The sequence below is a fragment of the Sulfitobacter dubius genome (genome assembly GCF_900113435.1).
Taxonomy (GTDB): Bacteria; Pseudomonadota; Alphaproteobacteria; order Rhodobacterales; family Rhodobacteraceae; genus Sulfitobacter; species Sulfitobacter dubius.
In genome coordinates this window covers 1327290-1382995 of the sequence record NZ_FOPG01000001.1, presented here as the reverse complement: position 1 = coordinate 1382995, position 55706 = coordinate 1327290, and the positions used below count along the sequence as shown (strand labels likewise).

The following is a 55706-nucleotide window of genomic DNA, read 5'->3' as shown; positions in this document are numbered from 1 at the left end:
CAGCAGCGACCGCGCCGGGTCAAAGCGCATGTCAGAGCCGCAGGTGTCACAGGGAAAACGGTGCTCTTCAAGCGGGGCGGCGGGGGGTAGATCGGTGGCGGACATGGGATATGCTTTGCAAGGTCAGTCGCGGCGGAGCCTAGCGGCCTTGGAGGGCATGGGCCAGACCTTGAACCTCACAAAAAGCGGTGCAAGCATTTCGGCGCCATGATCCGCAGTGCGTTGTCGCGCAGGCGCAGGTGACGCCAAAGATGAAACAGCGCATGGGCACCCGCGATGGCGGCGAGCAGGTAGAATTCATAGATGTGGATTTTGCCAATCAGATCATGCGCACGCGGCAGGTTCAGCGGTGGGGCCACCGGCACCAGATCGCCCGCCATGAACAGCCGTGGTGCGGTAAGGCCAAGGCCGAACCCCGTCAGTGCCACGCCAAACAGCCCCCAAATCAGCGCCTTATGCATCCATTGGTGCGCCCGCCGCGCCCAAGGCGGAAGTTTTGGCCCCGGTCGGCTGGCAAGACCCCGGCGCAGGTAATCGGCGGTCCAGAGCAGACAGGCGGTGACAAAGACCAGCCCCAGCAACGAATGAATGCGAAAGGCCGTGCGGCCAAAGGGCAGCACATCGGCGGGGGTCACGAGGATGAACCAAATCAGCAGCGGCACCATCGACCAATGCAGCACCTTGAGGGCGCTGCGGCGGTGCGGAAATTTGAGGCGCGTGATCATGGGAAAACCACGGGCAGGCGCGCGCAAAAGTTTCACTTGGCGCGCCACCAGATCATGCCGTGGGTGGCGGCGGGGGAGGTGGCATCACGGTGAAAAGTTGCGCCAGTTCGGCCACATCCTCGGCCCGCTGCCAGCCGTCTTGGCCCGGTGTCCAGACCAGAGAATCGCGTCCAAGGCTGCCGTCAGTCACCTTGCGCCCCATAGCGGCCTTGGAGAAGGGGCCAGAGGTCGCGCCATCCTTGGCGATATGCCAGACTTTTTCGACCGGCGGTGGGGGCGGCGGCACGGGGGCGGCGGCAGTCGGGGCAGGGCGCGCGCCCCACGGGCCGGCCTGCGCAGTGGCGGCTTGGGCCATGCTCATCCCCAACCCGGCGCCAAGGCCGGTTTGCATCGCCGCACCGCCCGCACCATCGCGGCCAAGGGCTTCGGCGGCTTGGAACTGCATGTATTCGTTGAGATTTCCGACCACACCCATCGAAGTGCGCTTGTCCATCACCGCTTCTACCGCAGGCGGGAGCGAGATGTTTTCGATGTATAGCTCGGGCATCGCCAGCCCGTATTCCGCGATTTGCGCGGCGATATCCTTGCCCACCAACTGCCCCAACTCGCGCGTGTTGGCGGCCATGTCGAGCACCGGAATGCCAGAGGATGCCAGCGTGCGTGAGAAGGCTTGAACGATGATGTTACGGATTTGGTAAGAGATTTCATCCATGGTGAATTCACCATCGGTGCCGACGATCTCGGTCAAGAATTTCGCGGGGTCGCTTACCCGCACCGAATAGGTGCCATAGGCCCGCAGGCGCACGGGGCCAAACTCAGGATCGCGGGCGATGATCGGGTTCTTGGTGCCCCATTTCAGATCGTTAAACCGGGTCGTGTTGACGAAGTAGATTTCGGATTTGAACGGGCTTTTGAAGCCGTGATCCCAATGCTGAAGAGAGGTCATAATCGGCATGTTGTTGGTCTCAAGCATATAGAGACCGGGGGTGAAGACATCCGCTAGCTGCCCCTCATGCACAAAGACCGCGGCTTGCCCCTCGCGCACCGTCAGCTTGGCGCCGTATTTGATCTCATGGTCTTCACGCTCAAACCGCCAGACCATCGTGTCGCGGGTGTCGTCGGTCCAGTGAATGACGTCGATGAACTGGCCAGAGAGGAAATCGAAAATGCCCATGGGAATGGTCCTTATTTTTTCGTCGTAAAGGTGCGCTACACCGGCCCGTCCGTCAACTCGCGCGCGATGATCCGGCTGATCGGGTTGACCTGCTCTGCCGTCATACCGGGGCGCAGCCGCGCGTCATAGAGAATCTTAAGCAGAAGCTCGTCATGTTTGGTGAGCAGGGCGAATTCGTCGTCATCGTTAAAGATTGATGGCCGCGCACTGGGGCTGTCGTTGGCCAGACCCAGCCCCTGAGCCAGTTCTTCGTGAATGCACGATAGCCGCAACAGTTCAGGATTTTCCGACCGGATCACCGCGACGGCGGCGGTGTAGACGTTGGGATTGTCGCCCGCTGCATAGGCCGCTACGGCGCAATAGGTGTCGCGGCGCATGTTGCGCATCGCGCGGAGCGATGAAGGGCTGACACCCGCGACCTTTTCGGCGGCTTGGGTCAATGCTTCGACGCGGTCATCCTCTGAGGCGACGATCACCATGAAATTAGACGTGCCACTGGTCGAAACCGGATGCCCGGTGACCCGTGAAAGACGTCGGGCAAACGCTTTGATGTGGGCCGTGTCAGAGCGGCGCTGCGAAGGGGGGATGCTATCGCCAAAGATGATCCCCATATGCACTGGCGCTTCCCAGCGGCGCAGCGGGCTTGCACCGCCTTGGCCCGAAAAATTGCCGTCGTACTCATTATAAAGCGCGATCTGTTCAAAGTTCCGCGCCAGCATGTCGCTGGTGAAAGGCGTGTCGGGCCCGCCGCCGTCTTGGCGCAGCAGGTCTTGGCCCAGTTGCGCCTTTTCAACCTGATGCAAATAGCTGCGCAGCATTGCGCTTTTTTGAGATGTGGGTTTGGCAACCTCGGGTGGGCGCGGAGCTGGCTCAGCCGGGCGTGCTTGGGGTTTAGCAACCGTTTGCGGCGCCGGCGCGGGTTCCGCACAGGCAAGCAACAAGGCGCAGAGAGACAACACCCCAGCGACGCGCAAATGTCGGCGCAAACGTCCTTGCATTGCCAGTTCCCTCACGTCGGTCTTAGCTCGGGACCGCGTTGCTGGTGGTGTCCCCCAAACCCGTTTCGCGGGCTTTGGCTGCGGCCAATGTGTCGCGCAAGCGGCCTTCCATCTCTTGCAGGTCCTTTTCTGCAGCCGCGCGTTTTGCTTTGCCTTGGTCCGCGATCTGAAGCGATTCTTCGATGGTGCCGATCAGGTCTTCGTTGGCCTGTTTTACCGCTTCGATGTCAAACACACCGCGCTCCATCTCTTGGCGGATGATCTTATTGCTGTCGCGCAGGTTCTTGGCGTTGGAGGTCAACAACTCGTTGGTCAGATCATTCGCTTCGCGCACGGCATTTGCCGCCTCACTGCTGCGTTGGATCGTCACAGCCTGCGCAAGTTGCGTTTCCCACAGCGGCACGGTGTTGACCAAGGTCGAGTTAATCTTGGTCACAAGACTTTTATCGTTTTCTTGCACCAAGCGAATGGAGGGCAGGGATTGCATCGTCACCTGCCGCGTCAGTTTAAGGTCATGCACCCGGCGTTCCAGATCATCACGCGCGGCGCGCAGATCGCGCAATTCTTGGGCGCGCATTACCTGATTTTCTTCGCTCGCCTTATCCAGCGCAGTCTGTTTTGCGGGGATGGTTTTGTGATCCAACTCTACGATCTTGGCCTCACCGGCAGAAATATACAGCGCCAATTCATCGTAGAATTGCAGCGTCTTTTCATAAAGCAAGTCGAGCGATTTGATGTCTTTCAACAGCGTGTGCTCATGGGCCAGTAAATTGTCAGTGATCTGGTCAATCTGGCCTTGCACCTCTTCAAAACGCGCGGTGAATTTGGCGAAAGGCGTGGCACGGCCCAACAGTTTTTCCCACCAGCTTTGCTTGCGGCGGACGTCCAGTTCCGAGACCGAGAAACCGCGAATCGCGCTGACCATGGTGCGCAGGCTGTCGCCTGCCGGCCCGACATCCTTGTTGCGCACATCGGCGAGCATGGATTGGCTGATCTCTTGTAACTCGGCCTGCGCGGCAGAGCCGAAGCTGACGATGGATTGCGTGTCGGTCACGTCAATCTCGGCCATGCGTTTTTGAATTTCTGCACTCTGGGTCGCGTCGGCTTTGGCCAATGGCACGATGGCGTTGGCGTCCGAAGGTTCGGGCAGGACGGTTGCGTTCACTTCTTCGACCAGCCCTTGGGACTGGGCAGCTTTTTCACGGACGGCATCGGTCATCACTGATCTTCCTTAGTATTTACGGGCGTAGACTGATCCAGCCTGACCCCCTCGCGGGAGAGACGCGCACGCAGCACGTCGATTTCGACGTTCAGATCGCTGCGATCGTCAAGCAGGGATTTCGCCGTTCGAGCGGCGAAATTCTCATCCAGATCGTCGAGCAGCGCAAGGTAATCATCGCGGGCTTGTTCATCGTGGTTACGGGCATAAAGATCGGCGAATTTCACCGTCGCATCATGCGCGCCGCGTAGGTAGACGACAAGGTATTTGCGGGCGGCTGTCAAATCTCGCGGGTCTTCTTCGACGGTGCGGATCAGGTGACGTGCGGTGTCTTGGAAATCTGCCAACCGTGCTTCGGCACGGCGGTCTCCGGCGCGGAGGATTGCCTGGCTCATGCCTGACAGCAGTTTTTCGGCCTCATCCACCACGCGGGCCACGCGGTCTTGTTGGAAGGTGTCGATGCCTTCCATCCCTTTGTTTTTTAACGGATCAATGCCAAAGGCAGCCACATGCAGCGCACCAACCGCCACGCCGTACAGCAGCGGGGCGACTGTGCCGGGCTCTGATGTGTAGGCGGCGAGTGCAGTGCCCAATCCGGCCAGAAGGGCAGCGAAGATCTTGCGGGGCCACGCGGGGCGGCGGGCGACCTTGCGCTCGTTATACTCAGCTTCGGCAAGCAAACCTTCGCGCAAAAGCCATACGCCAGAGGCCAGCACAAAAGCCCCGGCAAGCCCAATGACCAGAGTACCAGCGCCCCCCATCAAAGAGGTCGCGGCCAAAACAATGGGTGGCAGGAACATCAGGTTCACACGCCCACCCGCTGGGTCAACGCGCAGCCGTTGCGTTTTGCGCGGGGTTTTGCCGGGCTGTGTATCGGGATCGGGGCTATAGCGGCCCCCAAAGCGTCGCGCCATGGCTTAAAGCCCCCCGAGAAAGCCGCTGGTCACGCCCAGTAGCACTACCAGAAGCGCCCCATAAGCGATTTTCTGAAAGGGTGTGGGCGCCATCAAGTTTCCCCTTTTGCTGCCCCAGATGGGGCGCAGAGCTGTGCCTGCGGTGTCTGCCGCGCGCCCCAAGAGCGAGGCCGCGCCGAGGATGATAACCACCAGCGCAGCCAAGGCCACCAAAAACATCAGTATTCGCGCCATATTGCCCTTTTCTGACAGCGGTTTCGCGCCGGTCTTGCCTGTCGTTCTCTATTCAACGCGCGCATTACAGCAGCGTTCCAGCAATCGGCGGCTCAGACGGGGGCCGAGAATGTCAGCGGCGGGGCTTTGGGCCCCTGCTGCCGGGTTTACCACCCGTACGGCCACCGGGGCGCGCGCCCGGTTTGGCAGTGTTTCTGCCCGATGTCGCCTTGCCACGCGGCGCGTTCTTGGCCTTGCCGCCACCGCGACGGGGCGGTGGTTCGTCGTCTTCGCCCCGTTGCACCGGCATGCCCGGCTGGCCCGCGCCGCCGAAGCCACCGGGTTTGCGCCGCGGCGGGCGACGTACTGTGGTGGGTTTCTTGACGGCGGTGCCGGTGGGGTCTTCCAGCTCTAGCCCCAATTGGTCACGCACGACCTTGCGGCGCAGCTCTTCGACTTCGCCAGTTTTAAGTTCGCCCAATTGGAACGGGCCGTAGGAGACGCGGATCAGCCGGTTCACAGTCAGGCCAACAGCCTCCATCGCGCGGCGAATCTCACGGTTGCGGCCTTCGCGCAGGCCGATGGTCAGCCAAGCGTTCGCGCCTTGCTGACGGTCCAGCGATACATCCATCGGTTGGAACTGTTCGCCCTCCACGGTGATGCCTTTGCGCAGCGGTTCCAGCATCTCATCGGTGGGGCGGCCATTCACCCGGGCACGATAGCGGCGTAGCCAGCCGGTGCTGGGCAATTCCAGCTTGCGTTTCACGCCGCCGTCATTGGTCAGTAGCAGCAGACCTTCGGAATTGAGATCAAGCCGCCCCACGGTCATCACGCGAGGCATGTCCTCGGGCAGGGCGTCAAAGATCGTTTCGCGGCCTTTTTCGTCAGAGTTCGTCGTCACCAACCCGGTGGGCTTGTGGTAGAGCCAGATGCGCGGCGGCTCGGGCGCGCCGACGGGGGTGTTGTCGACTGTAATCTTATCGTCGGGCGTCACGTTCAGCGCGGGCGAGGTGATCTGCTCCCCATTCACGCGCACGCGGCCCGCCTCAATCATCCGCTCAGCCTCACGACGCGAGGCGATGCCTGCGCGAGACAGCACTTTGGCGATGCGGTCGCCCTTTGCTGTATCGGCGGCGGCATCGGAAGAATCAGCAGTCGGGCCGGAGCCGGAGGAGGGAGGTTTTGCGTTCATACACTGCGCTTACCCTGTTTCACGCCCTTGCGAAAGGGTGGCGTTTGCGGCCATGTGAACGGATGAAGTTTCGCTCATATATGGCTCAGGCGCTGGAAGAAGCCCGTGCCGCCGCCGCGCGCGGCGAGGTGCCGGTGGGCGCGGTTGTGGTCTCTCCCACGGGAGAGATCATTGCAGCGGCGGGCAATGAGACCCGCGCACGCCATGATCCGACCGCCCATGCCGAGATGTTGGCCCTGCGCGCCGCCTGTGCCGCGGTTGGGTCGGAGCGGCTGATTAACCATACGCTCTACGTCACATTAGAGCCTTGTGCGATGTGCGCCGGGGCCATCGCCGCCGCCCGGGTCGGGCGGTTGTTTTATGGCGCGGCAGACCCCAAGTCAGGCGGCGTGGCGCAAGGCGCGCGGGTGTTTTCGCATCCGCAATGCCACCATGCGCCAGAGGTCTTTGATGGTATCGCCGCGAGCGATGCCGAAGACTTGCTGACCGATTTTTTCAAAGCAAAAAGAGGGGGGTAGCCCATGGCGAGCAGTAAGGATTTAGCTGTATTCGTGCGGGATGCGCTGAGCGCGGGCAAAAACCGCGCAGAGATTGCATCGGTTCTGACGCAGGCAGGCTGGTCAACGCATGAGATCACGGACGCGCTTGATGGCTGGGCCGATGTGCCCTTCGCTCCGCCGGTGCCGCGCCCGCAGACCGTCGTCACAGCGCGGGACTTTTTTATCTATGCGTTGATGTTCGGCGCGCTGTTGTTTGGCGCGGGCTATCTGGTGGGGCTGCTGCATGCGCTGATTGACCACCTGCTCGACGCGTCGGCGCGCACGGCGGATCATCGTATCCGTTGGGCGGTGGCCGTGCTGATTGTGACCTTGCCGCTTTATCTTTGGCTCGCCACCCGCGAACGGGCGCGGCTGGCGGCGGACCCGGCGTTACAGCGTTCGGCCATCCGCAATTGGATGACCTATGTAACGCTGCTTTTTGCCGCTGCCGTGCTTTTGGGCGATCTGGTTGCGGTGATCTATGCCTTTCTGAATGGCGATTTCACGTTGCAGTTCGCCCTAAAGGCCTTGGTCGTGGCGGGCATTGCCGGGGGCATTTTCGGCTATTACCGCGCGGGCGATGGGCGCGGAGCAGCGGTGTGAACAAGCTGCTTTTTGTTGCGGTGATTGCAGTCGTGTCGGGCGCGGTTGTTTCGGGGCTCGCGGTGGTGGGCGGGCCGGGGCAGGCGCGGGCCGAAAAGCGCGATGACCAGCGCTTCGCCGATCTGCATCGAATCGCCGATGCGATCATTTGCGATGCGGGCGATGGGAGGGCATTCTCGCGGGCTTGCCGTTCTGCGGCGGACGCAACGGATCCACAGACCGGAGCAGCCTATGAGGTGACGCAAGGCGAAGATGCTTTCCAAGTCTGCGCGCGGTTTGAGTTGGCGCAGGCGGAGTCCCCTATGAGAGACGCGTTGCACTTTGACAGGGCGCGCGGGTGCCTGCGGTACCAACTGGCGCAACCGTCAAAGCAGTGGGTGATCGAAGGGCACTGAATGGGGCCGCTATGGCTGTCTCTGGTCGCGGCCTGTCTGACGCATGCGCGGGCAGGGGGGCTTTGAACCTGACCTCCACCCCAAACGCAAAAGACCACGCGCATAGCACGTGGTCTAATAAACCATTCAAGTCAGGCGATCTTACTTGATCTTGCCTTCTTTGTATTCCACGTGTTTGCGCGCAACAGGGTCGTATTTCTTGATGACCATTTTCTCGGTCATGGTGCGTGCGTTTTTCTTTGTAACGTAGAAATGGCCTGTGCCCGCGGACGAGTTCAGACGGATCTTGATCGTGGTTGGCTTCGCCATGTGTCTTCTCCTGCTGCACGGCCGCGCAGGCGTGCGTGAATTCTGAATTTCGGGTTCTAGTCAGACCCGCGCCCGAGTCAACCGCTATTTGCCCGTCCGATGCCGAAAGACGCCGGTTTCGTCGAAAAACCTGCCTTTCGGACCTGAAAGGGCAGGAATATGCGCGGAAGGCCTATAAGCCGGATTTTGTACCTGTCCGAAAACAGGCGATGACCATTCCTCTGACTGCACCGTTGCCGATGCAGCTATAGCTGCCAACCCGGACCTGCTGGGGCAGAAGAGCCCCGCCTTTGACCCGAAGATCATCGGCGCGCGGTCCCTATTTGGCATTGCTCCCGGTGGGGCTTGCCGTGCCAGAACTGTTGCCAGCCCCGCGGTGGGCTCTTACCCCACCGTTTCACCCTTACCCCTGCGACTGTTCCGGCAAGCCGGACCGTAGGGGCGGTTTCATTTCTGTGGCGCTTTCCGTCGGGTTGCCCCGCCCGGGCGTTACCCGGCACCGTTCCTTCTTGGAGTCCGGACTTTCCTCTACGTCGCTTTTGTCTCGCAAAAGCGACGCCGCGGATGTCACACATGCATGTGACGGGAGCGGACGTCGGTCATGCGACACGAGTCGACGCAGCGGCCATCCAGCCTTCCGCGCCTGACCGCCCTAGACCCCGCCGCGCGGCGCGTCAATGGGCGTGGGGTAGGGCCGCGTGGTCTGCGGGGGTGAGAGGGCCGCTCCCCCATGGCCTGAACCGCATCCGCACGGTACTCAGCAGCGTGTCATCGTCGCAGGGCGCGGTGAAGCCTGCGGCCCGTGCGGCATCGCGGAAGGTTTCGGTGGTTACGCTGTCAGGAAGGGGGCCATCGCCCGTAGGCAGCGCCAGCCCGCGCCGTGCGAGCCGCGCCCAATCGAATCGCGGGCCAGGGTCGATCTTGCGGCCCGGTGCCATGCAGGAATGGCCGATCACCCCTTCGAGCGGAATGCCGTGGCGCGCCATGATGCCGGGCAGGAGGGTTTCGAGCGCCTGCATCTGCGGCTCGGAAAATGGGTGATCGCCGCGGTTGTCCAACTCGATACCGATCGAGCGGGAATTAATGTCGTCGAGCCCCGCCCACTCGCCTTGGCCTGCATGCCACGCGCGCTGGTCTTCCTCGACCAGCTGAATGACATCTCCGCGCTCGGAAATCAGATAATGGGCAGAGACTTCGGAAGACGGATCGCAAAGCCGTTCCAGCGCCGCTTGGGCGCTGGCCATGGCCGTGTAATGCAGAACGACAAACCGGGGGCGCAGCCCGCCGCGTCGCGGGCCGCAATTGGGCGAAGGCTGCGCTGTCACGTCAGGCGCGACAGGCATCTATCAGCCCTGTGCAGCCCGGCGGAAGGGGGTTGGATCCCAATCGCAGGCAAAGCCATCGCCATCAGGGTCCATGCCTTCACGGTCCTTCTCAGGACCGCCCGCAGCAAGGAAGGCGATCTGCGCTTGGTCAGCGTGGCTGTATTGCGAACAGGCCCGTTCGAACTTGCGGGCCTTGTTAAAGCCAATGCGGCTGTAGATTTGCTGACCGACCTGTTGGTTGCTTTGCAGCGCATAGGCGACGATGTTCGGGCCGCTGGCAGTACGCTCGGGCAGCGCTTCGGGCTGGATCACCTCATATTGCGCACGATTGGCGGCGACGCGGGCGGCGTCGTCCTGAATGCTGCGCTGGCCGGATACGGCATCAAAGTTGTTCTCGTTCGAGATGCCCACAGCATTGACCGCCGCGGGGGGCGGGTTCGACGGGCTGGCGTTCACCGGGGTCACGCCGGAGTTCAGGGCACTTGCCCCGCCCGGACGGGTGGCGGCCAGAACGCGGGCGGTTTCGGCGGCTGTGGCCTCGGGCGAGCCATCCGCCGGGGCGGGTGTCGTGGCCGCGATGGCACTGTCGATGCTATCGTTGGCAAGTGCCGCGTCACGTGCCCGCTGTTCGGCCTCAAAGCTGCCGTCGCCAAAGCCGACGCCGCGCCCGCTGTTGACGCTCCCGGAATCGGGGATCGCAGGTTGGCAGGCCGCCAGAAGACCGCCCGCTGTCATCGCTAGAAGTGTCCGTTTGATCATCTGACCCGCTCTTGCCTGTTAAATAACGCCCGTGGGCTTACCACCATTTTTCCGGCTTGGCCACAAAACCAGCGGCCCGCTCCAGCGCATAGGCGGAGGATAGCAGTTCGGCCTCTTCCCAAGGACGCCCGATCAGTTGCAGGCCCAGCGGCAAGCCGGTGGCGCTTTGGCCCGTCGGAAGCGCGACACCGGGAAGACCGGCGAGATTCACCGTCACGGTGAAGACGTCGTTGAGATACATCGCCACCGGATCGGCGTCCTTCATTTCACCCAGACCGAAGGCCGCCGAGGGCGTCGCCGGGGTCAAGATGCTGTCGATGCCTTGGGCAAAGACATCTTCGAAGTCTTTCTTGATCAGCGTGCGCACCTTGCGGGCGCGGTTGTAATAGGCGTCATAGAAACCGGCCGAGAGCACATAGGTGCCGACCATCACGCGGCGCTGAACCTCATGGCCAAAGCCCTCGGCGCGGGTTTTCTCGTACATCTCGGTAATGCCGTCGCCATGGTCGAGCTTGGCGCGGTGGCCAAAGCGCACGCCGTCATAACGCGCGAGGTTCGAGGACGCTTCGGCAGGCGCGATGACATAATAGGCGGGCAGGGCGTATTTCGTGTGCGGCAGCGAGATGTCGACGATCTCGGCCCCGGCGTCCTTCATCATCGCGATGCCGTCTTGCCAGAGCTTGTCGATTTCCTCGGGCATGCCATCCATGCGGTATTCGCGGGGGATGCCGATCTTCTTGCCGCGGATGTCGCCGGTCAGCGCGGCTTCAAAGTCGGGCACCGCCAGATCGGCGCTGGTGCTGTCCTTGGCGTCATGGCCGCACATGGCTTCCAACATGATCGCGGCGTCGCGCACGGTTTTGGTCATCGGCCCGGCTTGGTCGAGCGAGGAGGCGAAGGCGACGATGCCCCAACGCGAGCAGCGGCCATAGGTCGGCTTGATGCCCACAGTGCCGGTGAAGGCCGCAGGCTGGCGGATCGAGCCGCCGGTGTCAGTGCCGGTGGCGGCGAGGCAGAGGTCAGCCGCCACGGCAGCGGCGGAGCCGCCCGAGGAACCGCCCGGTGTCAGTTCCGCCGTGTCGCCTGCGCGGCGCCACGGGTTCACCGCATTGCCGTAGACGGATGTCTCGTTCGACGAGCCCATGGCGAATTCGTCCATGTTGAGCTTGCCCAACATCACCGCGCCGCTGTCTTTCAGCTTTTGGCTGACGGTGCTTTCATATTCGGGCAGGAACCCTTCGAGGATGCGGCTGCCCGCTTGGCTCGGCACGCCTTTGGTGCAGAAAAGATCCTTGATGCCGATGGGCAGGCCGCACATGGCAGGCGCGTCGCCCTGTTTGATGCGCGCGTCAGCCTCGGCGGCTTGCTCCATCGCGATCTCGGGGGTGCGGTGCACGAAGGCGTTCAGCGCGCCTGCGCCGTCGATGGCTTTGAGGCAGGCTTCGGTCAGGTCTTTCGAGGTGGTCTCACCCTTGCGCAGCGCGTCGCGGGCTTCGGCGAGGCTCAGTTTGTTCAGATCGGTCATTATTCCACCACCTTCGGCACGGCAAAGAACCCTTCACGGGCATCGGGGGCATTGGCCAGCACGCGGTCCTGCTGGTCGCCATCGGTGACCACATCCTCGCGCCGTTTCAGGCGCTGCGGGGTCACGGAGGTCATCGGCTCGACGCCATCGACATCCACCTCGGACAGTTGTTCGATAAAGCCGAGGATGTTGTTGAATTCCTCCGCCAGCGCCGGAAGCGCATCGGGTTCAACCTTGATCCGGGCCAGTTTCGCCACGCGTGCGGCGGTGTTTTCGTCGATCGACATGAACATCTCCATCTCTTTGTGGCTCCTCTACCGTTTGGGGGCGGGCCTCGCAAGGGTTTGGGCTGAGTAAGAGAGAGGAGGGCCAGTGCCTGCCCGCGGGTCGGCGATCCTAAGGGTGGTTCATGCCACTTTATGGATTAGCCGTGATGTGCGTTCCGCGAAGTTGCGCCTAGCCTAACCAAATCGCCTATCCGGTCGTACCGAAGGTGCGCCCATATAAACCGGCACGCCTTTGGCGTGACGGGCGGGCAGGCGATGGCCCGGCGCCTGCGGCTTGATTCCGTGCCAGTGGCATTGGAAACCGTTTTCTTGATTCCGTCGCAAGGAAGCGCAAGTTAGAGGTAAGCATAAATCAGGAGACCCACATGAACATCATCTGGCTCGGCCACGGCTCATTCCGCATCGAAATCGAAGATCAAGTGCTGCTGATCGACCCTTGGCTTAAAGACAACCCAATGCTGGACGAACAGCATTATGCCGAGGCGATCAAGGGCGCGACCCAAATCCTCGTCACCCACGGCCATTTCGACCACACTGCCGACATCGCCGATGTCGCCCGCCAGACTAACGCGCCGGTGGCGGGGATGGTCGAGCTGATGGGCTGGCTTGGAGGGCAGGGTGTCGAGAACACCACAGGCTTCAACAAAGGCGGCACGATCCGCGCGGGCGAAGTGGCGATCACCATGGTTCCGGCCTCGCATTCCTCATCGGTTGAGGGCGACAACGGGCCGATCTATACCGGGATGGAGACCGGCTTCATGATCTCGGGCGAGGGGCATACGATCTATCATTCTGGAGACACGGCGATCATGGCCGATATGGATTGGATGGGCGACTACCACAAACCCGACATCGGCATTCTCTCGGCAGGCGGGCATTTCACGATGGACATGGCGCAGGCCGCCTATGCCGCGAAGCGCTATTTTAACTTCAAGACGGTTATCCCCTGCCACTACCGCACCTTCGATGCACTGGAGCAGTCGGCGCAGGTGTTGACCGATGGCCTGCCCGGCGTCGATGTGGTGGAACCGCAGGTGATGCAGCCGATCAAGCTTTGACCGGCCCCCCTTCGCCTTGCGCTGCAAGACGGAACAGGGGATACCTGAAGACCAACTGCCCGGGGAAATGCCATGTCTGCCAAAGCGAGTGTTGCGATTTTGTTGCTGACGCTGGGGGCCTGCGCCCCGTTGGGCCGGGTCGAGCCTACGGGCAGTGTCGGTTTCACGGGCGTCGGCGGTGATGGCCCGGTCATCTTTCCGGCACATATACTGGTTTACCAGCCGCAATAGACATAAGGCGGCCGCGATGCCAAGAGAAGGACACTACATCAACCGCAGCAATTGGCTGCGCGCCGCCGTGCTGGGGGCCAATGACGGTATCGTCTCCTCCGCCAGTTTGTTGGTCGGGGTGAGTGCGGCTGGCATGGCGCATGGTAACGTCGTGTTGACGGGGCTTGCCGGGCTCACCGCAGGGGCGCTGTCAATGGCGGCGGGAGAGTATGTCTCTGTCTCCGCGCAGGCGGACGTAGAGAAAGCCGACCTGGAACGCGAGCGCGTGGCGCTGATTGAAGACCCGGATTACGAACTTAGTGAGCTTGCCGAGGGGCTGGAGAACCGGGGCGTGGAAAGTGACCTTGCACTAGAGGTGGCCGCCCAGATGACGGATCATGACGCCCTTGGCGCCCACGCGAGGGAAGAGTTGGGGATGTTTGGTCTCGCCGGACAGGCTGATCCATTGCAGGCGGCGGGGGCTTCTGCATTTGCCTTCGCACTCGGGGGTGGTCTGCCTTTGATCGCCGCGATTTTAACGCCTTCAGGCACGCGCGGCGCCTGTGTCGCATTGGTGGCGGTGTTTGCGCTGGTGTTGCTGGGGGTAGGGGGTGCACGGTTGGGCGGCGCGCCTGTGTGGCCTGCGATCCGGCGGGTGGTGTTCTGGGGCGGGCTGGCTATGGCAGTAACCGCGGGTGTCGGTCAGCTTTTCGGCGCGGTGGGTTAAGCCTGCGCATTGCCCCGCCCGCATGGAAGGGTGTCACTAATCCATACGGACGGTAGATTAGAGAGTGGATCGGACCCAAAGAAAAAGGCCGGTCCCTTTCAGAACCGACCTTTAGCATTCATATCTCGCGCGAATTATTCGCGGTTACCGAAAAGCGACAGCAACATCATGAACATGTTGATGAAGTTCAGGTAAAGGTTCAGCGCGCCCATGATGGCGGCTTTGCCCAACCACTCGGTGTCGCCATGGTGCGCATGGGCCAGATATTCCGTCTTGATGCGCTGGGTGTCATAGGCAGTAAGACCCGCGAAGATCAGCACGCCAAGGGCCGAAATCGCAAACATCAGCGCCGAAGAGGCGAGGAAGATGTTCACGATCGACGCCACGACAAGACCGATCACACCCATGATGAGGAAGCTGCCCCATGCCGAGATGTCTTTTTTGGTGGTGTAGCCCCAAAGCGACAGACCCGCGAAGGCGATCGAGGTGATCAAAAAGATCTGCGCGATAGAATAACCTGTGAAGACCAAGAAGATCGAGCTGATTGAAATGCCCATCACCGCGGCAAATGCGTAGAACACAACCTGCGCCGTGGCTGCCGACATTTTGTTGATCATGGCGCTAAAGCCAAAGACAAAGGCCAGCGGAGCAAACATCACAACCCATTTCAACGGGGAGGCGTAAAGCGCATAGCCCAATTGTGTCAGGTACTTATCTTGGCTCAACTGCGCCACCGCTGCGGAAGGATCAGTTGTGACAGATAGGCCAGAGATGGCCCAAGCAGCGGCAAAGGTGATCAACATGCCAACCGACATGGTGCCATACACCTTATTCATATGCGCGCGCAGCCCCGCGTCGATCGCAGAGGCGTGCGACCCGGCAGCAGAGCGAATTGAATTGACGTCAGCCATTTAGAGACTCCCATTGGCAAAGTTGCGTGTCGCAAACGAGCCGACACGTTCTTGGGTTTGAATATCGGGCCTGATGGGCTGAATTTCAAGTGTTTGGCTGTCTGATTTCAGGGCGATAGCCGCAGGTTTCGACAGATGTGCATCGCATGGGCGACGGGGAAGGGGCAGATCGTCCTTTATTGTCTATCAGGGCCCCGTAAACAGCCTCGATAGGCGGAAAACCCCGTCACCTGCCGCGTATCTGCGCGAGAGGGAAAACAGGAAGCCCAACACCATAAATTGACTAAATTTAGGATCTGAAAGATACTCTGGGAACCGATTGATATCTTTCGCGTTCATCCACTGGTTGCCGGGCGGGAACCGGTACGCCTAAGGAAAATTGGGCTTTTCATCCCCGCTCGGCGAAGAGGAAACAAGAGCATTGCACCGCCTAAGGTTGCAGTTGATACAGGCGGATATTTACCATTGTGTGAAATTTCTTTGCCGAATTAGACGCAACCGCTATAATTAGGGAAAGACATCATGCGCAACCAATGCGGTACTGCGCTGGGTGACGGCGCAATTCGTCCTTGTTTGGAAACGAGATTGGCACGGTGGCATGTGCCCTATAAGGAATATGCTAGATGGTACATGTAGTTGATGTTCACGTCGGGAAACGCATTCGGCAACGACGCTGGTTAACAGGGATGACCCAGCAACGGCTGGCAGAACTCGTTGGCATTAAATTTCAGCAGATACAAAAGTATGAGACTGGCGCGAACCGCGTGAGCGCTTCGCGGCTGTGGGATATCGCAGATGCCCTCGACGTTCCGGTGCCTTTTTTCTTCGAAGGGCTGAAGGAAGACAAAGCCGATGGCGCTGCATCGATTGACGGGCTACCTGCTGATCTGATGGCTGACAAAGAAGCGATGGAGTTGGTCCGCTCGTATTATGCCATTCCAGAGAACCAGCGGCGCAGGCTGTTTGAATTGGCCCGTGTGTTGAGCGACGTGGCCTGACGGCATCCGAGATCGTTGCTACGGAAGTCTGATCCTAACGAGGTTTTGGTCAAACTGGCAGGCTTGCGCAAACAAGCGCGAGCTGTCAGGTCTTCGTCATGATGAACGCCACTGATTTTGATCCCGATATTCGCCGCGTCGCCCATCTGATGGCGGATGCGGCGCGTCTGGTGATCCTGCCCTATTTCCGCAGCCTTGAGTTGCAGGCCGACAATAAGCTTGGTACGGGTTTTGACCCCGTGACCGAAGCAGACCGCGCCGCCGAACGGGCGATGCGCGATATCCTGGCGGCGGAACGGCCCGCCGATGGCATCTTGGGCGAGGAATATGGCGCGCAGCCCGGCACATCGGGGCTGACCTGGGTGCTTGACCCGATTGACGGAACGCGCGGGTTTCTCAGCGGCACACCAACATGGGGCGTGTTGATCGCGGTCAGCGATATCTCGGGGCCATTCTACGGCATCATTGACCAGCCCTATATCGGCGAGCGGTTCGAGGGCGCACCGGATGGCGCGCTGATGACCGGGCCGCATGGAAGCCGCCCCTTGCAAACCCGCGCCGCGCGAGACCTGCGGCAGGCCATCGTTTTTACCACATTCCCCGAGGTCGGCAGCCCCGATGAGGCCAGCGCCTTTCGGGCCGTGGCGTCGCAGGCGCTGCTGACCCGCTATGGCATGGATTGCTACGCCTATGCTTTGGTCGCGGCTGGGCAGGTCGATCTGGTGATCGAGGCAGGATTGAACGCCTATGACATCCAAGCGCCCATCGCAGTGATCCAAGCGGCGGGGGGTATCGTCACCGATTGGCAGGGCAATCCGGTGCATGAGGGGGGCAGGGCGCTTGCGGCGGCCAACCGCGAAATCCACGCGCAGGCGCTTGCGATCCTTTCCGCCTATTGATCCAATTGTCGAAACCCGCGGATTGACCGGCCCCGGCGGGATGCGATAAATGCCGTAAAGGCCGGTTCTCTCGCCCGTTTTCCATCGGCCACACACACTTTGCATGAGACGGGCATAGCGAAAAGTGTGACCTATGGCAGAGACCCTCATCCGCGGCGCGGATTACCTCATCACGATGGACGATACCCGGCGGGAGCTTGCCGGTGCAGACCTGTTGCTGCGCGACGGGGTGATTGCCGAGATCGGACAGGGCCTTCGGACGGAGGGCGAGATTGTCGAGGCGAAGGGCTGTGTAGTTACGCCGGGCCTCGTGAACACGCATCACCATCTTTACCAAAGCATGACCCGCGCCGTGCCGGGCGCACAGGATGCGCTGCTCTTTGGCTGGTTGCAGCGGCTCTATCCGATCTGGGCGCGTATGGGGCCGGAGCATATGTTCGTCTCGGCCCAGATTGGGCTGGCGGAACTGGCGCTCTCGGGTTGTAGCTTGAGTTCGGACCATCTTTATCTTTACCCAAACGGCGTGCGGCTGGAGGATACGATCCATGCCGCCGCCGAACTGGGCCTGCGGTTTCACCCCACGCGCGGCTCGATGAGCATCGGTGAAAGCGATGGCGGCCTGCCACCCGATGCGCTGGTGGAGCGGGAGGCGGCGATCTTGGAAGATTGCATTCGCGTGGTCGACGCCTTCCATGATCCTGCGGAAGGGTCGATGTGTCGTGTCGGATTGGCACCTTGTTCACCTTTCTCGGTCAGTCGCGAGTTGATGCGCGACACGGCGCTGCTGGCGCGGGACAAAGGCGTGATGCTGCACACCCATCTGGCCGAGAATACCGAGGATGTGGCCTATTCGCTGGAGAAATTCGGCTGCCGCCCCGGAGAATATGCTGAAAGCCTTGGTTGGCTGGGCGATGATGTTTGGCACGCCCATTGCGTGCAGTTGGATGGGGCCGAGATCGACCTTTTCGCGCGCACAGGCACCGGGGTGGCCCATTGCCCCTGTTCCAATTGCCGCCTTGGGTCAGGCATCGCGCCGGTGCGGGCGATGCTGGATGCAGGCGTGCCGCTGGGGCTGGGGGTCGATGGATCGGCCAGCAACGACAGCGGCAATCTCGCCGCCGAGGCGCGGCAGGCGATGCTGTTGCAGCGTGTGTCTCGTGGCGCTGATGCGATGAGCCCGCGTGCAGCGTTGGAACTGGCCACACGCGGCGGGGCGGATGTGCTGGGGCGCCCTGATTGCGGGCGGCTAATGCCCGGCAAACGGGCCGATGTGGCGATCTGGGGCGTTTCCGGCGTGCATAGTGCCGGCAGTTGGGATCCGGCTGCGCTGCTTCTTGCCGGTCCGACGGCGGTGCGCGACCTTTTCGTTGAAGGCCGTCAGGTGGTGCGCGATGGTCGCGTCACCACGATTGACTTGGCCGCACAGGTGGCGCGGCAAAACGAATTGGCGAAAGGCTTGGCTGAATGAGGCCATTTTTTCTATCGATCCTGATGCTGGCGGGCATGCCGGCATTGGCCGACCCCATGGGGTTGGAGCGCGTAAATGCGTTGCGGGATGTGCAGGGGCTCAAACCGTTGATCTATGACAGCCGCTTGGCGCAGGCGGCGGGAACCCATGCCACCGATATGGCAGAGCATGATTATTTCAGCCACACAGGCCGTGATGGCACGGATGTGGGCCGACGCGCCGCGATGGCGGGCTATCAATGGTGCTTTGTCGCTGAAAACATCGCCAAGGGGCAGCACTCCCTGGATGAGGTCATGACCGGCTGGACCAACTCGCCGGGGCATTACCGCAATATGGTCGACAGCCGCGCCGAAGAGATGGGGCTGGTGCAGGCCGATAGTGAGGTTTGGGTGATGGTGCTGGGCGCGCCCTGCTGACGTGACCCAATCGCGGGTGGTGCGTTACGCCGTGCCACCCCGACGCGCACCCGCAACCCAAACATCTGCAATCGCCCGATCATCGCCCATCATGATGGTGGCAAAAAGGCTTTCCCAGATATCCTTGGCAGCCGCGTGACGCTGTGCGATGGCGGGGGTCGAGTCGAGCGACAGCACGGTGATATCCGCTTCCATCCCTTCGGCCAGACTGCCGATGTGATCCTGCAGATGCAGGCTTCGGGCCGAGCCTGCGGTGGCGAGCCAGATCAACTGTGCCGCGTGTAGCGGGGTGCCGCGCAACTGGCCGACCTCATAGGCTGCCGCCATTGTTCGCAGCATGGAAAACGAAGAGCCGCCCCCGGTATCCGTTGCCAGCGCCAGCGGAATGCCCCGCGCGGCAAGGCCGGTCATGTCAAACAGCCCCGAACCGATGAAGGTGTTGGAGGTGGGGCAGTGGACTAGTGCGCCACCAACCTCGGCCAGCCGGTCGATCTCGCGCGGCTCTAGGTGGATCGCATGGCCGTAAAGGCCGCGTTCGCCCAGCAGTCCGTGGGCCTCATAGGTATCAAGGTAGTCGCGGGCCTCAGGAAACAACCCGCGCACCCATTCGATCTCATCCGTTTGTTCGCTGAGGTGGGTCTGCATCAGGCAACTCGGATGCTCGGCCCAAAGCGCGCCGAGGGCCGAGAGTTGCTCGGGCGTCGAGGTCGGAGAGAAACGCGGTGTGATCGCATAGCTCGCGCGGCCCTTGCCGTGCCAACGCTCGATCAGCGCTTTGCTGTCGTCATAGGCGGATTGTACCGTGTCGCGCAGCCCTTCGGGGGCGTTGCGGTCCATGCAGGTCTTGCCCGCCACGATCCGCTGGCCGCGATCCTCTGCCGCCTGAAACAGCGCATCGGCGCTGTGGGGGTGGATGGTGCAATAAGACGCGACCGTGGTGGTGCCATGGGCCAGCGTCAGGTCCAGATAGCGCGCGGCGATCTCATCCGCATAGGCGGGGTCCGACAGGCGCATCTCTTCGGGGAAGGTATAGGTGTTGAGCCAGTCAATCAGCCGCTTGCCCCAAGAGGCGATGATCGCGGTCTGCGGGTAATGCACATGGGCATCGACAAACCCCGGGCAGATCAGCGCATCGTCGTAGCGCGTCACCTCGGCCTGCGGATGGTCGGCACGCAGGCGTTCGCCATTGCCCACGGCGACAATGCGGCCGTCTTCGATCAAGACACCGCCTTCGGTGTCGATCTTCACGGCATCCTCCCAGGCGCTTTGCATCGGGTTGCCGGAATAGGTGAGCGTCGCGCCCAAAAGGAGTCGTTGATTTGTCATGCCAGTGGTTTAGGTGAGGGCGAGACGGGGAACAATACCGAAGCGTCGCGGGTGCCGTTGTACCCCCGAGGCCGCTCGCCTATTGTCGCCTCCAACAAGGGCACAGGCACGGAGAACGCGGATGGCAGAGCAGATCGAAGAGCTGGATCCGGCGGTACCCTCTGAGGAGAATGCCGAAGCCTATATGCTGGACCGCAAGGCCGTTGCCGCGATCCTTGAGACCGTAGAGGCGAACGATCAAGCCCATCTGACCCAGCTGATGGAGCCGCTGCACGCGGCGGACATCGCTGACCTTTTGGAGCAGATCGACGAGGATGACCGCGCCGCACTAATCCGCCTTTATGGGCAGGAATTCGACGGTGAGATTCTGTCGGAACTCGACGAGTCGATCCGCGAAGAAGTCATCTCCATCCTGACGCCGCAGGTTCTGACCCAAGCGGTGCGCGAACTGGACAGCGATGATGTCGTCGACCTGATCGAAGATCTGGAAGACGCGCAACAGGAAACCATCCTCGACGCGCTGGAGGAAACTGACCGGGTCGCCGTCGAACAGGCGCTGAACTGGCCGGAATATTCTGCCGGTCGTCTGATGCAGCGCGAGGTTGTGATGGCGCCCGAGCATTGGACGGTGGGCCAGACCATCGACCATTTGCGCGCCACCAAGGAAGAAGACCTGCCAGACCAGTTCTATCACATCGTCATGGTCGACCCGCGCCTGCATCCGGTGGGCAACGTGACGCTGGGGAAGCTGATGCGCTCGCGTCGCGAGACGCGGCTGGCGGATATCTTGGAGGAAACGTTCCAGATCATCCCCGCCATGCGCGATGAGGGCGATGTGGCCTATGCGTTTAACCAGTACCACCTGATCTCGGCCCCCGTGGTCGATGAAGAGGGGAGGCTGATCGGCGTCATCACCATCGACGACGCCATGGCGGTGCTCGACGAAGAGCACGAAGAGGACATCCTGCGACTGGCGGGTGTGGGTGAGGGCTCGCTTTCCGACCGTGTGGCGGAAACGACCAAACAGCGCCTGCCGTGGCTTGCGGTGAACCTCGTGACGGCGATTGCCGCCTCGATGGTGATTTCTCAGTTCGAAGCAGCCATCGCGCAGATCGTGGCGCTGGCAGTGCTGATGCCGATCGTCGCCTCCATGGGCGGCAATGCGGGCACACAGAGCTTGACCGTCGCGGTGCGTGCGATTGCGACGAAAGACCTTACCGGCTCGAACGTCTGGCGGGTGATCCGGCGGGAGGTTCTGGTGGGTCTGGTGAACGGGCTGATCTTTGCGGTGATCATGGGGATCGTCGGGGTGATCTGGTTCGGCTCTCCGGCGCTTGGCTATGTGATTGCGACCGCGATGGTGATTAACCTCGTAGTGGCGGGGCTTGCGGGCACCGGTATCCCGATTTTGCTGGAGCGGTTCGGGATTGACCCGGCGCTCGCCTCGGGGGCCTTTGTGACTACGGTGACGGATGTGGTTGGCTTTTTCGCCTTCCTCGGGCTTGCGGCGCTGGTGCTGTTGTGAGCGATTGCGCCACTCGGAAGGCCGAGGCGCGCAAGGCGGCATTTGCCCGGCGCAAGCCGTTGTTTGAGGCGGCGAATGCGGCACAGGCGGGGTATCTGTCTGAAGTGTTGGCGGGCTATCGCGGCGTGCCGCTTTCGGGCTTTATGCCCATTCGTACCGAAATCGACCCCCGCCCGACCATGGCCGAAGCCTGCGCCCACGGCCCGGTCGGCGTGCCGGTGATCATGTGGCCCGACCACCCGTTGTCGTTCTCGCGCTGGACGCCAGAGACGCCGATGGTCGCGGGCACTTTCGGTGCGATGATCCCCGAGCATAACGATTTTTTTGAACCAGAGATCGTGATCGTTCCGCTGCTGGCCTTTAACCGCGCGGGGGCGCGGCTGGGTTATGGCGGCGGATTTTATGACCGGACACTGGCGATGTTACGCGCGCGCAGGGCCACGATGGCGATCGGTTTCGCCTTTGCCGGGCAGGAGTGCGATGACATTCCGCTCGAGGAAACCGATGAGCCGCTGGACCTGATCGTGACAGAGGCCGGTGTGATCGAAGTGACGCAACGCTAACCCGCCCAGGCGGAATAAGGGTTGCCGCCAAGGCGTCTGCGTCCTAGTCCATAGTTTATGAAGATTTTGTTTCTTGGCGATGTGATGGGCCGGGCCGGACGGCGGGCAATCACCGAAAATCTGGCGCGGCTGCGGCGCGACTGGAAGCTCGATTTCATTGTGGTGAATGGCGAGAATGCCACCGGGGGCATGGGCCTGTCGGGCGCGCATGCCAAGACGTTGCTGGATGCCGGGGCCGATTGTCTGACCCTCGGCGATCACGCTTTCGACCAGAAAGACATGCTCAGCTTTATCGAGCAGGAGCCGCGCGTGATCCGCCCGCTGAACTTTTCCAAATCCGCGCCGGGCAAGGGGGCCAAACTGTTCACGGCGCAGAACGGCAAAAAGGTTCTGGTGACCCAAGCGCTTGGCCAAGTCTTTATGAAACGGCCCTTTGATGATCCCTTTTCGGCGCTGGAGCCGGTGCTGAAAACGCATCCTTTGGGCGGCATGGCGCAGGCGATCATCGTCGATATGCACTGCGAAGCCACGAGCGAGAAGATGGCCATGGGCCACTGGTGCGACGGGCGGGCGAGCCTTGTTGTCGGCACCCATACCCATGTGCCGACCGCCGATGCGATGATCCTGCCGGGCGGGACGGCCTACCTCAGCGATGCCGGCATGTGTGGCGATTATCATTCAGTGATCGGCATGGACAAGGCCGAGCCTCTGCGCCGTTTCATCACCGGCATGCCGCGCGAACGTTTCACCCCGGCCAATGGTGAGGCGACACTCTCAGGCGTTTATATCGAAACCGATGACCGCACGGGCCGTGCCACGCGGATCGTGCCGGTGCGCGAGGGCGGTGCCCTCCAGACCAGCACGCCCTGAGACCTGACAGCATGCGCCTTTGCGTCAGGCTTGCACAGGGCGCCGCAATCGGCGTAACTGGACAACGGCCTTTTGCCCGAACGACAGGTTCTTGATGGAATTTTTCAGCTTCTCTCCGATGGAGACGGCCGTTCTCACCCTTGTGGTGGTCGGCATGATGTTCGTGCTTTTCCTGCGCGAAGCCTTTCCCACCGAGGTGGTTGCCATTGCTGGGGCGGCTTTGCTGCTGGCAATCGGCGTTTTACCCTATGACGATGCCCTAGAGGTGCTATCAAACCCCGCGCCTTGGACCATTGCCGCCATGTTCATCATCATGGGGGCGTTGGTGCGGACCGGGGCGCTGGATGTGCTGACCCGGCTGGCTGAGCGAACGGCCAAGACCCACCCGAAATCCGCAGTGGCTGGGGTGGTCTTGTCGGTTATGGCGGCCAGCGCCGTCATGAACAACACACCCGTTGTTGTGGTGATGATTCCGGTGGTGGTGCAGCTGACCCGCACGCTCAACACAAAAGCTTCTAAGTTGCTGATCCCGTTGAGTTATGCCGCGATTATGGGCGGTTCTCTCACGCTGATCGGCACCTCGACCAACCTGCTGGTTGACGGTGTGGCGCGGGCACAGGGCATGGCACCCTTCGGTATCTTCGAGATCCTCCCCGTGGGCCTTGTGGTCTGTGCGTGGGGTCTGATCTATATGCTGTTTTTTGCCGACAAACTGCTGCCCGCGCGCGACAGCATGGCGAATATGCTGTCGGACCGTTCCAAGATGAAGTTCTTCACCGAAGCGGTAATCCCGCCCGAAAGCAACCTTATCGGGCGCGAAGTGCTGGATGTCCAGCTGTTCAAACGCGAAGGCGTGCGGCTGATCGACGTGGTGCGCGGTGATGATTCCCTGCGACGGAGCCTTAAGGGTGTCGAACTTCAGGTCGGGGACCGCGTGGTTCTGCGCACCCAAATGACCGAGCTTTTGAGCCTGCAAAACAACAAGGAATTGCGCCGCGTTGACCAACTGTCAGCGGTCGAAACCACGACCGTCGAAGTGCTAATCACACCGGGTTGCCGGATGGTGGGGCGCTCGCTGGGCTCTATGCGGTTGCGGCGGCGTTATGGGGTTTATGCGCTGGCGGTGCATCGGCGCAACCAGAACATCGGCCAGCAGCTTGAGCAACTGATCGTCAAAGTGGGCGACACGCTGCTGCTGGAGGGGGCTGCGGAAGATATTCAGCGGCTCGCCAGTGAAATGAACCTTGTGGACGTGACTCAACCATCGTCCCGCGCGTTCCGCCGGGGGCACGCGCCGATCGCCATTGCTGCGCTTGCGGGCATCGTGGTGCTTGCGGCCTTTAACGTGGCGCCGATTTTGGCTTTGGCTGTAATCGCCGTAGCGGTGGTGCTGGTGACGGGCTGTATCGACGCCGAGGAGGCGTTTTCTTTTGTCGAAGGGCGTTTGTTAGCGCTTATTTTTGCCATGCTGGCCGTGGGCGCGGCGCTGGAAAACTCAGGTGCGATTTCGCTGATCGTCGATAACATCGCACCGGGATTGGCAGAGTTGCCCCCCTTCTTCATCATCTGGGCGGTGTTTCTGCTGACCACGACATTGACCGAGATCGTCAGCAACAACGCCGTGGCCGTTATCATGACGCCCATCGCCGTCAGCCTCAGCACGGCCCTTGGCATGGATCCGCGCCCCTTGGTCGTGGCAGTGATGATCGCGGCCTCTTGCGCCTTTGCCACGCCCATTGGTTATCAAACCAACACGCTGGTTTACGGGCCGGGGGGGTACAAATTTACTGACTTCATGCGCATCGGCATACCGCTGAACCTAAGCATGTCGCTTTTGGTCAGCGCGGTGATCCCGCTGTTTTGGTAGATTAGAAAGGTACGCTCAGCCGCACCTCGGCTCAGGAAGAAGGGAGCGGGGGCTAAGATCGGCTTGATGAAGATGTCTTTGATGTTGTCTGGGCTAGACAATTTAAACCTTAAAAGGCGCGCTGAAGATGGCGCGCCTTTTGCGTTCTGCTTAGAGCGGCCAGAAGACGAGGATCGCCGGGATCGAAACGGCGACCACGATGATCTCAAGCGGCAGCCCCATGCGCCAATAGTCGCCAAAGGAATAGCCGCCGGGGCCAAGAATCAGCGTGTTGTTCTTATGTCCAATCGGCGTGAGGAAGGCCGAGGAGGCCGCCACCGCCACCGCCATCAGGAACGGGTCGGGCGATACCCCGAGCGACTGCGCCATCTGGATGCCCACGGGGGCCGCGACGATGGTCGTCGCCGTGTTGTTGAGCACATCCGACAGCGACATGGTCACCACCATCAGCACCGTCAGCACGACCCATGCGGGCAGCCCTTCGGTCAATCCGACAAGTGCGCCCGCAATTAGCTCGGTTCCGCCTGAGGTTTCCAGCGCTGCCCCCAGCGGGATCATGGACCCCAAAAGCACGATCACCGGCCATTCGATATGCGTGTAAAGCTCCGATAGCGGCACAATCTTGGCCAGCACATAGCCAACCACGACAATCCCAAGCGCGATGGGCAGATAGATCAGCCCAAAGGACGCCGCCGCCACTGCACCTGCAAACATACCGATGGCGAGCCACGTCTTGCTATCTTGGGTCACGGCAAGGCCCCGGTCGGCCAGCGGCAGCACGCCCAGCCAGTCGGTGACATGGGCCACCGTGTCGCGGGGGACCAACAGCAGCAGAATGTCACCGGGCTTCAATTCGGTCGTGCGCAGCTGCGAGGTGATCTTGCGGCCTTGCCGAGACAGACCCAGAAGCACCGTGCGCTGGCGCCACGAGAGGCCCACCGCCTGCGCCGTGCGACCATTGAGCCGCGAGGCCTCGGTCACCACGACCTCGACAATCTCGACCCCTTCGCCATCGGCCAGCAGCAGATCTTCGCGGTCACTGTCCGCCAGCGCGAGGTTCAGCGTGCTGCGAAATTCGTCCAGCGCGTCGGGCGTGGCTTCCAGCACGATCGCGTCTCCGGCCTGCAGCACCACATTGCGCGCGGTGCCATAGCGACGTTTGCCGCCCCGCATCAGCCCAAGGATCGCAACATCGGCCTTATGTGCTTCTTCCTGTAGCTCTGCCAGACGCTTGCCGATCTGCTTGTTGCCCTCGGGCACGGTCAGCTCGGCGATATATTCCGCGATATCCTCAGCCTCGATCATGGCGTCTTCGCGGGCGGGGATCAAACGCCAGCCAATCAAGGCCACGAAGATCAGCCCGGCGATGGCCGCCAGACCGCCCACCGGGGCAAAATCGAACATCTTGAACGGCGCGCCCAGCGATTCCTGCCGGATCGACGCGATGATGATATTGGGCGGCGTGCCGATCAGCGTCGCCATGCCGCCAAGGATGGTGGCAAAGCTCAGCGGCATGAGGCTCAGCCCCGGCGCGCGGCCCGCTTTTCGGGCAGTCTGGATGTCCACCGGCATCAGCAGAGCCAAAGCGGCGACGTTGTTCATAAAGGCCGACAGCACCCCGCCCACAGCGCCCATCATGGTGATATGAGCGCCTAAGCTGCGCGAACTGTCCACCAGCGTGCGGGTGATCAACATCACCGCGCCCGAACGCACCAGCCCGGCGGAAACCACCAGCACCAGCGCCACGATCAGCGTCGCCGGATGGCCAAAGCCGTCAAAGGCGTTTTCCGTGGGCACCACGCCCAGCACCACCCCGACCATCAGTGCGCTAAAGGCCACGATGTCATAACGAAAGCGGCCCCAGAGCAGCAGGCCAAAGACCGCGCCAAAGAGGGTGAAGAGAATAATCTGATCTGTGGTCATATATCCGGTCTAACGTGGTTGCCCCAAAGGAGGAAAGCTAAGCACAGGCCGGGTGGCTTGTTCCAGCGGTGATGCTGGCATATAGAGTGGCGCAAACGCATTGCCAGAACGAGGTATTCATGGCCGGTCACTCCAAATGGGCAAACATCCAGCATCGCAAGGGCCGTCAGGACAAGCTGCGCGCCAAGGTGTTTTCCAAACTTTCCAAGGAAATCACCATCGCGGCCAAGATGGGCGATCCCGACCCGGAAAAGAACCCGCGTCTGCGCATGGCCGTGAAAGAGGCCAAGGGCCAGTCCATGCCCAAGGACAACATCGAACGCGCCATCAAGAAAGCGATCGGCGGTGAGGGCGAAGATTACGAAGAAATCCGCTATGAGGGCTATGGCCCGAACGGCGTGGCGGTGATCGTCGAGGCGATGACCGACAACCGCAATCGCACCGCTTCGACCGTGCGTTCGACCTTTACCAAGAACGGCGGCAATCTGGGCGAGACAGGCTCGGTCGGCTTTATGTTCGAGCGCAAGGGCGAGGTGATCTATCCCGCTTCCGTGGGCGACGCCGACACCGTGATGATGGCAGCGATTGAGGCCGGGGCCGAAGATGTCGAAAGTTCTGAAGACGGCCACGTCATCTATTGCGCCGACACCGATCTCAACGAAGTCTCGACCGCGCTTGAGGCGGAACTGGGCGAGTCGGAATCGACCAAGCTGATCTGGCGTCCGGTCACGACGACAGAGATGGATCTTGAGAACATGGAAAAGCTGATGAAGCTTGTCGATGCGCTTGAGGAAGACGACGATGTGCAGCGCGTCACAACCAACTTTGAGGCTTCTGACGAGGTTATGGCGCAGCTTTAACGCGGGCCTTGCACCAGCGCCTCGCGCGCCGCGGCCCTTATGGCAGCGGTGAGCGGGGCGAGCGCGGGGGCCATGATCCGCGCGACCTGCCAGTAAAGTGGCACATCCAGCGGCAAAGCCTCGTCGAGTGAGACGAGCCGGCCTTTCTCCATATCCTCAGCCACCAGCGGGGTAGGGTTCATGCCCCAGCCCAAGCCTTCGCGCGCCGCCGCCACAAACCCGTGGCTTGAGGGCAGATGGTGGCTGGGCGGGGTTAGCCGCCGCCCGGTCTTTTGCATCAGCCAACGCCCCTGCAATTGATCCTTGCGGTTAAAGGTCAGCATCGGCGCACGCGCTAGTGTCTCAGCGGTTACGCCATCTGCGAACCACCTTTCCACATAGGCGGGGCTTGCCGTCGCGTGATAGCGCAGCGCACCCAAAGCCAGCACATCGCAGCCCGGTGCGGCGCGGGCTTGTCCGGTCACAGCCGCGCTGACCTCTCCACGCCGCAGCCAATCGGCGGAGGTGTCTTGATCGTCGATCACCAGATCAAACAGCATCTCCGGTATCTGCGCCAAGGCCGGGATGAGCCATGTCGCCAGTACATCCGCAGGCACCGCCAGCCGCAGCCGGGGCGGGGACGTGTTGCCGCTGACGCCCAATGCCTGCGCTTCGAGCAGGGCCACGTCTTCGGCATGTTTCGCCAGCCGCTGGCCCGTCGGCGTGCCGGTACAGGGTTGGCCGCGCAAGACCAGCGTGGTGCCGACTCGATCCTCAAGCGCCTTCACCCGCTGCGAGATGGCGGAGGGGGTGACCCCGAGCGCCGCCGCCGCCGCGTCAAAGCTGCCAAGTCGCAGGATGCTCGCCAAAGCGGTCAGTTGGGCGCTGTCTAGCTGCATAAGTTTTTCTAATCCAAGCGAAGACTATTGAATTTGAGTAATCTGAATCACTACGCTAGGCAAAAGCAACCCAAGACAGGACGCCCCAATGCTGACCTCCTTCCTCCCCGGCTTCGCGCTGAGCCTCACCCTCATCATGGCCATTGGCGCACAGAACGCCTTTGTCCTGCGCCAAGGGCTGCGGCGTGAGCATGTGCTGGCGGTGGTATTGGTCTGCGCCACCTCGGATGCGATCCTGATCACGGCGGGCGTGGCGGGTTTCGGCGCGCTGGTCGAAGCGGCACCGTGCTTCGGGCCACTGATGCGCTACGGCGGCGCGGCCTTCCTGTTGTGGTACGGTTGGCGCAACGCCGTGTCGGCATGGCGCGGCGGTGAGGGGTTGGAGGCCGAAGGGCAGGCCACCCGCAGCTTGGGCAAGGCGGTCCTGACCCTGCTGGCACTGACCTGGCTGAACCCGCATGTTTATCTTGATACACTGGTGCTGCTTGGGTCGATCTCGGCGCAATATCCCGACCGCCTGAGCTTTGGCATCGGCGCAGCGCTGGCGAGCTTTGTGTTCTTCTTCGCGCTTGGTTATGGCGCGCGGTTGCTTGCGCCGCTTTTCGCCAAGCCCCGCAGTTGGCAGGTTTTGGACGCCATCATCGCCATGACCATGTGGGGGATTGCGATCAAATTGCTTGCGATGTGAATAAAAGTGCCGCGTCCATCTTGCCCTTGGCAGCACTTTGGGAAAGGGTCGCGGCATGACACAAAACCCCGCAACCACCCCCGACATCCCCGTTCCCGCCAATCGCCCGCTTGTCGGGGTATTTTGGATGCTGGTGACGGGTGCGTGTTTCATCGGCGTGACTGCGCTAGTGAAATTCATGGGCCCGCGCCTGCCCTCGGCAGAGGCGGCCTTTTTACGCTACGCCATGGGGCTGGTGTTCATCTTGCCGATGCTGCGGTCGTTGTTGGCGACACCGGTCAGCAAACGGCAGTGGGGGCTGTTCGGGACGCGTGGTTTTTTCCACGCGGGCGGGGTGATCTTGTGGTTCTACGCCATGACCCGCCTGCCGATTGCCGAGGTCACGGCGATGAACTACCTCGCGCCGATCTATGTCACTGTCGGCGCTGCTATTTTTCTGGGCGAAAAGCTCGCGGCGCGGCGCATCGTGGCGGTCTGTCTGGGGCTGGCGGGGGCGGCGATCATCCTGCGGCCCGGTTTTCGCGAAGTCTCAACCGGGCATCTGGCGATGCTGCTGGCGGCTGTTGTTTTCGCGGGCTCCTACCTCTTGGCCAAAGTGCTGGCGGATGAGGCCCGCCCGGTGATGATCGTGACCATGCTGTCGATCTTCGTCACCATCGGGCTGGCGCCCTTCGCCTTCACCGTTTGGATTACCCCCACCGCGCAAGAGTTGCTGATCCTCGCGGGCGTCGCCTTTTTCGCCACGGCGGGGCATTTCACCATGACGCTGGCATTCGCCGCCGCCCCGGTGACGGTGACGCAGCCGGTGACATTCCTGCAATTGGTCTGGGCCACGATCCTCGGCGTGGTGGTCTTTGCCGAGCCGGTGGACATCTGGGTGGTGCTGGGCGGCGCGGTGATTTTGGGCTCGGTTACCTTTATCACATGGCGCGAAGCTATGCTGAAACGACAGGTCACGCCGCCCGCTCACGCCACGAAATTCTAACGGAGGCTGTGGCCTCCGGTAACTTGATTGACGAGTCAATAAAGATTCCCCTATCCTGAGGCGGTCAACACTGCCCCAAGGACCCGAATCCAATGCCCAAAGTCGGAATGGAACCCATTCGCCGCTCTGCGCTGGTCAAAGCCACCATCGCCGAGATTGGCGAGGCTCAGTCGCTGGATGTGACGGTGAGCCAAATCGCCAAGCGGGCGGGCATGTCCAGCGCGCTGGCGCATCACTATTTCGGCGGCAAGAATCAGATCTTCCTCGCCGCGATGCGGCATATCCTGTCGGAATATGCCGCCGGGGTGCGCGAACGGCTGGCCACGGCCCGCACGCCGCATGACCGGGCGGCGGCGATCATCGTCGCCAGTTTCGACGACACGGGCTTTCACCCCGGCACGATTAGCGCGTGGATGACGCTTTATGCCCATGCCCGCACCAATCCCGAAACGCGGCGGCTGCTAACGGCTTATCAAAGCCGCCTGCGCTCCAACCTCACCCATGCGCTGCGGCCGATCAGCCCCCAACCCGAAGGCGACGCCGACACATTGGCGGCGCTGATTGATGGGCTCTATCTGCGCGCCGCGCTGTCGGACAATGTCAGCGCTGCCGAAGCCATGACCCGCGCGCTCTATACCCTCGACCTGCTGTTGAAAGCGGGTCGCTGAACACGGCGGAGAAGGGCGGCATTGCCGCGCTCCGCCTCCTCGAACACTCCGCCCCTCAGGCAAGAAAGTATCTTTGATGTCCTATGATCCCCAACCCACAGCCAGCCATTTCATCGACGGCGCCTATGTCGAAGACATGAACGGCACGCCGATCCCGGTGATCTATCCCGCCACGGGCGAGACGATCGCCACGCTCTATGCCGCCACGCCTGCGATCGTCGAACAAGCCATCACCTCGGCCCGCAAGACGCAGGCCGCATGGGCCGCGATGACAGGCACCGAGCGGGGCCGCATCCTGCGCCGCGCCGCCGACATGATCCGCGAGCGCAACCACGACCTGTCGGTGCTGGAGACCTATGACACCGGCAAACCCTATCAGGAGACCTCTGTCGCCGATGCCACCAGCGGGGCCGACGCACTGGAGTATTTCGGCGGGCTGGCGGGCAGCCTGACGGGCGAGCATATCCAACTGGGCGAGGACTGGGTCTATACCCGCCGTGAGGCGCTTGGCCTTTGCGTGGGCATCGGCGCGTGGAACTATCCCACGCAGATCGCCTGCTGGAAAGCCGCGCCAGCGCTCGCCTGCGGCAATGCGATGATCTTCAAGCCCTCCGAGACCACGCCACTTTGTGCGCTGAAGGTGGCCGAGATACTCATCGAGGCTGGGCTGCCTGCGGGCCTGTTCAACGTGGTGCAGGGCATGGGCGGGGTGGGGCAATCGCTGGTGACTGACAGCCGCGTCGATAAGGTATCGCTGACTGGCTCCGTTCCGACGGGCCGCAAGGTCTATGCAGCCGCCGCTGAGGGCATCAAACACGTCACGATGGAATTGGGCGGAAAATCCCCCATGATCGTTTTTGAGGATGCCGATATCGACAACGCCGTGAGTGGCGCGATTTTGGGCAACTTCTATAGCTCCGGCCAGATTTGTTCGAACGGCACGCGGGTCTTTGTGCACCGCGACATCAAGGAGGCGTTTCTTGCGCGGCTGTCTGAGCGGTTGGAAAATGCCGTGATCGGTGACCCGATGGACCCCGACACCAGCTTTGGCCCGATGGTCAGCGACCGCCAGATGCAGATCGCGCTGGACTATGTGGCGAAGGGCGAGGCCGAGGGCGCCCGCCTGATCTATGGCGGTAAACGGATTGAACGCGACGGTTTCTACATGCAGCCCACCGTTTTCGCGGATGTCAAAGACGACATGGTCATCGCCCGCGAAGAGATTTTTGGCCCGGTCATGGCCGTGCTCGATTTTGAGGATGAGGCCGAGGTCATGGCCCGTGCCAATGCCACCGAATTCGGTCTCGCCGCTGGTGTCTTTACCCAAAATCTGACCCGCGCACACCGCGTGGCCGCCGGGTTTGAGGCGGGGACCTGCTACATCAACACCTATAATGACGCGCCCGTCGAAGCGCCCTTTGGGGGCATGAAAAACTCCGGCGTGGGCCGCGAAAACTCTAAGGCGGCGATCAACCATTATAGCCAGTTGAAGTCGGTCTACGTCCGCATGGGCGATGTCGAAGCGCCGTTCTAAGCAACGGAAAATTAGGCCGCAGCGCATAAAGCCGACACCGTCGGGCGCTGCCCCGCACCCGTGCGGATTTGCGGAAGGTAAGTGGAATGGAAGCTGAATTTGTAATCGTCGGGGCGGGGTCTGCGGGCTGCGCCATGGCCTACCGTCTGGCCGAGGCGGGGCGCCGCGTGATCGTCATTGAACATGGCGGCAGCGACGCGGGGCCGTTTATCCAGATGCCCGCGGCGCTCAGCTATCCGATGAACATGCCGCGCTATGACTGGGGCTATAAGTCCGAGCCTGAGCCGAATTTGAACAACCGCGAGCTGGTCTGCCCGCGTGGCAAGGTGATCGGCGGGTCATCCTCGATCAATGGCATGGTCTATGTGCGCGGCCATGCCAGGGATTTCGATCATTGGGAGGAAAGCGGCGCGCAGGGCTGGGGCTATGCCGACGTGTTGCCCTATTACAAACGCATGGAGACGTGGCACGAGAACGGCCACGGCGGGGATGCGGCATGGCGCGGCAAGGACGGGCCTTTGCATGTCGGCCGTGGGCCGCGCGCGAATCCTTTGTTTGATGCCTTTGTGCAGGCTGGGTCGCAAGCCGGGTACCAGATGACCGAGGATTACAACGGCGAGAAGCAAGAGGGCTTTGGCCCGATGGAGCAGACGGTCTGGAACGGGCGGCGCTGGTCGGCTGCGAACGCTTATCTGCGGCCTGCGCAAAAGACGGGCAACGTCACCTTGATCCGCGCGCTGGCGCAGCGCGTGGTGATCGAAGAAGGGCGTGCCGTGGGCGTCGAGGTCAAGCGTGGCAAGACGGTCGAGGTCATCCGTGCGCAGCGCGAGGTTGTGCTGGCGGCATCGTCGATTAACTCCCCGAAACTCTTGATGCTCTCTGGCATCGGCCCCGCCGCCCATCTGGCCGAGCATGGGATCGATGTGGTCGCAGACCGTCCGGGTGTAGGGCAGAATTTGCAGGACCATCTAGAGCTTTACATCCAGATGGCCTCAAGCCAACCAATCACGCTCTATAAGCACTGGAATCTGCTGTCCAAGGCGGTGATCGGGGCGCAGTGGCTGTTTACAAAGACCGGTATGGGGGCGTCGAACCAATTTGAATCCGCCGCCTTCATCCGCTCGAAGCCCGGCGTGGACTATCCAGACATTCAATACCATTTTCTGCCAATTGCGGTGCGCTACGACGGGCAGGCAGCGGCCGAAGGGCATGGATTTCAGGCCCACACCGGGCCGATGCGGTCCAAGTCGCGGGGTGACATCACGCTGCGGTCGGCTGACCCGGCGGAGGCGCCAAAAATCCGCTTTAACTACATGTCGCATCCCGATGACTGGGAAGAGTTCCGAACCTGCATCCGCCTCACGCGCGAGATATTTGGGCAGGAGGCGTTCAAGCCTTTCGTGAAGCACGAAATCCAACCCGGTGCCGCGCTGCAATCGGACGCAGAGCTTGACAGCTTCATCGCTGAACATGCCGAGAGCGCCTATCACCCCTGCGGCACCTGCCGCATGGGCGCGGCCGATGACCGGAACGCCGTGGTCGACCCACAGGCCCGGGTGATCGGGGTTGAGGGGCTGCGCGTGGCCGACAGTTCGATCTTTCCACGCATCACCAATGGCAACCTGAACGCGCCGTCGATTATGGTAGGAGAGAAGGTTTCGGACCTGTTGCTGGGCCGTGATCCGCTGCCCCGCGCCAATGAAGAACCTTGGATGCATCCGAACTGGCAGGTGGCGCAGCGTTGATCGTTAACCTCTCTTAATTCGGTCCCTTGAAGCTGGCGGGGCAGGGCGTCATACCTGTCCCATGTTAAGAATTTGTTCACTTTTCGCCCTCAGCCTCTCGCTGAGCTTTGGGGCCGCTTCGGCCGGGGCGCAGACCGTCTCAGGCGTGGTGCGTGTGATTGATGGGGATACCTTCGATCTTGGCGGTACGCGCATTCGTTTGCATGGGATCGACGCACTTGAGGCGCGTCAAACCTGTGAGACCGAGGGCGGGCAACCTTGGGCCTGCGGGGATTGGACGACGAGGGAGGTGCGCGACCGTTATCAAGGGGAACAGGCCCAGTGCGAAGAACTGGATCGGGACCGCTATGGGCGTATTGTTGCGCGATGCCGTATCGATGGCGTCGACGTGGGGCAGGCGTTGGTGCAGGACGGGCTGGCCTTTGCCTATCGCAAATACTCGATGGATTATGATCTGGATGAAAAAGCCGCCTTTGTCGCGGGGCGCGGAATTCATGGCTTCAAAACGGTGTCCCCTGCGCGTTATCGCGTGACCCGACGCAGCGGGGCGGAACCCGAGCGTCCCGAGGGAAGTTGCCAGATCAAGGGTAACATCAGCGCCAAGGGAACCAAGATTTATCACATGCCGGGGCAGAGTTTTTACAGCCGGACCCGGATCAGCAGCCAAAATGGAGAGCGTTGGTTCTGTTCCGAGGCGGAAGCCCGCGGCGCTGGTTGGCGACGCGCGCAGCGCTGATCACTCTACCCGATAGGGCAGCACGTCGCGCAGATGCGGGTCAACAACCAACTGCCGTTCCAGCGGTGGTACAGAACGTTGATGGCAATCGCGGCGTTCGCAGATACGGCAGGAAATGCCAATCGGCTCAAAGGCTTCTGCGCGATTGATATCCATCCCATCGGCGTAAACAAGCGCGGGCGCATGGCGCAACTCACACCCCAGAGAAATCGCGTAGCGCCGCACTGGCGCCCCAAACCGCCCCGCCGGTTTCGAGATATCGCGCGCCAGACTAATATAGCGCACCCCATCAGGCGTTTCGGCCAATTGCCGCAGAAAACGGCCCGGCGTCTCAAAGGCGCGGTGAACATTCCACAGCGGGCAGGCGCCGCCAAAGCGCGCGAATTGCAGCCGCGTTGCAGAATGGCGTTTGGTGATTGTGCCGGCTTGATCGACACGCACAAAGAAGAAGGGGATACCCTTCGCCCCGGGCCGCTGTAAGGTCGACAGCCGATGCGCCACCTGTTCGATCGAAGCGCCGAAATGCCCGGCCAGAACCTCAAGGTCATGGCGGCAGGCCTGGGCCTTTTTCAGAAAGCGCCCATACGGCAACAGTGCCGCCCCAGCGAAGTAATTGGCCAGCCCGATTTTGGCGATGTCTCGCGCAGCGGCGCTGTGGAACCGGGCCAGATCAAGTGTCGCCTCTAGCAGTGCGTCTTGCCGGGTTAGCGCCACTTGCAGCAAAAGCTGAAAGGTCTGCGTCTCAGGTGCCGCACGGGCAGAGAGCTGCAGCGTTTTACTGGCCGGATCGTAAGCGCGCAGGCGGTCATCATCGTCGAAAACCACCGACAATCCGGCATTGCTGAGGGCGGCCATCGCCGTCGTCCGGGCATCGCCAGTCGTGCCTTTGCGGGTGGCAAAATGTTCTGCCGCACGGTCGACCGCATCAATGTAATTGTCGCAATAGTGAAAGAAGTCCCGCACCTCTTCCCACGGAGAGGGGGTGGCGCGCGCATCTTCGCGCCCCAAAGCTTCGTCCAATGAGGCAAGTCGTTCGTGCACCTGCCGGTAGCTTTGATGTAGAGCTAGAAATGCATGCGCGAGCCCCGGTGCGTTAGAAGCGGTAAGACGCAGATCAGCTGTTGGCGGCGCCTTTCCAGCGAAAATTGGATCGGCCAGGGCTTCGCGCAGATCGCTTACCAATCGCTCTCCGTCTCCACTGGAAAGTTCGGTCACATCCAGCCCAAACTCTGAAGCTAGCGCCAGCACGACACTGGTGCTGACGGGGCGGTTGTTGTTTTCCATCTGGTTGAGATAGGGCAAGGATACGCCAAGCCGGGCGGCAAAGTCTTTTTGCGTCAGCCCCGCGCGGGTGCGGGTTTCACGCAGTTTCACACCGGCGTAGAGTTTTTGGATCGCCATCCGCGCCCCTTTGCAACTTTGCAGTTTTCCGCAGCGTAGCTTTGCAAACTGATGGTCGCAAGGTGGGTCGCGTGGCTAACGCAGGTTACAGGCCCAAGACCTTCTCGCGGTGAATTACCAGCCAGATCGACCCGACCGAGGCGATGGCCGTCAGCAGCATCAGCCACAAAAGCGGATAGGCCCCTGTTTCAGGGGTAAGCAGCGCCCCCGCCAGTGCGCTAAGCGCCGCGCCGCCAACGATCATGATCGCTCCGCCAAGACCAGAGGCCGTGCCCGCCAGATGCGGTCGCACGGACAGCATGCCCGCGGTGGCATTGGGGATGCACAGCCCATTGCCCAGACCGACCAGCGTCATTAGCCCAAAAAAGCTGAGTGGGGAGCCGTAGCCGGCGAGGAAGATTAGCAGCGATACTGTGCCGCCAACCGCGTTGGAAATGCAGCCCCAAAGCACCAGCGTATTAACCCCGTAGCGGGTCGCGGTGCGCGCGGTGATGAAATTGCCGACGAAATAGCCAATGGCGGGCGCGCCAAAATAGATGCCCAGCACTGCCGGTTCCATCCCAAACACAACGGTCCCCACGAAGGGCGCGCCGCCGAGATAAGCAAAAAACGCACCCGAGCAGAATCCCGTCGCCAGCGCATAACCCCAAAAACGTGGGGAGCGCAGGAGCTCAGGGTATTCACCAAACTGTTGGGCCAAAGATTTGCCACTCGCACGGGCCGTTTCGCCCAAATCTGCCCACGCGGCCCAGAACACAAGCCCGCCAAGGATGAGCATTGCCCAGAAGGAAGCCTGCCAACCAAAGGCTTGTTCTAGCAGGCCGCCCACGGCGGGGCTGATCATCGGCACCAGCGCCATACCCATGGTGACATAGCCGATCATCGAAGCTGATTGTTCTTGAGTGTAAAGATCGCGGATCACCGCACGGCTGAGAACCATGCCAGTGGCAATGACAGCCTGCGCCATTCGAAAGACAAGAAAGATGCCGATATTTGATGCAAGCAAGCAGCCAACGGTCGCCCCAAGAAACAGCCCCAACCCCCAAAGCATAACGCGCCGCCGCCCAAGGTTGTCCGAGATTGGACCGATAAAAATCTGCAATATCCCGCTGAAGAACAGATACAGCGGCACCGAAAGCTGGATGACAGCGTAATCCGTGCCGAAGTGCTCTGCCATTTTTGGCAGGCTTGGCAGAAATATGTTCATCACCATGGCCGAAAGCCCCGCAAGCAGGATCAGCGTGGAAATGTGGGGCGGGGTCGTCCGGTCTAAATACCGGACACGGGGGAGATCGCTCATGCAATGGCAAGTAGTCGGGGGGGTGAGCAATGTCCATGTTAACTAGATTTATTTGCAACTTTTCATTTTGCTTCGCGATCTATGTAATTGTTTTGCAAATTTGCAAAAATGCGCTTTGGTCGTCTGCGCTCCTTCGATAGACTGATCAAAATCACAATAGGGGTGCGTCATGAAAGACATTCTCGAACAACTGGAGCAGCGCCGCGAAGATGCGCGCTTGGGCGGCGGTCAAGCGCGGATCGATGCGCAGCATGGCCGTGGCAAGCTGACGGCGCGCGAGCGGGTCGATCTGCTGCTCGACGAGGGGTCGTTCGAAGAATTCGACATGTTCGTCACCCACCGCTGCACCGATTTCGGCATGCAGGATCAAAAGCCCGCAGGCGACGGTGTGGTTACAGGATGGGGCACGATCAATGGCCGCCTCGTCTATGTCTTCAGTCAGGATTTTACCGTCTTCGGCGGCTCTCTTTCGGAAACGCATGCGCAGAAGATCTGCAAAATCATGGACATGGCCGTGCAAAACGGCGCACCCGTGATCGGCATCAACGATTCCGGCGGCGCGCGCATCCAAGAGGGGGTGGCAAGCCTTGCGGGCTATGCGGAAGTCTTCCAACGTAATATCGAAGCCTCCGGCGTGATCCCACAGATCAGCGTTATCATGGGCCCCTGCGCGGGCGGTGCGGTCTATTCGCCTGCGATGACCGATTTCATCTTCATGGTCAAAGACAGCTCTTACATGTTCGTCACCGGCCCCGACGTGGTGAAAACCGTCACTAACGAAATCGTCACCGCGGAAGAACTTGGCGGTGCCGTGACCCATACGCGCAAATCGTCCGTTGCTGATGGGGCGTTCGAGAATGACGTCGAGGCGCTGGCCGAAGTGCGCCGCCTTGTTGATCTGCTGCCTGCCAACAACCGCGAAAAACCGCCCGTCCGGCCCTTCTTTGATGATCCCAACCGGATCGAGCCTTCGCTCGACACGCTGGTGCCCTCCAACGCCAACACCCCATATGACATGAAGGAATTGATCCTCAAACTGGCGGATGAAGGCGACTTTTACGAAATCCAAGAGGAATTCGCCAAGAACATCATCACTGGTTTCATCCGTCTTGAGGGGCGTACCGTTGGCGTGGTGGCCAATCAACCGATGGTGCTGGCGGGCTGTCTCGACATTGATAGTTCCCGCAAGGCCGCGCGTTTCGTGCGCTTCTGCGATGCTTTCGAGATTCCAATTCTGACCCTCGTGGACGTGCCCGGCTTCCTGCCCGGCACCGGCCAGGAATTCGGCGGCGTCATCAAGCATGGTGCGAAACTGCTGTTCGCCTATGGCGAAGCAACCGTGCCGATGGTCACCGTGATCACCCGCAAAGCCTATGGCGGCGCCTATGACGTGATGGCCTCCAAACACCTGCGCTCAGATTTCAACTACGCCTGGCCCACGGCCGAGGTCGCCGTGATGGGGGCCAAAGGCGCGACCGAGATCATCCACCGCAAAGACCTGAACGATCCCGAAAAGATCGCGCAGCACGCGAAGGATTACGAAGACCGGTTCGCCAATCCCTTTGTCGCCGCCGAACGCGGCTTCATCGACGAAGTGATTCAGCCGCGCAGCACCCGCAAACGGGTCGCCCGCGCCTTCGCCTCCCTGCGCAACAAAAAAGTGCAGACCCCGTGGAAGAAGCACGACAACATCCCGCTCTGAGCACCGCCATGCAGTTTCATCCTTTCTTAAATACCGATCCCACCGAGGCCGCATGCGGAACCCTCGGCAGGCTGGGTGGTTTCCTTCGCAAAGGAGGGCCACCCCATGCCAAATTCATCCATCAAAGACGAAGAAACCTACAAGTCCCTGCGCGAGGATGGGGCGAGCAAGGAGAAAGCCGCCCGGATCGCCAATGCGCAGGCCAACGACAGCCAGCATCCCAGCAAGAAGGGGGGCAAGCAGCCACCCTACGAGGATTGGACCAAGAACGACCTCTACGACCGGGCGCAGGAGCTTGGGATCGAGGGGCGCTCGGACATGGACAAGGACGCGCTGATCGACGCGCTGCGCAACCATTAACCGCCAGAATCGCACGCGCGCTGCTGACTGGTGCGCTTGCATTCGGGCTGGTAACGCCCGCGCTGGCGATTGATGTGCCTTCCGGCCAAACTATTGATCTTCAAGAGGTGTTGGTCGAGGACTTAGGCGGCGAGACGTGGCTGCGCTTCCGCTTTGTCGCGCCGCAGATTGCAAAAGGGCCGGATGCTATCGCCTATGATCTGGCCGCGCCTGATATGGAACACCTCTGCGCGGCCGTCGCCTTGCCATACATGACCGAACACGCGCTTGCGGGGCAGGTAATTGTCGTCTCACTTGCTGACCGTGTCGTGGAATTCGGCGCCGCTGACCCCGATGCGACCCAGTATTTCGAAGCGTTCCGCGCTCAGGATGGCACCTGCATCTGGGAGGGTTTGTGATGCAGACGCAATATCTTGCAAGAATCCGCCGATCCCGCATTTGGAATGATGCTTTGGAGTCACAACGCGACCGATTGCGCTTGCAACCGTATCCATTGCCATGTGAATCGCATATGATGCGGTCAAGGAATACCGACGTATCCCTTGCCTCAGAACCCGGGCTTGGTCGGCATGATGTCGCACCAGGTTCCACTAACATTAATAGGAGACTTTCATGTCCAAGAGCATCAAGATGCTGGCAGCTTTCGGTTTCGTCGCAGTCGTTTCCGCCTGCACAAGCGGTCAGACCGAAGAAGAGTTCGTTGTTGTCGAGCCCGAGCCCATTTCGGTTGAGCCCGTATACACCGGCAAGTACAAGTAATGCCGTTGCAGGGCAGGCGTCCGCGCCTGCCCTGATCCCTGCCACCCCTGCAATCGGGAGGGGTGTGTAATGCCCACCTATATGCTGAAACACCGCGGGTTCCCGGGCCGTCTGCCCGGCACCGATTTCCAATTCACTGTTCGCCGGCCGAACCCCAAAGGGGTTACGCCGATCACCCGTCGTGAGCGTCGTTCTGACCGCCGTGCGCCGGATCGCCGCGCCGACACCGCCTTTGTCAAAGCGTTGTGGGAGGCCTTTGGCGAACATCCTTTCGAGCGCGGCAACCTTGATGCAGGCCGTCTTTCGTGGCTCTTTGGCCGCGAGGTGCTGCCCGCGACCGACCCGTTTGATCCTGCCGATTACGAAGCGCTGTTGGTGTTGGATGTGCCCGCCGCACGCGCGGCCTTCCCCGAAGCATTCGAGGGTTGATAGGCATGTTGTCGCCGCATCTCTTTGCAAATCAGCATAGCCTTGCCGAAGTCTTGCCGCCGCGCATGACCCGCTTGGCGCGGGTGCGGCCTTGGGGCAGATATAAATCTGTTGGCGGGGCAGTAATTGTCCAATGCTCCGCTAAGCATGAAGACCATACCCCTTCCCCTGTCGGGCAGCGGACCAGACCTCTGGCGTCGCTGTCCGACTTTTTACTAATGTGGTCTTTTTGGCGCAGGGCATCAAACAGAAGAACCGGCTGGGAACCCTATGCCAATCAGGGCGTTGGTCGGTTAGTTAACAGCAGTGAAGGAACAGGCTCATGTCCATTCGTAATATCATTCTCGCGCTTGGCGCGGCAGCCGGGCTTGCCGCCTGTGGCGACAACATCGGCGAACAAGGTCTGGGCGGCGCAGCCGTTGGCGCAGGCGCAGCCGCAATTACCGGCGGGTCGCTGGCGCAGGGTGCCGCGATCGGTGCGGCAGGCAACGTCGCCTATTGCCAGCTCAACCCCGGCAAATGCTAATCTAAGCCTTCGGACCGCTCTGTCCGCCATCGGCGTGGGCAGAGCTTCGGACCCTTCTATCACTACATTCACAGGCACCGCGCAGCCCCGGCTGACGCGGCATTTTGCGTTGCCTGTCACCGTCAAAGGAACTGCTGATGTTTGACAAGATCCTGATCGCCAACCGGGGCGAAATCGCTTGCCGCGTTATTAAGACTGCCAAGAAAATGGGGCTGACCACCGTCGCGATCTATTCAGACGCGGACGCCAATGCGTTGCATGTCGAAATGGCGGATGAGGCCATTCACATCGGCCCGCCCCCCGCGAACCAGTCCTATATCGTCATCGACAAGGTGATGGAGGCCGTGAAGCAGTCCGGTGCGCAGGCGGTGCATCCGGGCTATGGGTTTCTCAGCGAAAACAGCAAGTTTGCCGAGGCTCTTGATGCGGTTGGCGTGGCTTTTGTCGGCCCGCCCGTCGGTGCCATCGAGAAGATGGGCGACAAAATCACATCCAAAAAGATCGCGCAAGAGGCCGGGGTGTCGACCGTGCCGGGCTATATGGGCCTGATCGAGGATGCCGATGAGGCGGTGAAGATTTCCAATGAGATCGGCTATCCGGTGATGCTCAAAGCGTCGGCTGGCGGCGGCGGCAAGGGCATGCGGATCGCTTGGAATGATGAAGAGGCTCGCGAAGGTTTCCAATCGTCCAAGAACGAAGCGGCAAACTCCTTTGGGGATGACCGTATCTTTATTGAAAAGTTCGTTACACAGCCGCGCCACATCGAGATTCAGGTACTCTGCGACGCGCATAGAAACGGTATCTATTTGGGCGAGCGCGAATGTTCGATCCAGCGCCGCAACCAGAAGGTTGTCGAAGAAGCGCCGAGCCCCTTCCTCGACGAGGCGACCCGCAAGGCCATGGGCGAGCAGGCCGTCGCATTGGCGCAGGCCGTGGGCTACACCAGCGCTGGCACGGTGGAATTCATCGTCGATGGCGACAAGAACTTCTACTTCCTTGAGATGAACACCCGCCTTCAAGTGGAACACCCGGTGACGGAACTGATCACCGGCGTCGATCTGGTCGAACAGATGATCCGCGTCGCCAATGGCGAGAAACTGTCGATTACCCAAGGCGATGTGACACTTACCGGCTGGGCCATCGAAAACCGACTTTATGCCGAGGACCCTTACCGCGGCTTCCTGCCCTCCATTGGCCGTCTGACCCGCTACCGCCCGCCACAGGAAGTGGCCGCCGGGCCGCTGCTGGAGCAAGGCACATGGCAGGGCGACGCACCGTGCGGCGAGATGGCCGTGCGCAATGATACCGGTGTCTATGAAGGCGGCGAGATTTCGATGTATTACGATCCAATGATCGCCAAACTCTGTACTTGGGCACCGACCCGGGCCGAGGCGATTGAGAAGATGCGCGTGGCGCTTGATAGTTTCGAGGTTGAGGGCATCGGGCATAACTTGCCGTTTCTCTCTGCCGTGATGGATCACCCCAAGTTCATCTCGGGCGAGATGACCACCGCCTTCATCGCCGAGGAATATCCCGAAGGTTTCGAGGGTGTGACCCTGCCTGAGGGCGAGCTGCGCCGCATCGCCGCCGCCTGTGCCGCCATGCACCGCGTTGGCGAAATCCGCCGGGCCCGTGTCTCGGGCCGGATGGACAACCACGAGCGCAAGGTCGGCAGCGATTGGAACGTGAAGCTTCAGGGTGAAAACTTTGACGTGGTCACCAAGGCCGATCCCGAGGGGGCGACGGTAGTCTTCTCCGACGGTGCCGAGATGCGCGTCAGCGGCGATTGGACACCGGGCGACCAACTGGCCGAGATGACCGTGGATGGCGCGCCTCTGGTGCTGAAGGTCGGCAAAATCTCAGGCGGCTTCCGCATCCGCACCCGCGGCGCGGATCTCAAGGTCCATGTGCGCACGCCGCGTCAGGCCGAACTGGCCGCGCTGATGCCGGAAAAATTGCCGCCTGACACCTCCAAGATGCTGCTCTGCCCGATGCCGGGCCTGGTGGTGAAACTCGACGTCGAGGTGGGCGATGAGGTTCAAGAAGGTCAAGCGCTCTGCACCATCGAGGCGATGAAGATGGAGAACATCCTGCGCGCCGAGAAGAAAGGCGTCGTCAGCAAGGTCAACGCGGGCGCGGGCGACAGTCTTGCGGTCGATGATGTGATCATGGAGTTCGAATAGGGTGCGATGCGCTGGCGATCAGATGGGGCGGGGCGCAGGTTATCAGCGGATGACTTCGCGCTCCTTCGCCTCTCTGATTTCACGCTGGCGCAGCGGCATCTTGTCGATGCTCCGAGTGATCTCGCGCACGTCCCATGGAAAGGGTTTGCGCAATTCGATCTGGCCTTCCTTGTCGACCAGCACCAGCATGAAACCCCGCGGGCGCATCCGCAGCCTGAGCGGGCTCCGCGCGGCGGGGTCGGTGTCGGTCAGCACGATGACATCACGCAGGCGCAACTCCTCCTCGCGGTCGCGCAGATACTCCATCTGGGCGACGAAAGCGGGGTCGTTCTCGGAATTGGCAAAGACCAGCACGGGCCGCTTGGTCCATTGGAAAGTGCTGAGATCGGCCATATCGGCGGGCAGGAACAACGGATCCTCCGCCGGGGCATCGGCCCCTTGGGCCATGGCCGCAGTGGTCATCAATCCTGCAAAAACTAGTGAGATCAAACGTTTCATCAAGGCTCCTGTCCCCTCAGATATAGGGGGCCTGTACCATTTTGCGAAGGGCAAAGCGCCGCAGGGGGCATTTATCCCCGTGAGCGCGCGCCCCGTGACAATTCAGCCGCCAGTGATGTGCAGGCCCATGCCTGCCACCCGGCGCTAAGGGAGAAGGACAAGCATATGACATCCGACCAAAAGGACGCCAAGACACGTTGGCAGGAACTGGCGACGGGCGAATTGCGCGGGCGCAGCCTCGACGATCTGACGTGGAAGACGTTGGAGGGGATCGACGTCCAGCCGCTTTACACTGCCGAGGATGTGAACGGGCTGGATCATCTGGGTGGCATCCCCGGCGAAGCGCCGTTTACGCGCGGCGTGAAGGCGACGATGTATGCGGGCCGCCCCTGGACGATCCGGCAATATGCGGGCTTCTCCACGGCGGAGGAATCAAACGCCTTCTACCGCCGTGCTTTGGCCGCCGGTCAACAGGGCGTCTCCGTCGCTTTCGATCTGGCGACGCACCGGGGCTATGACAGCGATCACCCGCGCGTTGAGGGCGATGTGGGCAAGGCCGGTGTGGCCATCGACTCGGTCGAAGACATGAAGATTCTCTTCGACGGCATTCCGCTGGATCAGGTCTCGGTCTCCATGACGATGAACGGCGCAGTGATCCCGATTCTCGCAAGTTTCATCGTCGCGGGCGAGGAGCAGGGCCACGACCGCGCCAAGCTCTCGGGGACGATTCAGAACGACATCCTCAAGGAATTCATGGTGCGCAACACCTATGTCTACCCGCCGGAGCCGTCGATGCGGATCATCGGAGACATCATCGAATATACCTCTGACCACATGCCGAAGTTCAACTCGATCTCGATCTCGGGCTACCACATGCAAGAGGCGGGCGCGAACCTCGTGCAGGAGCTGGCCTTTACCATTGCGGACGGGCGCGAATATGTGCGCACGGCGATTGCGGCGGGCATGGATGTAGACCGTTTTGCACCGCGCCTGAGCTTCTTCTTCGCCATCGGAATGAACTTCTTCATGGAGGCCGCCAAGCTGCGCGCCGCGCGGCTGCTCTGGTCGCGGGTGATGGAGGAATTTGAGCCGAAAAACCCCAAGTCGTCGATGTTGCGCACCCATTGCCAGACCTCCGGCGTCAGCCTCGCGGAACAGGACCCCTACAACAACGTGGTGCGCACGGCCTACGAGGCGCTGTCTGCCGTGCTGGGCGGCACCCAGTCGCTGCACACCAACTCGCTGGACGAGGCGATCGGCCTGCCGACGGAGCACTCCGCACGCATCGCTCGGAACACCCAGCTGATCCTGCAGGAAGAGACCGGCATCACTAACGTCGTCGATCCGCTCGCAGGCAGCTACTACGTCGAGAAACTGACCGCCGATCTGGCCGAAGCGGCGTGGAAGCTGATCGAAGAAGTCGAAGAGATGGGCGGCATGACCAAGGCCGTGGCCTCGGGCATGCCTAAACTGCGCATCGAGGAAGCTGCCGCACAGCGTCAGGCGGGCATCGACCGCGGCACCGAGGTGATCGTGGGCGTGAACAAATACCGCCGCGACAAGGAAGAGCCGATCGACATTCTCGACGTCGACAACGTCAAGGTCCGCGCCGGTCAGGTCGCGCGGCTGGAGCGTATCCGGGCTGAGCGGGACGACGCGGCATGCACCGCCGCCTTGGCGGAACTGACACGGCGGTCCGCCGAGGGCGGCAATCTGCTCGATGCGGCGGTGGAAGCCGCGCGCGCACGCGCCACAGTGGGAGAGATCAGCATGGCTATGGAGAAAGAATTCGGGCGGCACCGGGCCGAGGTCAAGACGCTCTCGGGCGTCTATGGCGCGGCCTATGAGGGCGACGCGGGCTTTGCTGACATCCAGAAATCGGTCGATGAGTTCGCCGAGGCCGAAGGCCGCCGCCCGCGCATGCTGGTGGTCAAAATGGGCCAAGACGGGCACGACCGCGGGGCCAAGGTGATTGCCACGGCTTTCGCCGACATCGGCTTTGACGTGGACGTGGGACCGCTGTTCCAGACCCCCGCCGAAGCGGCGCAGGATGCGGTGGACAACGACGTGCATGTCGTCGGCATCTCCAGCCAAGCGGCGGGGCATAAGACATTAGCACCGCAACTTATTCAGGCGCTGAAGGATGCAGGGGCCGAGGATATTCTGGTGATCTGTGGCGGGGTCATTCCGCAGCAGGATTACAGGTTCTTGCAGGACGCGGGCGTTAAGGCGATCTTTGGCCCGGGGACGAATATCCCGACGGCTGCGCAGGATATCCTCAAGCTGATCCGTGAGACGCGGAAGTGACGCAGGCGGCTGATGGCTCCGCCCCGATGGGCGGGGCGATCCGCCCGGCAGAGCCGCGCGATGCCGTGGCCGTGGCTGATCTTTGGAACGGCATGATCCGTGATAGCCTGTCGACCTTTACCACCGACGAAAAGACGCCACAGGATATCACCGCGCTCATCGCCACCCGTGCCGGTGCCTTCTGGGTGGCTGAGGATGCGGGGAAGGTGCTGGGCTTTGTCACCTACGGCAGCTTTCGGGGCGGGCCGGGCTACGGCGCGACGGTGGAGCATAGCATCGTGCTGTCGGACGTCGCACAGGGGCAGGGGCTGGGCCGCGGCCTGATGACGCGGGCGGTGGAGGCGGCAGCGGCGCAGAGCCATCACGTCATGGTTGCCGCGATCAGCAGCGCCAATCCGGGTGCTGTGACTTTCCATGAAAAACTGGGATTTGCACAGGTGGGCCGGATGCCCGAAGTCGGGCGCAAACACGGGCAATGGCTTGATCTGATCTTGATGCAAAAAACCCTGTCAGCATCCTGACTTCCCCGGTGCCAGCGGTTAAGCTGGGGGCCGAATACCAAAGGGTCAGCCCATGTCGATCTGGACGCGCATCTCCGAAGCTTTGTCAGCCCTCACCGCGGGCGAGGGGCTGTCGGCTGTCTTTGACCGTCTGCGCAGCCCGCCCGAACGCTCGGTCGCCTTTACCATCGCAGTCATCGCCTTGGGCGCGAAGATGGCCAAGGCTGATGGGCTGGTGACTCGCGACGAGGTGACCGCCTTTCGCGAAGTGTTCCAGATTGCCGAAGGGGATCAGGACGGCGCGGCGCGGGTCTTTAACCTTGCGCGGCAGGATGTCACCGGGTTTGAGGAATATGCCAAACGCATCGCCAGCATGTTCAACGACCAGCCCGAGATGCTGCATGATCTGATGGAGGGGCTGTTTCACATCGCCATGGCAGATGGCATCTATCACCCGAATGAGAACGCCTTTCTCGAAGATGTGGCGGCGATCTTTGGCATGGGAGAGGAGGCTTTTGCCTCGCTCAAAGCGCGGTTCGTGCCCGACAGCTCGCCCTTGCCGCGCACGGTTCTGGGCATCGGCCCCCATGCCACGCTCGAAGAAGCACGCAAGGCGTGGCGGCGGTTGGTGCGGGAGAACCATCCCGATGCGCTGGTGGCGCGGGGCTTGCCACAAGAGGCCATTAAAATGGCCGAAAAACGCATGATCGACATCAACCGCGCGTGGGAAACGATCTCGGGCAAACACGCTTGATGCGCATCGCGACCTACAATGTCGAGTGGTTCGCGAGCCTTTTTGACGATGACAATCAGCTCTACGACGACGGTGAATGGTCGTCCCGCTATCAGGTGACGCGCGCAGAGCAAACGGTGGCACTGGGGGTGGTTTTCGCGGCGCTGGATGCGGATGCGGTGATGGTGATCGAGGCGCCAAACCATGGGCGGCGGCAGTCGACTGTGGCCGCGCTTGAGCATTTCGCCGCGCGGTTTTCCCTGCGCGCACGGGAGGCCGTTATGGGGTTTTCCAACGAGACAGAGCAAGAGATTGCGCTGCTTTATGACCCCGATAAGCTCACGGCCCGCCATGCGCCGCTGGCCGCTGCTGATGCCCCGCGCTTTGATCAGACACTACGGATTGATCTTGACGTGGATGCGACAGAGGATGCCGTGGTCTTCTCCAAACCGCCGCTTGAGCTGGAGGTGACCACGAATGCCGGGTTTGCTTTTCAGATGATCGGCGCGCACCTGAAATCCAAAGCGCCCCATGGGGCCAAGTCCGAGGCCGATGTGCTGCGCATCGCCATCGCCAACCGGCGCAAGCAATTGGCGCAGGCGATCTGGCTCAGGCGGCGGATCGATACGCATCTGGCGGCAGAACGGCCCGTGATGGTGATGGGCGATTTGAACGACGGGCCGGGGCTGGATGAATTCGAAAGCCTGTTCGGGCGGTCTTCGGTCGAGATTGTGCTGGGGGAGGGGGCGGCGGCGCTCTTTGATCCGCATGCCAGACGGGCGCTTAGCCGACGTTTGGGGGCCGCGCCCACCAGCGCGCGGTTTTGGATAGCGCCCGAAGAACGCTTCCTTCAGGCGCTATTGGACTACATCATGGTCACGCCGCAAATTCAGGCCCGGGATGCCCGCTGGCGCATCTGGCACCCGATGGATGATCCCGCCTGCTGGCAGAACGTGGTGCTGCGCGATGCGCTTCTTGCGGCGTCAGATCACTTCCCGATCACGCTGGATGTCGACCTTTAGGCGGGCTTGTGCCCGTGCACCGGAAGAAGACTAGAAATCCCAAACGCACCGCCTACATCAATTGCATGACACGTTTCATGCCCCTTATCGCCCTCTGCACGATGCTGCCGCTTGCGGCCCATGCGCAGGAGGACACCGAAGAACGCGGCCTCGGCTTGATGGAGCGCGGCGCGCAGATGTTCATGGACGGGATCATGGATGAGATGGGCCCGGTCATGGAAGGCTTCGAAGGCTTTAGCGAAGCCATGCGCCCCGCCCTGCGTGATTTCGCGCGGGAAATGGGGCCGAAGCTGACGGAACTGCTGGATGAGGTCGAGGACTGGAGCGCATACCAAGCGCCCGAGATGCAGCCCAACGGCGATATCATCATTCGCCGCAAGCCGGATCATCCAATGGTGCCGCCCGAAACCCCGACCGAGCCTGCACCCCAGATCGACCTGTAGCGCAGACTATTTTGCGGCTCGCTTGCCGGTGCGCACATGCACTTCGGCTTCGAGTGATTTGGCAAGCGAGTTCAGCCGCGCCTCTGCAACTTCGCCAAAGAGGGGCACCATGTCAGGGGTCAGCCACAGTTCCAATTGCTTTTTCTTGGGGAACCAGCGCAACTCGCCGCGTTGCTCGTTTTTGTCCATCCACAGCATCGCGCCAAAGCGCATGGCCTTGCCCAATATCTCGGCCTCCAACCGGGTCTTTTCGTCGACCATCTCATAAAGGTCTTCGAACCGGGTGTTCTCGCGTTTGTTGGAGTAGCGGTGCAGCAGGGCCAGCCCGAGATAGATGCGTTCCAAGTGCTTGAGCCCGCCAAGATTGGCGCGGGTGGCGTTGTCAAAACAGGTCTCGGCCCGGTAGTCGGGATGCGCGCGCCAGCTAACGTCATGCAGGAGACAGGCCGCTTTGACCAACCGCCTGCGCGCATGGGGGGCAGAGCGGTAGAGCGGCAGGATGAAGTTATAGAGCACCTTACCAAAGCCGGGCATCCGCGCGTCTTTGGCCTCGGCGAAATAGCAGGCTTCGATCAGCGGATCGCGGTCACGCAGGCGTTGCGGCATCTGCTCATAAAGCATGCCTTCGCGGATGCCATAGCTGGAGACGGCGATGTCTTTTGGTCGGAAGGTTTTGACCAAACGGCTGAGCACTTCGGCGGCGTAGGGCACCAAGGACATGCGGCTTGAAGATACTCCGCAAGCATTGCGAAGCTCTTCGAGATCAGAGGCTTGGATGAATTTCACCGTCTCGCGGACCGAGGTGACGGTCATGCGGTATTCATGCAGCACATGCAGCGGATAGCCGCGGCGGTACATGTCGATCCGCGCGATGGCGCGCCATGAGCCGCCCACAAGAAACAGACGGTCACGCTGGCTGCCCATCTTCTCCTGAAGCCCGGTGATGACCTCTTTGATATGGGCGTGCCGCCCCTTGGCACCACCCTTGAGATCGCGCAGTTTCAGCGGCCCGAGTTGTGAGGTCACCCGGCGCCCGACGCGCCCACCAGAGATTTCTGCGAGCTCCATCGAAGAGCCGCCGATGTCGCAGACAAGGCCGTAAGCACCGGGCCACCCCAGCAGCACCCCTTGGGCCGAAAGCCGCGCCTCTTCCTCGCCGTCGATGACCCAGATGCGCAGCCCGGTTTCGCGCAGCACATCGGCGCAGAACTCGCGCCCATCGCTGGCATCGCGCACCGCTGCGGTGGCGACGACGGTAAGTTCCGACAGCCCCATCCCATCGGCCAGTTTGCTGAAACGGCGCAGCGCCGAGAGGGCACGGGCGCGGCCTTCGGGCGATAGATGGCCGGTTTCGGACATGCCCGCGCCTAAGGCGCACATGATTTTTTCGTTATAGAAATAGGCCGGAGAGCGGGCCGCGCCGTCGAACACTACAAGCCGGACGGAGTTTGAGCCCACATCCACCACACCCACCCGCGCCAAGGCGCGTGCGCCCGGATCTTGAAACAACGGTTTCGCGAAAAGGCCCAGTTCCGCCACGCCGGTCTCAGGGACGGGGGCGGCTCGGGAAGGGTCGGTCTGGTCTGCCATCAATGCTCCTGCGGGCCATCCGTTTGAGGGGATAATTGGCGCAGGGGGGCGGTGAGGTCAATTGCTAACGGGCCGCTTGCCCGGTCAATCCTCGGTATGGGTCAGCTTGGGCACATCCGACGCCCCCGCGCTGCCGCGCCCCGATAGCGAGGGGTTTTCCATAAAGAAGCGGTGGCAGTTGAAGGCGAAAGTGCCTTCGGGGATCGCCGGGCGGGTGAATTTACCATCTGGCCCCATGACCCAGCTTTGCGCCACGTCAGCCAGATTGGCGGCCATGATCTGGCTGGTGATCTGCGCCTTGACGGTGGGGTTTTCGATCTCGACCAAAGTCTCGACCCGGCGGTTGAGGTTGCGGCCCATCCAGTCGGCGGAAGACATGAAAACCCGCGCCTTTTTATGCGGCAGCCCATGGCCATTGCCAAAACAGACGATGCGGCTGTGTTCCAGAAAACGCCCGATGATGGATTTGACCCGGATGTTTTCCGACAGCCCCTTCACCCCGGGGCGCAGCCCGCAGATGCCGCGAATGACGAGGCTGATTTCCACCCCGGCTTGGCTGGCGTCATACAGCGCATCAATCACCTCGGCGTCGATCAGCGCGTTCATCTTGGCCCAGATCACGGCAGGGCGTCCGGCGCGGGCATGTTCGGCCTCAGCGGCGATCATCTCAAGCAGGCGCGGCTTGAGCGTGGTGGGGGATATGGCGAGATTCTCCAACTGCTCTGGCGGGGCATAACCCGAGAGGAAGTTGAATACTTTCGTGGCATCGCGCCCAAGGCTCGAGTCGCAGGTGAAAAGCGACAGGTCCGTATAAATCCGTGCGGTGATCGGGTGATAGTTGCCGGTGCCGTAATGGGTATAGGTCACCAGTTGATCGCCCTCGCGGCGCACCACGGTCGAGATCTTGGCGTGGGTCTTGAGGTCGAGGAAGCCATAAACCACATGCGCGCCCGCGCGTTCCAAACGGCGCGACTGGCGGATATTGGCGGCCTCATCAAAGCGGGCTTTCAGTTCAACCAAGGCGGTGACGGATTTGCCATCCTCGGCAGCCTCGCAGAGCGCGCTGACGATCGGGCTATCGCGTGAGGTGCGGTAGAGCGTCTGTTTGATCGCCACCACATCCGGATCCCGCGCTGCTTGCGCAAGGAAGCGCACCACCATGTCGAACGTCTCATAGGGGTGGTGCAGCAGCATGTCCTTTTGCCGGATCGCGGCGAACATATCGCCATCGTGGTCGCTGACGCGCTCTGGCACGCGCGGGGTGAACTGCGGCCACAGAAGGTCGGGCCGGGCGTCGGTTACCAGTTTCGACAGATCGGCGATGCCGAGCATGCCTTCGATTTCGATCACGTCTTGGGGCCGCACGCAAAGCTCGCGCATGACGACGGATTTCAGTTTTTCTGGCGCACCCGCGGAATGTGTCAGCCGCACGACTTCACCACGGCGGCGACGTTTCAGGGCGACTTCGAATTCCCGCACGAGGTCTTCGGCCTCGTCTTCGACCTCAAGATCGCTGTCGCGCAGCACGCGAAATTCGAAATGCGCTTTGAGTTTGTAGCCCGGAAAGAGGTTGGGGATGTTGATGATCAACAGGTCTTCGAGCGGCAGGTAGCGTAGGCAGCCATCGGGCGCGGGCAGAGCGACGAAACGGTCAATCTGGCCGGGGATCGGTAGCAGCGCTTGCAGGGGGCGTTTGTCGCTGTTGCGTTCCAGTTGCAAAGCCAGCGCATAACCGGTGTTGGGGATGAAAGGGAACGGATGCGCAGGGTCGATGGCCAGCGGCGACAGCACGGCGAAAACTTGGTTGAGAAAGACCCCTTCGAGATGCTTAAGGTCCGCCTCGGTCAAGTCCGCCGTGCGTTCCAACATGATGTTCTGGTCGTCCATCTCGGCCATCAGATCGACCAGCACGCGCTGCTGGGACATCATCAGGTTGCGGGCGTCTTCGTTGATCAGCACCAGCTGCTCACCGGGGCTCAGCCCATCGGCGGCGGCGGTGGTGTTACCGGCTTGGGCCAGTTCGCGCAGCCCCGCGACCCGCACGGTATAGAATTCATCAAGGTTGGTGGCCGAAATCGACAGAAAGCGCAGCCGTTCCAGCAGCGGTACGCGCGGGTTCTCGGCTTCTTCCAGCACGCGCCAGTTAAAGTCGAGCCAGCTTAGCTCACGGTTAAAGAAACGGCCCGGCCCGGCGGTATCAAGCTCGGGCAGATCGGTGGCGGGCGGAAAGGGCGCTTGCAGGAAATCAGCTTGGGTCATGCGTGCCTCATGACATTGGAATGTAACGGGTTTGCGAAGGCTTGCGTTAATTATTCCAGTATCACGCGCGGGGCGGGGCGATGTCCAGCACCTGCGCGGCCAGTGCGCGGGTCAGCGGGCGCTTCTGCGCAAGGCTGGCAGCATCCAGCCGGTCGACCAGCGCGATGGCGGCGGCAAAGGAACGGTCCATCCGGGTCATCAGGTAGTTGATCAGCTCTGGTTTCGGCGTGAGTTGACGATCGGCCAGCAATTTGACCAGCAGGGCCGAGAGCAGCGCGTCGTCCGGCGCTTCCATTTCAACCATTGTGGCGCCGCGCATTCGGCTGACCAGATCAGGCAGGGTCAGCCCCCAATGGGCCACGGGGCCGGTGCCGGTGAGCAAAAGCGCCTGACCCTCGGCCAACACGAGGTTGTGCAAGTGAAAGAGCGCCGTTTGCGCCGCCGCGTCTCCGGCGATCAGATGCACATCCTCGACGGCCAAGGGGCCACGGGCGAGGGTGGGAATGTCGGCCTCCAGCAAGTCGGCGGCACTGATGATCCGCGCGCCCGACAAGTCCGCCCAAACATGCGTCAGATGCGTTTTACCCGAGCCTTGCGGCCCGGTCAGCGCCAGCTTGCCGCCGGCCCAACCGCGCCAGCCGTCGATCATCGCCATCGCCATAGCGTTGGAGGGAGCGACAAAGAATGCGTCGCGGCCCAGAGCCGTCCGGCTGGGCAGGTTCAACCCGAGTTGGTGGGCCATGTTAGCGGATGTCCTCGTCGACCGTCGTTTCAGGCTCACGGCCCATGTAGAGCACGCTTTCACGGTACCGCGCCGTAGCGAAGCGGGCGATGACGCCGATGGCGGCGGCCACAGGCACGGCGACCAGCAGCCCGACGAAGCCAAAGAGTGTGCCAAAGACCGACAGCGCCAGCAGCAGCCAGACCGGGTGGAGCCCGACCGAGTTGCCGACGAGCTTTGGTGTCAGCAGGTTGCCTTCGACCACTTGGCCCAGCACGAAGATGCCCGCGACGAGACCGATGGAGAGCCAATCGCCCCAGAATTGGAACAGCGCCAGACCGATCGCCAGCGCCCCCCCAATCAATGCGCCGAGGTAGGGGATGAAGGTCACCAGCCCCGCGACAAAGCCCACGACGAGACCGAATTGCAGCCCCACCAGCATCAGTGCCACGGCGTAATAGGTGCCAAGGATCAGGCAGACCGTGCCCATGCCCCGCACGAAAGAGGCCAGCGTCGCGTCAATCTCGCGCGCCAATTGACGAATCGTCGGCGCATGGTCGCGCGGCAGCAGGCGGTCGATGGCGGCGACCATGCGGTCCCAGTCGAGCAGCAGGTACACCGCGACCACCGGAACGATGACGAACAAAAGTAGGACGTTGATCAGCGAGGCAAAGGAGGCCAGCGCTGTTTGCAGCAGTTGCCCGCCGCGTTCCTGAATGGTGGTCCCCAGCGTCGTCAGCGAGGTGCGCAGGGTCGAATCGTCGTCCAGAATCGATGGGAAGCGATCGGTGATGAAATCGGTGAAATTGCGGGTCAGCTTGGGCGCGGTCTCGATCAGGTTCACGGTCTGATTGACCAGCGTCGGGACCACCAAAAGCGCCATCAGCACGAAGACCAAAAGCGCCACCACTGTGATGACGGCAGTGGCCATGGTGCGGCTTAGGCCCAAACGCTCCAACCGGTCGGCCACAGGGTCAAGGAAATAGGCAATTGCCCCGCCCAACAGGAAGGGCAGCAGCACATCGCCCATGAACCACAGTGCCACCATGAACACCGCCGCGGCGATGCCCCAGTATTTCAATTGATCTCGGATTGGCAGGGCCATGATGCTCTCCGGCTGGGAATGTTCTCACATCGCCCATGTGGCGTTTCGTTTCAAGTCTTGGCTGCTCGACTGGGGGGAGATCGTGCGACCATCGCAGCAGCACGTCGTCCGTTGTGCACAGGCCGCTCGAGAGATGGGCGCAGTGCGCCGCGGGCGGCCAAGCTCTCGCGCGGCCTGTGCGATGTGATTGTCTCGCCCCCTGACATGCACTAGTCAGGGGGCAATTCGCTCAATGAGGAAACACCATGCGTCTGTCCCAATATTTTCTGCCCGTGCTGAAGGAAAACCCTGCCGAGGCGCAGATCGTCAGCCACCGGTTGATGCTGCGGGCGGGGATGATCAAGCAATCCAGCGCGGGGATCTATTCTTGGCTGCCGCTGGGCTACAAGGTGCTGCGCAAGGTCGAAGAGATCGTGCACCAAGAGCAGCAGCGCGTGGGTCATATCCCGATGCTGATGCCGACGCTGCAATCGGCCGATCTGTGGAAGGAATCGGGCCGCTATGACGCTTACGGCCCCGAGATGCTGCGCATCCGCGACCGTCAAGACCGCGACATGCTTTACGGTCCCACCAATGAAGAGATGATCACCGACATCTTCCGCAGCCATGTCGGGTCTTACAAAGACCTGCCGCTGACGCTCTACCACATTCAGTGGAAATTCCGCGACGAGATCCGCCCGCGTTTCGGCGTGATGCGGGGCCGCGAGTTCCTGATGAAGGATGGCTATAACTTCGACCTTACGAAAGAGGACGCGCTGCACGCCTATAACCGCCATTTGGTGAGCTACCTGCGCACCTATGAGCGGATGGGTCTGCAAGCGATCCCGATGCGGGCG

At 61.6% G+C, this 55706-nt stretch carries 58 protein-coding genes and 1 other RNA gene (2 of these 59 cut by a window edge); 34 read left to right on the top strand and 25 right to left on the bottom strand.

The genetic code is table 11. The annotated features are described in order from the left end of the window. The 8 genes from BM229_RS06720 to BM229_RS06685 form a co-directional block, all read right to left on the bottom strand. Nucleotides 1-105: the 5' end (the start) of a TFIIB-type zinc finger domain-containing protein gene (locus BM229_RS06720; protein ID WP_093926839.1), read on the bottom strand. It extends 1008 nt beyond the left edge of the window; only the first 105 of its 1113 coding nucleotides appear in the window; its start codon is at nt 103-105; its stop codon lies off the left edge, out of view. A gap of 71 nt (nt 106-176) precedes the next feature. Next, nucleotides 177-725, bottom strand: a complete 549-nt coding sequence (locus tag BM229_RS06715) for a cytochrome b/b6 domain-containing protein (RefSeq protein WP_093927249.1) — start codon at nt 723-725, stop codon at nt 177-179. 52 nt (nt 726-777) lie between these two features. Beyond that, a complete protein-coding gene (locus tag BM229_RS06710; RefSeq protein ID WP_093926838.1) occupies nt 778-1899 on the bottom strand; it encodes an SPFH domain-containing protein in 1122 nt (373 codons plus the stop codon). Nucleotides 1900-1934: 35 nt separating this feature from the next. Next, the gene (locus BM229_RS06705; protein WP_338117454.1) at nt 1935-2717 is read right to left on the bottom strand and encodes a DUF2927 domain-containing protein; all 783 of its coding nucleotides are present in this window, start codon (nt 2715-2717) and stop codon (nt 1935-1937) included. Nucleotides 2718-2919: 202 nt separating this feature from the next. After that, nucleotides 2920-4116: a toxic anion resistance protein gene (locus tag BM229_RS06700; protein WP_093926836.1), complete on the bottom strand. Its 1197-nt coding sequence runs from the start codon at nt 4114-4116 to the stop codon at nt 2920-2922. Continuing rightward, nucleotides 4116-5030, bottom strand: coding sequence for a 5-bromo-4-chloroindolyl phosphate hydrolysis family protein (locus tag BM229_RS06695; RefSeq protein WP_093926835.1), 915 nt, complete (start codon nt 5028-5030; stop codon nt 4116-4118). The genes BM229_RS06700 and BM229_RS06695 overlap by 1 nt, the downstream gene beginning before the upstream one ends. 3 nt (nt 5031-5033) lie before the next feature. Further along, nucleotides 5034-5264, bottom strand: coding sequence for a hypothetical protein (locus tag BM229_RS06690; RefSeq protein WP_243266896.1), 231 nt, complete (start codon nt 5262-5264; stop codon nt 5034-5036). 112 nt (nt 5265-5376) lie between these two features. Next, nucleotides 5377-6435 (bottom strand): pseudouridine synthase, encoded by a 1059-nt coding sequence (locus tag BM229_RS06685; protein ID WP_093926833.1) that lies wholly within the window; start codon nt 6433-6435, stop codon nt 5377-5379. 62 nt (nt 6436-6497) lie between these two features. On the opposite strand from BM229_RS06685, the gene BM229_RS06680 reads away from it, so the two are divergent. From BM229_RS06680 to BM229_RS06670, 3 genes are read left to right on the top strand one after another with little or no spacing between them, the layout of a single operon-like run. Then, nucleotides 6498-6953: a nucleoside deaminase gene (locus BM229_RS06680; RefSeq protein ID WP_093926832.1), complete on the top strand. Its 456-nt coding sequence runs from the start codon at nt 6498-6500 to the stop codon at nt 6951-6953. A gap of 3 nt (nt 6954-6956) precedes the next feature. Then, complete coding sequence (locus tag BM229_RS06675; RefSeq protein ID WP_093926831.1) at nt 6957-7577, top strand: DUF5671 domain-containing protein; 621 nt, start codon at nt 6957-6959, stop codon at nt 7575-7577. Beyond that, on the top strand, nt 7574-7972 hold the full coding sequence (locus BM229_RS06670) for a hypothetical protein (RefSeq protein WP_093926830.1): 399 nt from the start codon (nt 7574-7576) through the stop codon (nt 7970-7972). Before BM229_RS06675 ends, BM229_RS06670 begins: the two co-directional genes overlap by 4 nt. Before the next feature lie 141 nt (nt 7973-8113). Here the strand turns inward: BM229_RS06670 and rpmG are convergent, their stop codons facing one another. The 6 genes from rpmG to gatC all read right to left on the bottom strand — a co-directional run bounded on the left by rpmG (nt 8114) and on the right by gatC (nt 12177). Then, entirely contained in the window at nt 8114-8281 is a 168-nt protein-coding gene (rpmG, locus tag BM229_RS06665) for a 50S ribosomal protein L33 (RefSeq protein ID WP_007119221.1), read from the bottom strand. Between the two features lie 158 nt (nt 8282-8439). Beyond that, an RNA gene (gene rnpB, locus BM229_RS06660) (RNase P RNA component class A) lies at nt 8440-8861 on the bottom strand. A gap of 94 nt (nt 8862-8955) precedes the next feature. Then, the gene (locus BM229_RS06655; protein WP_093926829.1) at nt 8956-9624 is read right to left on the bottom strand and encodes an N-acetylmuramoyl-L-alanine amidase; all 669 of its coding nucleotides are present in this window, start codon (nt 9622-9624) and stop codon (nt 8956-8958) included. 3 nt (nt 9625-9627) lie between these two features. Further along, entirely contained in the window at nt 9628-10365 is a 738-nt protein-coding gene (locus BM229_RS06650; RefSeq protein WP_093926828.1) for a hypothetical protein, read from the bottom strand. A gap of 37 nt (nt 10366-10402) precedes the next feature. Then, entirely contained in the window at nt 10403-11890 is a 1488-nt protein-coding gene (gene gatA / locus BM229_RS06645; RefSeq protein ID WP_093926827.1) for an Asp-tRNA(Asn)/Glu-tRNA(Gln) amidotransferase subunit GatA, read from the bottom strand. Then, nucleotides 11890-12177: an Asp-tRNA(Asn)/Glu-tRNA(Gln) amidotransferase subunit GatC gene (gatC, locus tag BM229_RS06640; protein ID WP_093927248.1), complete on the bottom strand. Its 288-nt coding sequence runs from the start codon at nt 12175-12177 to the stop codon at nt 11890-11892. Before gatC ends, gatA begins: the two co-directional genes overlap by 1 nt. A gap of 365 nt (nt 12178-12542) precedes the next feature. Here gatC and BM229_RS06635 point away from each other — a divergent pair, with 365 nt between their 5' ends. The 3 genes from BM229_RS06635 to BM229_RS06630 all read left to right on the top strand — a co-directional run bounded on the left by BM229_RS06635 (nt 12543) and on the right by BM229_RS06630 (nt 14172). Beyond that, nucleotides 12543-13235 carry a metal-dependent hydrolase gene (locus BM229_RS06635; protein ID WP_093926826.1) on the top strand — a complete coding sequence of 231 codons (693 nt, stop codon included), beginning with the start codon at nt 12543-12545 and terminating at the stop codon, nt 13233-13235. A 72-nt stretch (nt 13236-13307) separates the two neighbouring features. Beyond that, entirely contained in the window at nt 13308-13466 is a 159-nt protein-coding gene (locus tag BM229_RS18205) for a hypothetical protein (protein WP_167360201.1), read from the top strand. A 16-nt stretch (nt 13467-13482) separates the two neighbouring features. After that, entirely contained in the window at nt 13483-14172 is a 690-nt protein-coding gene (locus BM229_RS06630; RefSeq protein ID WP_093926825.1) for a VIT1/CCC1 transporter family protein, read from the top strand. Nucleotides 14173-14306: 134 nt separating this feature from the next. Here the strand turns inward: BM229_RS06630 and BM229_RS06625 are convergent, their stop codons facing one another. Further along, on the bottom strand, nt 14307-15083 hold the full coding sequence (locus BM229_RS06625; RefSeq protein ID WP_093926824.1) for a Bax inhibitor-1/YccA family protein: 777 nt from the start codon (nt 15081-15083) through the stop codon (nt 14307-14309). Between the two features lie 623 nt (nt 15084-15706). Here BM229_RS06625 and BM229_RS06620 point away from each other — a divergent pair. The 4 genes from BM229_RS06620 (at nt 15707) to BM229_RS06605 (ending at nt 18864) form a co-directional block, all read left to right on the top strand. Beyond that, complete coding sequence (locus BM229_RS06620; protein ID WP_093926823.1) at nt 15707-16081, top strand: helix-turn-helix domain-containing protein; 375 nt, start codon at nt 15707-15709, stop codon at nt 16079-16081. Nucleotides 16082-16179: 98 nt separating this feature from the next. Then, nucleotides 16180-16980 (top strand): histidinol-phosphatase, encoded by an 801-nt coding sequence (gene hisN, locus BM229_RS06615; RefSeq protein ID WP_093926822.1) that lies wholly within the window; start codon nt 16180-16182, stop codon nt 16978-16980. 133 nt (nt 16981-17113) lie between these two features. Next, nucleotides 17114-18448, top strand: coding sequence for an 8-oxoguanine deaminase (locus BM229_RS06610; protein ID WP_093926821.1), 1335 nt, complete (start codon nt 17114-17116; stop codon nt 18446-18448). Next, nucleotides 18445-18864 carry a CAP domain-containing protein gene (locus tag BM229_RS06605; protein ID WP_093926820.1) on the top strand — a complete coding sequence of 140 codons (420 nt, stop codon included), beginning with the start codon at nt 18445-18447 and terminating at the stop codon, nt 18862-18864. Before BM229_RS06610 ends, BM229_RS06605 begins: the two co-directional genes overlap by 4 nt. 24 nt (nt 18865-18888) lie before the next feature. Here the strand turns inward: BM229_RS06605 and guaD are convergent, their stop codons facing one another. Next, nucleotides 18889-20190 (bottom strand): guanine deaminase, encoded by a 1302-nt coding sequence (gene guaD / locus BM229_RS06600; RefSeq protein ID WP_093926819.1) that lies wholly within the window; start codon nt 20188-20190, stop codon nt 18889-18891. Nucleotides 20191-20311: 121 nt separating this feature from the next. Here guaD and mgtE point away from each other — a divergent pair, with 121 nt between their 5' ends. The 4 genes from mgtE (at nt 20312) to BM229_RS06580 (ending at nt 25015) form a co-directional block, all read left to right on the top strand. Continuing rightward, a complete protein-coding gene (gene mgtE, locus BM229_RS06595; RefSeq protein ID WP_093926818.1) occupies nt 20312-21715 on the top strand; it encodes a magnesium transporter in 1404 nt (467 codons plus the stop codon). Beyond that, nucleotides 21712-22278, top strand: a complete 567-nt coding sequence (locus BM229_RS06590) for a 5-formyltetrahydrofolate cyclo-ligase (RefSeq protein ID WP_093926817.1) — start codon at nt 21712-21714, stop codon at nt 22276-22278. Before mgtE ends, BM229_RS06590 begins: the two co-directional genes overlap by 4 nt. A gap of 57 nt (nt 22279-22335) precedes the next feature. Next, on the top strand, nt 22336-23148 hold the full coding sequence (locus tag BM229_RS06585; protein ID WP_093926816.1) for a TIGR00282 family metallophosphoesterase: 813 nt from the start codon (nt 22336-22338) through the stop codon (nt 23146-23148). A 94-nt stretch (nt 23149-23242) separates the two neighbouring features. Continuing rightward, nucleotides 23243-25015, top strand: a complete 1773-nt coding sequence (locus BM229_RS06580; RefSeq protein WP_093926815.1) for an SLC13 family permease — start codon at nt 23243-23245, stop codon at nt 25013-25015. Nucleotides 25016-25165: 150 nt separating this feature from the next. Here the strand turns inward: BM229_RS06580 and BM229_RS06575 are convergent, their stop codons facing one another. Continuing rightward, complete coding sequence (locus BM229_RS06575) at nt 25166-26938, bottom strand: SLC13 family permease (RefSeq protein ID WP_093926814.1); 1773 nt, start codon at nt 26936-26938, stop codon at nt 25166-25168. A 119-nt stretch (nt 26939-27057) separates the two neighbouring features. Here BM229_RS06575 and BM229_RS06570 point away from each other — a divergent pair, with 119 nt between their 5' ends. Then, nucleotides 27058-27798, top strand: a complete 741-nt coding sequence (locus tag BM229_RS06570) for a YebC/PmpR family DNA-binding transcriptional regulator (protein ID WP_093926813.1) — start codon at nt 27058-27060, stop codon at nt 27796-27798. Here the strand turns inward: BM229_RS06570 and BM229_RS06565 are convergent. Further along, the gene (locus BM229_RS06565) at nt 27795-28676 is read right to left on the bottom strand and encodes a LysR family transcriptional regulator ArgP (protein ID WP_093926812.1); all 882 of its coding nucleotides are present in this window, start codon (nt 28674-28676) and stop codon (nt 27795-27797) included. The genes BM229_RS06570 and BM229_RS06565 overlap by 4 nt on opposite strands. A gap of 88 nt (nt 28677-28764) precedes the next feature. Between BM229_RS06565 and BM229_RS06560 the strand changes: the two genes are divergently transcribed. From BM229_RS06560 to BM229_RS06535, 6 genes are all read left to right on the top strand, one after another. Further along, a complete protein-coding gene (locus tag BM229_RS06560; RefSeq protein ID WP_208604029.1) occupies nt 28765-29364 on the top strand; it encodes a LysE/ArgO family amino acid transporter in 600 nt (199 codons plus the stop codon). Nucleotides 29365-29419: 55 nt separating this feature from the next. Then, nucleotides 29420-30349, top strand: a complete 930-nt coding sequence (locus BM229_RS06555) for a DMT family transporter (protein ID WP_093926811.1) — start codon at nt 29420-29422, stop codon at nt 30347-30349. A gap of 92 nt (nt 30350-30441) precedes the next feature. Then, complete coding sequence (gene betI / locus BM229_RS06550) at nt 30442-31017, top strand: choline-binding transcriptional repressor BetI (RefSeq protein WP_093926810.1); 576 nt, start codon at nt 30442-30444, stop codon at nt 31015-31017. Nucleotides 31018-31093: 76 nt separating this feature from the next. Then, nucleotides 31094-32551 (top strand): betaine-aldehyde dehydrogenase, encoded by a 1458-nt coding sequence (gene betB / locus BM229_RS06545; protein WP_093926809.1) that lies wholly within the window; start codon nt 31094-31096, stop codon nt 32549-32551. Between the two features lie 86 nt (nt 32552-32637). Continuing rightward, nucleotides 32638-34296: a choline dehydrogenase gene (gene betA / locus BM229_RS06540; RefSeq protein ID WP_093926808.1), complete on the top strand. Its 1659-nt coding sequence runs from the start codon at nt 32638-32640 to the stop codon at nt 34294-34296. A gap of 61 nt (nt 34297-34357) precedes the next feature. After that, nucleotides 34358-35032, top strand: a complete 675-nt coding sequence (locus tag BM229_RS06535) for a thermonuclease family protein (protein ID WP_093926807.1) — start codon at nt 34358-34360, stop codon at nt 35030-35032. Here BM229_RS06535 and BM229_RS06530 read toward each other — a convergent pair whose 3' ends face one another. Both BM229_RS06530 and BM229_RS06525 read right to left on the bottom strand, forming a co-directional pair. Then, a complete protein-coding gene (locus tag BM229_RS06530) occupies nt 35033-36433 on the bottom strand; it encodes a helix-turn-helix domain-containing protein (RefSeq protein ID WP_093926806.1) in 1401 nt (466 codons plus the stop codon). A gap of 85 nt (nt 36434-36518) precedes the next feature. After that, nucleotides 36519-37733, bottom strand: coding sequence for a multidrug effflux MFS transporter (locus tag BM229_RS06525; RefSeq protein WP_093926805.1), 1215 nt, complete (start codon nt 37731-37733; stop codon nt 36519-36521). 169 nt (nt 37734-37902) lie between these two features. On the opposite strand from BM229_RS06525, the gene BM229_RS06520 reads away from it, so the two are divergent. The 7 genes from BM229_RS06520 to BM229_RS06495 all read left to right on the top strand — a co-directional run bounded on the left by BM229_RS06520 (nt 37903) and on the right by BM229_RS06495 (nt 43692). Beyond that, a complete protein-coding gene (locus BM229_RS06520) occupies nt 37903-39435 on the top strand; it encodes an acyl-CoA carboxylase subunit beta (RefSeq protein WP_093926804.1) in 1533 nt (510 codons plus the stop codon). Between the two features lie 105 nt (nt 39436-39540). Continuing rightward, entirely contained in the window at nt 39541-39795 is a 255-nt protein-coding gene (locus BM229_RS06515) for a DUF7218 family protein (protein ID WP_093926803.1), read from the top strand. 74 nt (nt 39796-39869) lie between these two features. Continuing rightward, nucleotides 39870-40193, top strand: a complete 324-nt coding sequence (locus BM229_RS06510; RefSeq protein WP_244152128.1) for a DUF6497 family protein — start codon at nt 39870-39872, stop codon at nt 40191-40193. 214 nt (nt 40194-40407) lie between these two features. Then, nucleotides 40408-40554, top strand: a complete 147-nt coding sequence (locus BM229_RS18200) for a hypothetical protein (protein ID WP_167360200.1) — start codon at nt 40408-40410, stop codon at nt 40552-40554. A gap of 81 nt (nt 40555-40635) precedes the next feature. Further along, nucleotides 40636-40983, top strand: coding sequence for a hypothetical protein (locus BM229_RS06505; RefSeq protein ID WP_093927245.1), 348 nt, complete (start codon nt 40636-40638; stop codon nt 40981-40983). Nucleotides 40984-41305: 322 nt separating this feature from the next. After that, the gene (locus BM229_RS06500; protein ID WP_093926802.1) at nt 41306-41509 is read left to right on the top strand and encodes a hypothetical protein; all 204 of its coding nucleotides are present in this window, start codon (nt 41306-41308) and stop codon (nt 41507-41509) included. A 137-nt stretch (nt 41510-41646) separates the two neighbouring features. Then, nucleotides 41647-43692, top strand: coding sequence for an acetyl-CoA carboxylase biotin carboxylase subunit (locus tag BM229_RS06495; RefSeq protein WP_093926801.1), 2046 nt, complete (start codon nt 41647-41649; stop codon nt 43690-43692). Between the two features lie 42 nt (nt 43693-43734). On the opposite strand, the gene BM229_RS06490 is transcribed toward BM229_RS06495, so the two are convergent. Continuing rightward, nucleotides 43735-44190, bottom strand: coding sequence for a DUF4174 domain-containing protein (locus BM229_RS06490; protein ID WP_093926800.1), 456 nt, complete (start codon nt 44188-44190; stop codon nt 43735-43737). A 165-nt stretch (nt 44191-44355) separates the two neighbouring features. On the opposite strand from BM229_RS06490, the gene scpA reads away from it, so the two are divergent. The 5 genes from scpA (at nt 44356) to BM229_RS06465 (ending at nt 49195) form a co-directional block, all read left to right on the top strand. Next, a complete protein-coding gene (gene scpA, locus BM229_RS06485; RefSeq protein ID WP_093926799.1) occupies nt 44356-46497 on the top strand; it encodes a methylmalonyl-CoA mutase in 2142 nt (713 codons plus the stop codon). Next, complete coding sequence (locus BM229_RS06480) at nt 46494-47018, top strand: GNAT family N-acetyltransferase (RefSeq protein WP_244152127.1); 525 nt, start codon at nt 46494-46496, stop codon at nt 47016-47018. The genes scpA and BM229_RS06480 overlap by 4 nt, the downstream gene beginning before the upstream one ends. A gap of 52 nt (nt 47019-47070) precedes the next feature. Beyond that, nucleotides 47071-47751 (top strand): molecular chaperone DjiA, encoded by a 681-nt coding sequence (locus BM229_RS06475; protein ID WP_067630240.1) that lies wholly within the window; start codon nt 47071-47073, stop codon nt 47749-47751. Continuing rightward, the gene (locus BM229_RS06470) at nt 47751-48752 is read left to right on the top strand and encodes an endonuclease/exonuclease/phosphatase family protein (protein ID WP_093926798.1); all 1002 of its coding nucleotides are present in this window, start codon (nt 47751-47753) and stop codon (nt 48750-48752) included. The genes BM229_RS06475 and BM229_RS06470 overlap by 1 nt, the downstream gene beginning before the upstream one ends. 65 nt (nt 48753-48817) lie before the next feature. After that, entirely contained in the window at nt 48818-49195 is a 378-nt protein-coding gene (locus BM229_RS06465) for a hypothetical protein (RefSeq protein WP_093926797.1), read from the top strand. A 6-nt stretch (nt 49196-49201) separates the two neighbouring features. On the opposite strand, the gene BM229_RS06460 is transcribed toward BM229_RS06465, so the two are convergent. From BM229_RS06460 to BM229_RS06445, 4 genes are all read right to left on the bottom strand, one after another. Then, nucleotides 49202-50785 carry a Ppx/GppA family phosphatase gene (locus tag BM229_RS06460; RefSeq protein WP_093926796.1) on the bottom strand — a complete coding sequence of 528 codons (1584 nt, stop codon included), beginning with the start codon at nt 50783-50785 and terminating at the stop codon, nt 49202-49204. A gap of 84 nt (nt 50786-50869) precedes the next feature. Then, nucleotides 50870-53044: an RNA degradosome polyphosphate kinase gene (locus tag BM229_RS06455; protein ID WP_093926795.1), complete on the bottom strand. Its 2175-nt coding sequence runs from the start codon at nt 53042-53044 to the stop codon at nt 50870-50872. A 61-nt stretch (nt 53045-53105) separates the two neighbouring features. Then, a complete protein-coding gene (locus BM229_RS06450) occupies nt 53106-53786 on the bottom strand; it encodes an HdaA/DnaA family protein (RefSeq protein ID WP_093926794.1) in 681 nt (226 codons plus the stop codon). Between the two features lies 1 nt (nt 53787). Further along, nucleotides 53788-54870 carry an AI-2E family transporter gene (locus tag BM229_RS06445; protein ID WP_093926793.1) on the bottom strand — a complete coding sequence of 361 codons (1083 nt, stop codon included), beginning with the start codon at nt 54868-54870 and terminating at the stop codon, nt 53788-53790. A gap of 245 nt (nt 54871-55115) precedes the next feature. Between BM229_RS06445 and proS the strand changes: the two genes are divergently transcribed. Then, nucleotides 55116-55706, top strand: the 5' end (the start) of a protein-coding gene (gene proS / locus BM229_RS06440; protein WP_093926792.1) for a proline--tRNA ligase. 750 nt of this gene lie beyond the right edge of the window; the window shows 591 of its 1341 coding nt (coding positions 1-591); the start codon lies at nt 55116-55118; the stop codon falls past the right edge of the window.

Coding starts and splice junctions, on each gene's coding strand:
- BM229_RS06715 (WP_093927249.1), bottom strand. CDS start 725: ATGATCACGCGCCTCAAATTTCCGCACCGCCGCAGCGCCCTCAAGGTG.
- BM229_RS06710 (WP_093926838.1), bottom strand. CDS start 1,899: ATGGGCATTTTCGATTTCCTCTCTGGCCAGTTCATCGACGTCATTCAC.
- BM229_RS06705 (WP_338117454.1), bottom strand. CDS start 2,717: ATGCTGCGCAGCTATTTGCATCAGGTTGAAAAGGCGCAACTGGGCCAA.
- BM229_RS06700 (WP_093926836.1), bottom strand. CDS start 4,116: ATGACCGATGCCGTCCGTGAAAAAGCTGCCCAGTCCCAAGGGCTGGTC.
- BM229_RS06695 (WP_093926835.1), bottom strand. CDS start 5,030: ATGGCGCGACGCTTTGGGGGCCGCTATAGCCCCGATCCCGATACACAG.
- BM229_RS06690 (WP_243266896.1), bottom strand. CDS start 5,264: ATGGCGCGAATACTGATGTTTTTGGTGGCCTTGGCTGCGCTGGTGGTT.
- BM229_RS06685 (WP_093926833.1), bottom strand. CDS start 6,435: ATGAACGCAAAACCTCCCTCCTCCGGCTCCGGCCCGACTGCTGATTCT.
- BM229_RS06680 (WP_093926832.1), top strand. CDS start 6,498: ATGAAGTTTCGCTCATATATGGCTCAGGCGCTGGAAGAAGCCCGTGCC.
- BM229_RS06675 (WP_093926831.1), top strand. CDS start 6,957: ATGGCGAGCAGTAAGGATTTAGCTGTATTCGTGCGGGATGCGCTGAGC.
- rpmG (WP_007119221.1), bottom strand. CDS start 8,281: ATGGCGAAGCCAACCACGATCAAGATCCGTCTGAACTCGTCCGCGGGC.
- BM229_RS06655 (WP_093926829.1), bottom strand. CDS start 9,624: ATGCCTGTCGCGCCTGACGTGACAGCGCAGCCTTCGCCCAATTGCGGC.
- BM229_RS06650 (WP_093926828.1), bottom strand. CDS start 10,365: ATGATCAAACGGACACTTCTAGCGATGACAGCGGGCGGTCTTCTGGCG.
- gatA (WP_093926827.1), bottom strand. CDS start 11,890: ATGACCGATCTGAACAAACTGAGCCTCGCCGAAGCCCGCGACGCGCTG.
- gatC (WP_093927248.1), bottom strand. CDS start 12,177: ATGTCGATCGACGAAAACACCGCCGCACGCGTGGCGAAACTGGCCCGG.
- BM229_RS06635 (WP_093926826.1), top strand. CDS start 12,543: ATGAACATCATCTGGCTCGGCCACGGCTCATTCCGCATCGAAATCGAA.
- BM229_RS18205 (WP_167360201.1), top strand. CDS start 13,308: ATGTCTGCCAAAGCGAGTGTTGCGATTTTGTTGCTGACGCTGGGGGCC.
- BM229_RS06630 (WP_093926825.1), top strand. CDS start 13,483: ATGCCAAGAGAAGGACACTACATCAACCGCAGCAATTGGCTGCGCGCC.
- BM229_RS06625 (WP_093926824.1), bottom strand. CDS start 15,083: ATGGCTGACGTCAATTCAATTCGCTCTGCTGCCGGGTCGCACGCCTCT.
- BM229_RS06620 (WP_093926823.1), top strand. CDS start 15,707: ATGGTACATGTAGTTGATGTTCACGTCGGGAAACGCATTCGGCAACGA.
- hisN (WP_093926822.1), top strand. CDS start 16,180: ATGATGAACGCCACTGATTTTGATCCCGATATTCGCCGCGTCGCCCAT.
- BM229_RS06610 (WP_093926821.1), top strand. CDS start 17,114: ATGGCAGAGACCCTCATCCGCGGCGCGGATTACCTCATCACGATGGAC.
- BM229_RS06605 (WP_093926820.1), top strand. CDS start 18,445: ATGAGGCCATTTTTTCTATCGATCCTGATGCTGGCGGGCATGCCGGCA.
- guaD (WP_093926819.1), bottom strand. CDS start 20,190: ATGACAAATCAACGACTCCTTTTGGGCGCGACGCTCACCTATTCCGGC.
- mgtE (WP_093926818.1), top strand. CDS start 20,312: ATGGCAGAGCAGATCGAAGAGCTGGATCCGGCGGTACCCTCTGAGGAG.
- BM229_RS06585 (WP_093926816.1), top strand. CDS start 22,336: ATGAAGATTTTGTTTCTTGGCGATGTGATGGGCCGGGCCGGACGGCGG.
- BM229_RS06580 (WP_093926815.1), top strand. CDS start 23,243: ATGGAATTTTTCAGCTTCTCTCCGATGGAGACGGCCGTTCTCACCCTT.
- BM229_RS06575 (WP_093926814.1), bottom strand. CDS start 26,938: ATGACCACAGATCAGATTATTCTCTTCACCCTCTTTGGCGCGGTCTTT.
- BM229_RS06570 (WP_093926813.1), top strand. CDS start 27,058: ATGGCCGGTCACTCCAAATGGGCAAACATCCAGCATCGCAAGGGCCGT.
- BM229_RS06565 (WP_093926812.1), bottom strand. CDS start 28,676: ATGCAGCTAGACAGCGCCCAACTGACCGCTTTGGCGAGCATCCTGCGA.
- BM229_RS06560 (WP_208604029.1), top strand. CDS start 28,765: ATGCTGACCTCCTTCCTCCCCGGCTTCGCGCTGAGCCTCACCCTCATC.
- BM229_RS06555 (WP_093926811.1), top strand. CDS start 29,420: ATGACACAAAACCCCGCAACCACCCCCGACATCCCCGTTCCCGCCAAT.
- betI (WP_093926810.1), top strand. CDS start 30,442: ATGCCCAAAGTCGGAATGGAACCCATTCGCCGCTCTGCGCTGGTCAAA.
- betB (WP_093926809.1), top strand. CDS start 31,094: ATGTCCTATGATCCCCAACCCACAGCCAGCCATTTCATCGACGGCGCC.
- betA (WP_093926808.1), top strand. CDS start 32,638: ATGGAAGCTGAATTTGTAATCGTCGGGGCGGGGTCTGCGGGCTGCGCC.
- BM229_RS06535 (WP_093926807.1), top strand. CDS start 34,358: ATGTTAAGAATTTGTTCACTTTTCGCCCTCAGCCTCTCGCTGAGCTTT.
- BM229_RS06530 (WP_093926806.1), bottom strand. CDS start 36,433: ATGGCGATCCAAAAACTCTACGCCGGTGTGAAACTGCGTGAAACCCGC.
- BM229_RS06525 (WP_093926805.1), bottom strand. CDS start 37,733: ATGAGCGATCTCCCCCGTGTCCGGTATTTAGACCGGACGACCCCGCCC.
- BM229_RS06520 (WP_093926804.1), top strand. CDS start 37,903: ATGAAAGACATTCTCGAACAACTGGAGCAGCGCCGCGAAGATGCGCGC.
- BM229_RS06515 (WP_093926803.1), top strand. CDS start 39,541: ATGCCAAATTCATCCATCAAAGACGAAGAAACCTACAAGTCCCTGCGC.
- BM229_RS18200 (WP_167360200.1), top strand. CDS start 40,408: ATGTCCAAGAGCATCAAGATGCTGGCAGCTTTCGGTTTCGTCGCAGTC.
- BM229_RS06505 (WP_093927245.1), top strand. CDS start 40,636: ATGCTGAAACACCGCGGGTTCCCGGGCCGTCTGCCCGGCACCGATTTC.
- BM229_RS06500 (WP_093926802.1), top strand. CDS start 41,306: ATGTCCATTCGTAATATCATTCTCGCGCTTGGCGCGGCAGCCGGGCTT.
- BM229_RS06495 (WP_093926801.1), top strand. CDS start 41,647: ATGTTTGACAAGATCCTGATCGCCAACCGGGGCGAAATCGCTTGCCGC.
- BM229_RS06490 (WP_093926800.1), bottom strand. CDS start 44,190: ATGAAACGTTTGATCTCACTAGTTTTTGCAGGATTGATGACCACTGCG.
- scpA (WP_093926799.1), top strand. CDS start 44,356: ATGACATCCGACCAAAAGGACGCCAAGACACGTTGGCAGGAACTGGCG.
- BM229_RS06475 (WP_067630240.1), top strand. CDS start 47,071: ATGTCGATCTGGACGCGCATCTCCGAAGCTTTGTCAGCCCTCACCGCG.
- BM229_RS06470 (WP_093926798.1), top strand. CDS start 47,751: ATGCGCATCGCGACCTACAATGTCGAGTGGTTCGCGAGCCTTTTTGAC.
- BM229_RS06465 (WP_093926797.1), top strand. CDS start 48,818: ATGACACGTTTCATGCCCCTTATCGCCCTCTGCACGATGCTGCCGCTT.
- BM229_RS06460 (WP_093926796.1), bottom strand. CDS start 50,785: ATGGCAGACCAGACCGACCCTTCCCGAGCCGCCCCCGTCCCTGAGACC.
- BM229_RS06455 (WP_093926795.1), bottom strand. CDS start 53,044: ATGACCCAAGCTGATTTCCTGCAAGCGCCCTTTCCGCCCGCCACCGAT.
- BM229_RS06450 (WP_093926794.1), bottom strand. CDS start 53,786: ATGGCCCACCAACTCGGGTTGAACCTGCCCAGCCGGACGGCTCTGGGC.
- BM229_RS06445 (WP_093926793.1), bottom strand. CDS start 54,870: ATGGCCCTGCCAATCCGAGATCAATTGAAATACTGGGGCATCGCCGCG.